This is a genomic window from Paenibacillus silvae, assembly GCF_014639235.1.
Classification (GTDB): Bacteria; Bacillota; Bacilli; order Paenibacillales; family Paenibacillaceae; genus Paenibacillus; species Paenibacillus silvae.
Genome location: NZ_BMFU01000017.1, coordinates 1 through 57,671, shown reverse-complemented (window position 1 = coordinate 57,671; position 57,671 = coordinate 1). Strand labels below are relative to the sequence as shown.

Here is a 57,671-nt window from a genome sequence, read left to right as displayed (position 1 = left end):
ATGGTTTTAACGTTGCCATGGAAGTCACACTCCTCAACATATATAAATATTAAATTACTCAAATTATATATAATGAATAAATATGGAAATTATAGGTTTGAATAAGCCCTTCTGTTCCCCAGTAAGGGGAAGGTTTTACTGAAGTATACGTTTTCATAACTGGGTAAAATCGCTTTATTGCTCTACAGCTGTCCCAACAAACTCCCCCTGCCTGCTCACAACGATCAGCTTAGTGCAGCACCCTGATCGCTGTGAGCTTCGTTTACACGTGCACGGGTATCTGATCTGCTTGAGCCAAATTAGCGCGCAGCAGCTACAGCCTGCAAAAACTCTTCAGCAGCCTTTGTTACTCGTCCGTAATCACCGGATTCCTTGGCAGCTTTGGTGATATAACTGCCGACACCAACGCCAACACAGCCAGCAGCAAGCCACTCATGCACATTTTGCGGCGTGACCCCACCCGTAGGCGCGATCGCAGCTTGAGGCAGAGGCGCAGACATCGCTTTCACATACTGTGGCCCTACAGCTTCCGCCGGGAACAGCTTCACGATATCCGCTCCCGCTTCAAGCGTCTCTACGATCTCCTTGGCAGTGAACGCCCCACTGACTGTTACTGCCTGGTAACGGTTAGCCACCTTGATCATATCGGGGTTGAGTTGAGGACTTACCAGCATTTCTGCTCCAGCCAGTATAGCCGCTCGCGCCGTTTCCCCATCGAGAATTGTACCTGCACCGATCAGAATACCTTGGGAAGCATATTTACGTGATAAAACCTTGATAACATCGAGTGCTCCCGGTACACTCATCGTAATTTCAAGTGCCCGGATTCCTCCTGCAATTGCTGCTTCTGCAACGGATAGTGCCTCTTCTTCACTTTCTGATCGAATAATCAGTACAATGCCGGTTTCGGCAATGGTCTTCATGTTCTCCAGCTTACGCCACATATCTGTATCCCCCTTAACTCATATGTCTTGTTTCTATTAATCTGCACTTCCATAAGCCTACTCTTGTCTTTGCGGATACAAGCGATCACCGCTGTAGCCCAGCTGACCTGAAAGCTTCCATGCGGCTTCTTTAACCAGCTTTACAATGCTGGCCTCACGTTCCGGGGTCATGCCGGAATACATGCTAGCTACACTGATTGCAGCCACAGGCTCGTCCCACTGATCATAGACAGCAGACCCGATACAGTACATCTCCAGATGATCCTCACGGTCATCAATAGAATAACCGCGCTCACGAATCTCCTGCATGTCCTGCAAAATATCGGGAACCGTCACTTTAGAATAGGATGTACGCGAAGGAATCTCGCCTTCTCCCAAAATCTCCAGCACCTTGCTGGTCGGAAGAGCTGCAAGCAACGCCTTGCCAAGCCCGGTAGTATGCATATACCGCCGGGAGCCCAGCTTGGCTGTTGGCCGCATCACTGAATAACTCTCCGCTTTGTCCAGATATACGATCCGTCCCTTATCCTCAATGCCAAGAAAGGCCGTGCTGCCTGTCTGACGATTCAATTCCTGAAGCAAAGGCCGGGCCATATGAGGAACGCCCATATTAGACAAATAAGCCATGCCTGTCTCAAACACCGCAATACCCAAGCGATATGTCTTGAGACGTACATCGTCCATTTCAATAAACCCTTTGTGCAGCAAGGTCTGCACGAGTTCAAACCCGCTGCTCTTGGGCATGTTCATCTGTTTGCATATTTCATTCAGTGTTAACGGAGCACCACTCTTGGCAAATAAAACGAGTAAATCTGCTACACGCTCCGCAGATTTATTCATGCGAATATTGTCCATGTTATCTCCTTCAAATTCTTCGACGTCGAAGTTCGCATATGTGAACTTATTTCACATCACCGAACGATGCCCTCATTATAGATCAGCCGTTCAGAAAAGATCAACCGCTTTCTCAAAATTTTTTTCTGAATTCTTTTTCCCCGAAAGGGATTGTTTTTCCGAGAGAAACAGTATAGTCTAAAAGCAAATGTTCACCAACGCGAATCTAGTTCGTATATACGAACCATAAACTTAAAAGTAAAATTCATTCTTGATCGATATGATCCTGAAATTCTGTAGGGGGAAGTGCGCATGAAACCTGTACTGATTTTTCTCATCGGCTCCGCTGGCTCGGGTAAATCAACCATTGGCAAGAAGCTGGCTACCGAGCATCACTTTTGTTACTTGGATAAAGATGTTTTGTGTAACACGTTTACGGGCAAACTGCTGGAGACGCAAGGGTATTCCCCTCATGATCGTGACGGCAACACCTATTATCGCGATATCGTGATGGATCTGGAGTACGAAACGTTACTAAACGTGGCCAACGACAATCTGCAACTGGGCAGATCGGTTATTCTGGACGCGCCTTTTGTTGGTTATTTTCATAAAAGCGATTACATTGACGGGTTGGTTTCCAAGTACGGGTGGGAACAGGTCATTCCTGTTGTGCTCCGGGTCGATGTAAATATGGATGTGCTTGAACAGCGCTTGCGAAATCGAGGGTTGGAGAGGGACAGATGGAAGCTGGAGCACTGGGATGCTTTTGTGCAAGGAATAAAGGCTAACGTCTGTACGTGGGAAAATATACAGCTGATCTCTGTAGATAACAGTTCAGAGGAGCTGGATTTGGAACAGCTGACTTCTCAGCTGCCCTTAGCTGTAACTTCTCTTGGTTCTTAGGATCATAACCTGGACAGGAAAATATGGATCTGACACCGGTATGAATACCTATATCCATACCTATAACTTACCTATACAACAGCAAAAAAGTACACAGAGAGCAATTGCCCTGCTGTGTACTTTGGTGTTCTATAATCATATTTTCAGCAAAGACTGCACAGCCCCACTGTTCCCCATTGCTGTGAATCTAGCTTTTATTTGCTGTATCACTTGTATCTACTTTGCCGCTTTCATCTGTTGATTCAGGCTCGATGAGCTGTGTTGTATTCGGGTCCAGCCAGCTGGCAATCATACCGCGTACATATTTTAGATCGTCTTCAGACAGATCGTAGTACCAGGTACCGCTGCGCATCTTCCCGTCGCCTTTCAGCATGTAATTACTGATGGTTGGTGCACTATCCTTCATATATAGAGACTCGGCAAAATTGACAATAAAATCCGATGTCATATTGGTTGTGAAATTCGATCCGGCAATCTGGATGACGTCTGGAATTTTGGTCAGATTTTTGACCTCCAGCGCACGATTCATGAATGCACTCAGAAATATCCGGTGACGCATTGTCCGGTTAAAATCGGAATCCTCCCGATAGCGTACATACCCCAGCGCCTCTTCGCCGTTATAGATCGGTTTGTTGGCTTCAACGAACAGCTTCTCATGTGCTTTATTTTTGTTCTCGATGTTTTTCTTGATCGGCAGCTCAACGCCCCCGACCGCATCGACGATATCCTTCAAGCCGTGGAAGTTAATGGCCGCATAGAAGTCCACCTTGTTCTCCAGCAGCTTCTCTACCGTATCCATCGCCATCTTCGCTTCGCCATGAGCATAAGCCGAATTGATCTTGGACTTCACATCACGACCCACGATTTCGGTGTAGGAGTCACGCGGAATGGACAGCAGCAGCACTTTATTATCCTCTGGACGCACGACCGAATAGATGATTGTATCCGAACGGCTTGGCTCGTTATCTCGTTGATCAATACCTAGCAGCAGTAGTGAAAAAGGTTCGGTATGCTGTACAACAGGAGCCTCTCGATCACCAACGCCTTTATAGGATTTGTCCAGCGCTTCCTTTACCGTACCTGCGGCGAACATATTAAAACCCAGCCTGACAAGTTCCTTTTGATAGATAAACCCAAGTCCCCCCAGCACAATCAGTATGCTGAAAGTGATGATCAGAGGTTTCTTCCATTTCTTCTTCGGTTTCTTTGGCTTCCGGCGAGTTAAATGTGCAACACTGTTCTCCATCATATCTCCTTTATAATAGCGGTTTCTTCATTCATTTAACTATATTAATAACACCTTTTCAATAGATTACGTTATAATCGGCTATACAATATCAGACATAGAAGGAGCGATGAACGATGGAGTATCGACGTTTAGGCAACAGCGGTCTGCGGGTCTCCGCACTGGGACTGGGCACGAATGCATTTGGCAAAAGGGCCGATCAGGCCACCTCCACCCGCATTATTCATGCAGCGATGGATCAAGGCATCAACTTTATCGACACCGCCAACATCTATGCTGGCACAGAATCAGAACGAATTATCGGAGAGGCCCTTGCCGGTCGTCGTGAAAACGCGGTGCTTGCAACCAAAGCCGGCTTGCCCCGGCATGATGGTCCTCATGGTCGCGGCTCCTCGCGCTACCATCTCCAGCAAGAGCTGGAACATAGCCTGCGGCGTCTGCAAACGGATTATGTTGATCTGTACCAGATCCATACCTTTGACCCGCATACCCCGCTGGATGAAACCCTGCGCACACTGGACGACATGATCACGTCCGGCAAAGTGCGCTATATCGGCGCCTCCAACTATGCCGCCTGGGAGCTGATGAAAGCGCTCGGCATCAGTGACATGCGCGGTTATGCACGCTATATCTCCACACAGACCAGCTACTCCCTTGCCGATCGCACACCCGAGAATGAACTCGTTCCCATGTGTCTGGATCAGGGAGTAGGCATTATCCCGTATTTCCCGCTGGCTGGAGGTATTCTCACGGGCAAATATAATGGACAAGCCAGCGTGCCGGCTGGCTCCAGGGCAGAGACCGATCCGTCCTTTAACCGTTTCCTGTTAGAGCACAACATCAAGCTTAGTGAACAGGTGAGTGCCAGAGCAGAAGCATACGGCTGCTCTCCAAGCGTGCTGTCTCTGGCCTGGTTGCTGACACGCCCCGCAGTATCCACGGTTATTGTTGGTGCGACACAGACCAAGCAGCTTGGGCACAATCTGGCCAGCCTGGAGTTAAAGCTGCCGCATGAGCTGCTGTCCGAACTGGACCAGCTTAGTGAGGACTTCCGCCACGGCGAGCCGTTTGCAGCTTATCGGCTGGAATAGATGGTCATACCAAATAAACCTTCCTGCCTTACGGATTCCGTAAACAGGAAGGTTTATTCTTTTTTTCGTCATTTTTCGCCAAAGCTATAAAAAAATTTAATGCATGAGAACACGCTGTTACTTTCATTCAATTGCAGCAGCTTAGTGACTATCTAAAGATAAGTATTATTGATCCGTTTTGTGTCGAATAAATTCCTGCATAATTTCCATGTAGCCATCTTTGCGCTCAGCCAGAAGCTCAAAGAAATTTTTGTCTGATTCTTCAACAAGATTCATGCCTTCGATGGCCAGTCTTGTGCCTTCAGGGGTGGTTGTAATAATATTTGCCCGTGTATCCGTCTGATGACGAGCACGTTTAATATATCCCCGCTTTTCAAGGGTGCGAAGAACCTGGGAAGTCACGTTAACATCCACATTGGCGAACTGAGCAATCTGAACCTGGGTAACTCCCTTGCCTTCAAAGTCACGCTCATTAAGCCATAAACAGGAATGCAGTAAAATAAATTGCGGCTGTGTCAGCTCAAGCGGTTCCAGCACCCGCCGCACTTCCTTTTGCCACATCGTAGTCACCTGCCATAACAGGTATCCTGGACTATCTTGCGGATTGGTGTATCGTGAGCTTTTCATTCTTATACCTCCGTGATGTACGATCTTGTGAAGCTGAGATGTATCTCCATCGTATAACAAGTCTGTTAGTAATAACGCTTCGGAACATACATCCGTTGCATCTTTACCATGTTATATTTTGAAATAATAACCTTATTTATCGTGTAGGAATAAACTGTTTCACCCATTGACCAAATCCTTGTGGATTTCGACTCTGGATGAGAACCGTGCCCTCTCCGCGGAAGCGGCAGACCAAGCCTTCCCCACTGGTTACGCTGGACAACCAGCCTTGGGATGCTTTTTCAATGCGATAATCCATGTATTGAGGCCAGGCTACCAGATGTGCATTGTCCACAATAACCTCTTCGCCAGCGGCCAGATGTATGGGATGGATCGCACCATAAGAGGACAGGAAGACCGTGCCCCGTCCACTGATTTCAACGATAAAGAAGCCTTCTCCGGAAAAAAGACCCTTCTTCAGATTTTGCATTTTGGTGTTCACCTGTATCCCCTCGGTTCCTGCCAGAAATCCATCCTTCTGTACATAAAGAGAATAGGAACCCTCCAGTTCAATAGCCTGCACATCGCCCATTGCAGAAGGGGAAAGCAATATCTCGGCAGAGCCTCCCGCTGCTGTTAGCTCTTGGAAGAAAAACTTCTCTCCGCTCAGCATACGTCCGAATCCGGCAAACATGCCGCCCTCCGCGGAACCCTTCAGATCAACCGTCGGTGTCATGGACACCATAGCTCCGCTCTCAGCCTTGAAACGTTCCCCGTGCTGCAACTCCACCTTGAGCATAGCAAATGCGCCATCATATAAAATTTCATACCTCATGGTTTGACCAGCTCCTTGTCGTTGTCAGTATTAAAATCATTGAGCCCGTTATCCTCCAGAACTGCTGCTTTGTCTCCATACTCCTTGATGATATGCTGATCCCCCCAATTACAAAGAGCGTTCAGAATCGGCTCCAAACTCCATCCGTATTCACTCAGCTCATACTCTACTTTGGGCGGGACCTGATTGTATACAATTCGGTTGACAATGCCATCATCCTCCAGCTCTCTAAGCTGCTGAGTGAGCATCTTCTGGGTAATTGCAGGCATTATTCGTTTCAGATCGCTGGTACGTTTCTTTCCATGTGTCAGGTGACAGAGAATAACACACTTCCATTTGCCGCCAATCACCTCCAGCGTTGCTTCTACCGAAATATTATATTTTTTACGCTCCATCAGCGTTTTCCTCCTTGTTCAATACCTCTATCGGCGTCTAATCCGGCTAGTGTACAGGCACTAAAAAGTACGTAGGGTACTAAAAAGTACGTACTATTCTTTCCGCACCGAATAATTCATAATAGCATTTGCCGATAAGCAAATCTACATGCAAGGAGTTGAGCAAGACATGCATCATGAAACAAAACGAAGCACATGGGCGCTGCTGGCTCTGGCGATCAGTGCTTTTGCCATTGGTACAACCGAGTTCATCAGTGTGGGACTGCTGCCGCTAATTGCAGACGATCTTCACATTACCGTAACTTCAGCGGGTCTGACCGTGACCATATACGCTCTAGGTGTCATGTTTGGTGCTCCGGTACTAACGTCACTGACATCTGCCATATCCCGAAAATCGTTGCTAATGATCATTATGCTGGTCTTTATCGCAGGTAACACAATCGCTTCACTATCAACCGGGATTACGATGCTGCTCATCGCACGGGTCATATCCGCTCTGGCTCATGGTGTGTTCATGTCCATTGGTTCCACCATAGCAGCAGACCTGGTCCCTGCTGACCGCAGAGCAAGTGCTATTGCGATCATGTTCTCGGGACTGACCATCGCGACGGTAACCGGCGTTCCTTTGGGTACATTTATAGGACAGCACTTTGGCTGGCGCACTGCCTTCATTCTGATTGCAGTTGTCGGTATTCTTGCACTTGCAGCCAATCTGCTGCTCGTACCCTCTACCTTAAAGCGCGGGACCCGTACAGCCCTTCGCGATCAGGTGAAGCTGGTGACGAGCGGACAGCTGTTGCTTGCCTTTATTATTACTGCTGTAGGCTACGGAGGCACCTTCGTGGTGTTCACGTATCTGTCTCCGCTATTGCATGATATCAGCGGTTATTCGGACAAAACAGTAGCTTTCATTCTGCTGCTGTACGGCATTGCTATTGCCATCGGCAATATCATTGGCGGCAGGGCTGCCAACCGCCATCCATTAAGGTCACTTCTGTACATGTTCATTGTACAGACCGTCATACTGGGGGTGTTATACTTCACGGCACCCATTAAAACTGCGGCATTACTGACTATTTTCGGCATGGGGCTGCTTGCCTTTATGAATGTGCCAGGTCTGCAAATGGTTGTAGTCACACTTGCGGAACGCTATGCACCACAGGCCAAGGATGTCGCCTCTGCTTTTAATATTGCGGCATTTAATGCAGGTATCGCCATCGGCGCCTATCTTGGCGGTGTGGTAAATGACTCCATTGGTTTGATCCATACCACCTGGGTGGGTGCATTAATGGTGCTCGTTGCGGCAATCCTGACCCTATGGGCCAGATTTCTCGAAGGAAAAGTCACAACAACGAATTCGCTGCAGGCCGGCTGAGTTCAAACGCATCAAGGTCTCAGATACATCTGCAAAAGCACCTATCTCGTGGTTGTCGAGATAGCCTTCATAACAGGAACCGGTTTCATATGTTAATTTCGACTATATACGTTACTATATACGTTGAATGCTATTTGATCTACTATAGTTTGATTTTGTATCATGAAATTTTGGCAAATTCACTTTAAATGGGAACATTCACAGAATACAAGGAGGATATATCATGAACACAGCACAACATCTACAATCTACAACGACATTGCATAACGGGATTCATATGCCTTGGTTTGGTCTGGGTGTCTTCAAGGTCGAAGAGGGACAAGAACTGATCGATGCGGTAAAACAAGCCATTAAGCACGGGTACCGCAGCATCGATACTGCCGCCATATACGGGAACGAAGCCGGTGTAGGACAGGCTATTGCCGAAGCACTTCAGGAGAATGGACTGAAACGCGAAGACCTGTTCATCACCTCCAAGGTATGGAATGCAGATCTTGGATATGAAGAAACCCTTGCTGCGTTTGATACAACGATGAACAAACTCGGACTGGAAGTGCTGGATCTGTATTTGATTCATTGGCCCAAAGCCGGCAAGTACAAAGGGGCTTGGAAAGCGATGGAGGAGTTGTACGCTTCCGGCCGAATTCGGGCCATCGGCGTGAGCAACTTCCAGATTCACCATCTGCAGGATTTGATGCAGGATGCACAGGTTAAACCGATGGTAAACCAGGTTGAGTATCACCCGCGTCTAACGCAGGAAGAGTTAAAAGCATTCTGTGAGCAGCACGGGATCCAGCTTGAAGCCTGGTCACCATTAATGCAGGGGGAATTGCTGGACAACCCGGTACTGACAGAGATCGCTTCATCCAAAGGCAAATCGGTTGCCCAGATTATTCTGCGCTGGGATCTGCAGAATGGCGTAGTGACCATTCCAAAGTCAACCAAAGCGCATCGGATTATCGAGAATGCCGACATCTTCGACTTTGAGCTATCCGCGGAAGAGATGCAGCGCATCAGCTCCCTGAACGACAATGTACGTGTAGGTCCGGACCCGGATAACTTTGATTTTTAAATTGTAATGTACACAAGGTTCAATCTATATAGGGATACGCTGTTACACCCATATAGTGATACATTCATACAGTGATACAGTCATGGCTAAACTGTCACACAAAGTCGATTGTTCTTCAATCGGCTTTGTTTTTTGTTCCATCTGTCATATTTCTTCGCAATTTCATGCAGGCGAATCCTGGCTTGTTTAATTTCCAACTGCAGAAGCGTGCTTCTTTTCATCAAATTCAGCCCCTCTGTAACATTTTAAAATTTGATGCCAGAATACAGAACAATCTTTTAAAGGCACAAAAATAAATTCGGTGCTAGAAATACAAAAAAGCGGTCCTATGAAGCATAGAACCATACAACACGACAAATTTACTTTTTCAACAGCTCTATATGATCTCTGATTTTTTCAAACATAGTCAGACAGGAGGTCATAATTTTGCTGCTCCCCATGGCTATCGATTGATTCAAGCCTTCTAACATAAGCTCTGTGGCAGAATGGATGTCCTTACTTTCGTTGAAGCGATACACCGCCAGATCTCCTAGAAACTGAACATATCTCTCTTTTATTATCGCCGGTTTATACTCACCAAACTCAGCTTTTTCCGATTGATAAGGTACATACTCCGCAAAACGTTCCAAGATCGCATCAATATTGAAATGATATAGATTTGCGGCTTGGATCATATGCCACAGAGCAGTGAATATCTCAGCTTTGCGGGTTGCTATATAATTAGCATATTCATGAATAATATGAACTTCTCCTGACATCAGCCGATACAGATACCTGTTTGCAACAGCCCACTCTGAGAATTGCCTTATAATATGTTGAGCTTGCTCATCTTTCTCTCGAATCCAGCTTTCCCCGCCATCGTACAAACTCACAAGTTCAAGTGCTCTTTTGTAATCACCACACTTCTCACTTGCTGTAGATTGAGCCAAATAGGCATATAAAATATAGTAATAAAGCGGTCTTTCTGTCCCCTTTTCGACTTCTGCCGGACGAACAGAACAGCCGCACCATTCATATTGTATCGTTGCAATTCGTTGCATTTCTACGGCTAATGTATTCACTTTCTCCCATTTATGGGCCGTTCCAAAAACATTCATGAGCAACTTCAACGCTTCAAGCTGATAAGTTTCATCAAGTCGATTAACATAGGTTTCAAACTGAGTTGCCGCACGCACATTTTCTTCTATATCTTCTCCCAGATCAATGACAAACAAACGATACTGACATATCGCAAGTCGTTCAGAATGTTGATACTTCTCTGCTTCACATACACCTCTATATAGAATAGCCGCTGCCAAGTGTTTATTATTTGCAAACAATTCTTCAGCGATATCAAATAACACAGAAACATAAGAAAGATCCTCCAATAAAAGGATCGTGACCTGCCGAATGCAATCTAGACGTTCAAAATCAGCACAGCGAAATATAAACGGTCGTATACGTCTGATGGAAATTGAAAATGAGAAACATTCCTCAACGTAATCATTATAAAAGTAATCTTCGGGTAGCCCCATTCCAGAGGTAATTGCTGCGAGTTGATTCATGGATATGGGCCTATTCCCTTGTAATATTCGGCTGAGCGTTCCCGAGTTTATGCCTGACGCCATAGCAAAGTGAGAATGTTTAATTTGATTGTCCTGTATATGTTTTATCAATTTCTCTCGAATTGAGTTTGTCCGATCCATCATGCTCACCCCACAAATATACAAATAATAGGATGGAAACCCATATATAATGATACTAGTTAAGAATCAATTCATGGTCAACAGCTAGTATCCTCTAACACGTGATATTCAAAAAGAGAGATTGGAAACGATCTGGCTTCATTCAATCCATCTCTTAACATTCGCCCCCAGCTTGCTCATTCTCAACTTAACGCATCATTACCTTATGTCTTTGAGCAGGTTTGGTGTGAGGTACGCTTGTTGGATGGGTTTGAGATTCCCCCCTCTAACTCTAACGTTTCCAGATGAGCTTATTTGGGGCATATTAGGCTGTCTAGAATTCTAACGATCTCCAGAGACCTTATTTCGCTGTAAACACCACATAAACGCTGTTTCTCACATCAATTTCTTCAAATAAGGTTTCCTGGGATCGTTAGAAAATAAAAACATGTGATATCGCCTAAATAGTGTTTCTGGAGATCGTTAGAGTTTTGACCACATCAGGAGGATAGAGCATTGGAGAAAAAAATGACTTACAAGCTTCGACAGCAAGCACCAAAAGACTGTGTCTAAATCCGATTCAGAATTTAGGCACAGCCTCTGTTCCCTTTTCAAACAGCATCCGACGTAAGAGATCATTATTTTCAACTGGAGAAGGAGGCTATATAAGTTGAATTAAACGTTTTACACAATCCCACTCCGATGACAAAACAACCTTCCAATCACTGTTATCACCAGATTTTTTGTCCTCTCCGTTCACGTGTAAATGAATAGATCAACTGATATAGATTGTCCTGCACCAACTCCAGCTGCAGTCACAGCTGAAATCCCAATTCCAGCTTCAAATTTGTCTCAAGTCTCATTTGTAGCTTCTTATTTTAAATCAAGTTCCATTGCCTGCTCCGGTTGCCGTTCCACCTCCAGCTCAAGCTCCAGATTCGACTGTAGCTATTCTCCCCGGCTCCGGCTCCTACTCCTACTCCTACTCCTACTCTGTACCATTTATGTCTGCTCCGCTACCTAGTTCAAGTTCCGGTGCCAGCTTACTCAAAGGGCATCCAGCCATCCGCCCCGGATAGAACAAGCGATAGCGCATACTCCGCAGCTTCTTCATCCGTCAATATCCGTGACCATGGAACACGCTGATCTGCACGTCCAGCGCCAGGACCGGCACTTTTGTATTCTGCATACTGAACCGTAGCTTCAGCATCTGCTTTATTCCAATTATGCCAGCCCTCCTGCTTCACATGTGCACCCATCCAGCAGTTCAGGAAACAGACTTTCGCATCATTCCGCCAAGGCCTGCCCAGATACACCGATTGCGGAGGAGCATTGCTGGTCAGATCACACTCAACAAATACATAGCCGTAACGTACATCCGCCGGTGTGGAAGCGGCCGTGATCCAGCCATTCACCTGTCCTTCGGAGACCTCCGCTTCAGTCAGACGGCTCTTCGTAAAAATCTCGCAGCCCTTGAACACCACCGTGGCCGAGCCAAAAATAAAATCGATATCCCCTTCGATATAACAATTCTCGAAATACTGTCTTAATTTGCGCCGCTCCGCACCGTCACGCGGCCCGCCAAAATAACTGCGGTCCAAGGGCTGCTCGGGCAGCGGACCGGTGAAGATCGTATCCTGATGGCCGATAAAATGGCAGCGGCGAAACACTGCACGATCTCCGTCCACGTACACGGCCAGCGCCTGACCGACATCTTTGCCCGGACCAGCCGAGTTTACAAATGACAAGCCCTCTGCCGTAAAATCATCCGCACCGATAAACGCTGTATAGGAATGAAATGTATGATACTGGGAGCCGTCTGGGAATCGCTTGAGCGCATGATCATCATATGTGATGATGGTATGCTCCGCTCCCTCACCGATAAGATGAATACCCGGTTTCTCCACATGCAGCTTCTCATAATAAACGCCAGCCTTCACTCGAATCAGAAGACTACCTCCATCACCATTGCTACCGCCAACACCGCCAGTGCTGTTGTCTGGCAACGCATCGATCGCAGCCTGGATGCTCGAATAATCCCCCGTTCCATCAGAAGCAACGGTGAGGCAAGGACCGGAGCCCGATGATCCCAATGCCCCCGCCGCTGCACCTTCTTCTGCCAAGCGCTGATCCGTCATGGCAACCGCTCCATCTCGATGGCAGCCAGCAGCAACGGAGCAACACCCATAAAGGAATCGCTTACAACAGCCTCGCTCACATAGTAGCTATAGGAGCCATCCCGGTCCAGACTCAGCCCTGCCCCATGGCATATGCCATTTAACCGTACACCATCAGCCGTTTCCTCCACCAATCTGGAAGTAAGACCCTGCCAGCCTTTCTCGGCTGCTGCCCTGAAATGAGGCTCCAGATAACGAAGACGTACACCTTTGGCAAGCGCATATACAAACATGCTTGAACCCGAAGCTTCGAGATAGTTCCCTTTGCGGAAGCCCTGATCCAGTACTTGGAACCATAATCCGCTTTCCGGCTCCTGCACCCGAACCAACGCATTACACATGCGCTCGAAGATGCCAATGATTGTGCCCCGCTTCGGATGGTTCAGCGGAAAATACTCCACACTGTCCACAATAGCCATGGCATACCAGCCCATCGCCCGGCTCCAGAAGTGCGGCGAACAGCCGGTCACCGAATCGGCCCAGACCTGCTCCTTCGATTCATCCCAGCCATGATACAGAAGCCCGGTGCGCGGATCACGTGTCTTTTGTTCAATCAGCAATATTTGATGCGCTACCTCATCCCATAACTCTGGATGCTGAAATGTCTTTGCATATTGAGAGAGGAAGGGTGAGGACATATACAGACCGTCCAGCCACATCTGGAACGGATAGATTTTTTTGTGCCAGAATCCACCTTCTGACGTTCGAGGCTGACCTGCGAGCTGCGCGGCAAGAAGATGTGCTGCTTCGGCATAACGATCATCCACTGCACCATGCAGTAACGCAAACAGGTTCTTGCCCTGATTAATCTGATCCAGATTATATTCTTCGAGAGAGTACGTACCAATAGAACCGTCCGGCTGCACGTACAAGTCCATATGTCTTTTCATAAAATCAATATACTCGGGCTTGTTATATAATTCTCCCGTGCGCGCCATCGCCATCAACGTCATGCCTTCCACATACGCCCATCGTCCGGAAGGGAACGCATGGAAGCCTTCATGGTTACACTGCTGCATGATCGTAGCTGCAATTCGCTCTGACCAGGATAACTGCGTCTGTACCTGCATTGTGGTACCTCCTAGTAGTTTGTATTGGTTCGAGTGCTTCCTGAACTATCTTTCTCACCATCATTCTATAACAAGCTTTCTATGAAAGCCGGCACTACGGCCGGCACGCTGCTGTTGAATTGCGCAGATTCAGCCGAGGCTGAATAACAACCGGAACCTCAACCTGCTCGTCACGGATCAGAGATACGATTAGCTCTGCCGCCTGAGCAGCCAGTTCATCGAGCGGCGGACCGATCGTGGTCAGAGCAACCTCTGCATATTGCATATCGGGCAGATCGTCGTAACCGATAATGGATATATCTCGCGGCACACTGTAACCCGCCTCAAGCAATGCCCGGAGTGCCCCTCGCGTCACAAGGTTGTTCAGACCAATAAACGCGGTCGGAGAATCCGGGCCGAATGTATAATCTCGGATAGCAAAGTACCCATCCTCCCAGGAGGAATGCGCTGGCAGCACATGATTCTCGTCAAAAGCGAGACCTGTGCGCTGCAGGGCTTCCCTGTATCCTTCCAGCTTCACATGCTGCGAGTTGCCGATGAATCCAATCCGGCTGTGCCCGAGGGATTTCAGATGCTCCACCGCTTTGAAGAGTCCCTCCTTACGATCGATCTTGATGTAAGGAGAGTTCGGTGCTTCATCTGTACCAAGGACAAAACAGGGCATGTTCAGGGTCGCGAACTTTTTCCAAAATACGTCCCGATTGTCCAGCGCATAATCCCACAGAATACAACCATCCACACGCAGCTGGCTGAATACATCCACCCCGTCATCGGCCACAACCAGGATCATCTGATACCCCCGCTTCTTCAGCTCGGTATGCAGACTGCCCGATATGTTGGAGAAGAGCGGATTGCTGAGCTCATCGAGCACAAACCCGATGATGTTGCTTCTGCCGGTGGAGAGCTGCCGGGCCAGCATATTTTTCCGGTATTGGTGTTTCTCCGCCACCGCAAGCACCTTCTGCTTGGTCGCCGGTTTGATCCGGGGATCATCATTCAGTGCCTTCGATACCGTACTGTAGCTCACTCCCGCCAGTTTGGCTATATCTTTAATGGTAATCAAATTGAATCAACACCTCTCATATGCCTGAAGCCTGTACCCTATTTCTGTGCAGCTTTATAGCGATCATATTGTGCCTGTCTACCTGCAATCACCTGTTCAACATTCATACTTTTCAGTGTTTCGATATAACTGTCAAACTGATCCAGGCTTGCGTCCCCGCTAATAAACTTGAAGTTCATCTCTTCTACATACGTGGTGATGTCGGGCATCGCCATGCTCTCTACGCTTGCTTCATCCGGCAGAGCATACACAAACGGGAACGGCTCACGCACATATTTCTCTAATTCTTTATCTAGCTTCGCATGCCAAGGAGCTACGATGGAATCCGCAGAATCGGTGGATTGAATGTTTGGCAGATTGACCGGACCGATCCCGAGCTTCTGGATATATTCATTGTCTTTACCTTTATCCGTAAATTTCTTCACGCCATTCTCTTCCGTATAGGTGTCATCCTTGATGCCCCAAGTGTAATAGGTCTGTGCTTCTTCACTGACCGCATAATCCAGGAAGCGGAAAGCCAGCTCCGGATTTTTGCTATCCTTACTAATACCGAAGATGCCGCTGACTGGCGTACGCCCGATGTAGAACTGGTCTCCATGCGGCCCTTTTAATGGCAGAATGCCTTTGATGATTGGCTCTTCCGGCTTGTAATCCTTGAAGAGCGGGCTGTAAACCATCGACATATACCAGCTAAAATTAAACGTTGCCCCGGTTACATCCTGCGATATCCGTGACGTAACCTGGTCGCTCGTGGTGCTCGCATAGTCCACCCCAAGCAAACCTTCTTTATACAGACCGTTCAAATATGTCAGGTATTCCTTGTAGGCTGGCTCATAATAGCTGAAATGCACTTTGCCTTGATCATCTGCATAGAAATTGTTCGATAGATCAAGTCCAAACGCTGGACCGAAGGCCATTGGCACAAACTTCGATTCCATGGACAGTGGAATTTCATCCGCTTTGCCGTTGCCGTTCGGATCTTCCGTTTTAAATTTGCGCAGCATCGCTGTAAACTCATCGAGTGTAGTCGGCTCATTTAAGCCCAGCTTTTTCAACCAGCGCTCATTGACCATGAACACAGGCATGTAGTTACGCGTCAGCGTCTGCTGTGGAACATAATACATTTTACCATCTGGCGTTGTTAAACTCGCTTTAACCGATGGCGACTTTTCATATATTTTTTTGAGATTGACGCCGTACTTCTCCACCAGATCATTAATCGGAATAAACAGACCGCTGTTAATGTACTTCATCAATTGATCCTGATCCGGCAGGTACACGATATCCGGGAGTCCTGTACCCGCAGCCAGTCTTGGATTCACCGCATCTGCATAATTTTGAGGAGGGATCAGATCCCAATCCACTTTCACACCCGCATTGCTCTCGATTTTCTTCACAATAGCGGCGGTAGACAAGTCCACATTAGTTGTCCATGCATTAGTTCCAAGAATGGACAGCTTCGCATCCGGTTGATCCGTTACAGGTCCTGCACCCGTATAATTGAATGCCGGCTCCGAGCTGGCAGGTGTATTCCCCGCATCCGTTCCTGCGCCCGTCCCCCCGCTGCAACCCGCCAGACTGATCGCGAGTATCGCTGCAATTACACTTTTTCTTCCTGCCCCTTTGACCTTCATCCATCATTCCTCCTTGGTATGAACCCTTTTGTACTCCCTGAAAAAGCTTGCTCCCCTTCTGCCTGACAATGCTGCCTGGGTAACAAATTCTATCCTTTCACGGCTCCGAGGGTAATGCCCTTAACGAAGTACCGTTGGATAAACGGGTAGATCATCACGATCGGCAGAATGCTGACCACGATGGATACATAACGAACTTGCAGCGTTGAAACCGCCAGTGCACCGGATGTCATCGTACCGCCCATCTTCTGCATCACCTCTGGCGAAGCCATAATCAGCACCCTTCGCAGGAACATCTGGAGGGGCTGCATATCCTGTTTGCCCAGATACAGCAGGGCCGAGAAAAAGTTGTTCCAGTGGAATACCGCATAATACAGCGTCAGTACAGCCAATGTAGGTTTGATGATCGGAACAGCAAGACGGTACAGCATCGTTAACTCATTTGCACCATCAATGCTGGCGCTCTCAAATATCTCATTCGGAATGCCTTCAAAGGCGGAACGGCAGATCATAACGTTAAATGTAATCACCAGCACTGGCAGCACCATTACCCAGCGGGTGTTATACAATCCAAGTGACGTGATCATCATATAGACCGGGATAAGTCCACCGGAGAAATACATCGTAAAGGCAATGAAAAAGTTCAGCTTGCGCCGCAGGAAAAATTGCTGCCTCGACAATGGAAATGCTGCCAGACAGGTTGCCACAATGTTCAGCAGCGTGCCTACAACGGTGTACCAGACGGTGTTATAGAAAGACACCCACAACTCCTTGTATTGCAGCACCATCTGGTAGCCTGAAAGTGTGAAGCCGACAGGCCAGAGCACCACTTTTTGCTTGTCGATTGCATCCACCGAGCTGAAGGAAATGCTGACCACGTACAGGAACGGATATAGGGTGACAACAACGGCCAGGATGGTCAGCAGGTAGACAAAGACATAGAACAATCGGTCACTTCTCGATTTTTGCATCATACAGGCTCTCCTTTAATTCAGTGTGGTTTTACCAGAGTGACATTTTGGTCAGGCGGCGGGTCATGGCATTGGCTGCAAAAACAAGCACAAACGTGATGATGGAATTGAACAGGCCGACCGCTGTTGCGAAGCCATAGTTCTGGCCCTCGATCCCCATCCGGTATACATAGGTGGACAGCACATCCGCTGTTTCATACGTGGCCCCGTTATAGAGCAGATAGACTTTCTCGAAGCCTACACTCATAATGCCGCCGAGCGACAGAAGCAGCAGAATGACAATCGTTGGTTTAATACTAGGAAGTGTCAGATGCCACAGCTCTTGAAATTTGTTCACGCCGTCGATTTTGCCGGAGTCGTACATTTCGGGATCAATGCCCATGATGGCTGCGATGTAGATAATGGAGCTGAAGCCAAAGCTCTGCCAGATGTCGGAACTGGTGAAGATGGTGCGGAACCAGCCGGCGTCCATCATGAAATTTATTTTTTCCATGCCGAGACTTGCGATGAGGGTGTTCACAATACCGTCCGTAGGTGACAAAAAGTTGATAATCATACCGGCCACCACAACGGTGGAGATAAAGTGAGGAAGATAGGTTACGGTTTGCGCGAAGCGTTTAAAGGTGTGGTTCTTAATCTCTACGATGCAGACTGCAAATAGAATGGGGATGGAGAAACCGAACAAGAGCGGCAGAAAAGCCAGCAAAAAGGTGTTGCGCAGCAGTCGCCAGAAGTAAATCGAGTTCACAAACTGCTCAAACCAGCGCAGGCCCACCCACTCTCCGCTAAACATGCCCTGCCCGGGCATAAAATTACGAAATGCCAACAGCACACCAGGCATCGGCAGATACATAAAAATGACGTAATACAGAAAAATGGGTGAAAACATCAGCAGCAAATACTTATCCCGCCGAATCAGGCTGAACAGCGTGGACATGCGTTTTTTCAACGTAAACACTCCCCTTCATCTCATAATTACAACGTTTGAATTTTTGTTTAAAAATAAAATCCTATCTCTTTGCTCAACGTACACCCACATCTGAGATAGATTTAAAAATCAAGTAATCACTTTGATAAACAAGCATATAATATGCAGTTCAACTTAAAGCGTCGACAATTACAACGTTGTAATTTAGCTCTAAATGTATACGCTTACATAAACTTTTTCCCATCTTATCAGAGTCCTCATCGTTTAGCAACAACAAAATTACTGATGACATGCTTTTTTTGAATGATTAGCCCCAGGTCAACCCTTGATCGCAAAATTCGTACACTGGCAGACGCCATAAAAAAAGGCAAGAATAGGATAGCTATTCTGCCTCTGCATTATGATTTATCATATATTTCCGCGGCCTCACATCCGCATTGTCATATATATTACAACTGATTGCGAAACTGCATTGGCGTAACACCTTTGACGCGCTGGAATGCCCTGTAGAACTGACTGACATGTGAGAATCCCAATGCAAAGCTAATTGCCGTCACCGATTCGGTTGTATAACGCAGACGACTGGCGGCTTCCTCCACTCGTAAATTCAGTAGATACTGGTATGGCGTTGAGCCTGTCAGCATTTTGAACGAGCGCATAAAATGATACCTGCTCTGGTGCGCTACCGCTGCCATAGAGTCAATGTCCATCGTGTTTGTAAAGTCACTGTGGATATACTCCAGTACACGCTGCATATGAGGATCTATTCCTGCATGACTTCTAGTAGCGCCAAGGAAATGAGGGCGATGAGGGCCTGATAGCAATAAACCCTTGGGGATCTCTGCCAGTGCGGAGCCATCTCCTCTTACCGATCCGGGCGAATGCTCGGGTACAGACAATATGCGTTCAAGATACTGCTCTACAGCCAGCTCGGTTTCCTGAATAAGCAACGGGTCAGGTTCATCCTCCAGCCCGGTCACATGCCATCCCCGGAACAGCCTGCTGATCTCTGCGGGATCGAAAGCCTGGGTAACCTGTAATTCTGAAGAAACTGCTGTTGAACTGCGGTCCGCCAACCCTCCTGGCAGATTACGAAACTTGATGACAATGACGGCTGCATCTGAACCAATCTGGAAAAAGTGCTCCATCCGGGGCTGCGCAACAACGCCGACTCCAGCCTGTAATGAATAGGTCTGCTGTTCCTGCACCAGCAAGCATTGACCTTTAATCGGCAGGGTTATCTGATACCAGTCATCATGTACATGGGGTTCATTCGCGAACCCGCCAGAAGCCTTCCATAACTTCAAACCATTTAAGGTCATGTTTAATTCCATCGTTTCTCACCTGCTGACATTATAGCAAATCGTGCTTATTTTCCAAGCACTTTTCACAAAGACAAGGTCTGCCGCTATCTTTTATTATGGATAAAAATATCCGAGGTGATCTAAGATGGCACAAGCTGCCTTAAACAAAATTCAACTTAACCACACAGCGAACTGGGCGCTCGCAGGAGTTAGCTTCGCCCATCTGCTGAACGATGCCATGCAAACGGTTGTTACATCTGCCTTTCCGTTGTTTCAGCAGGCCATGCAGCTCAGTTTTGCGCAGATGGGCTGGATCGCCTTCGCGCTAAATATTACCGCTTCGGTGCTGCAGCCGCTGGTCGGCTATATTTCTGATCGCAAACCGATGCCTTTTCTGCTGCCAGGCGGCATGTTATTTTCCTTATTCGGCATTCTCGGATTTGCCTTCTCTTCATCGTTGTGGATGCTGCTCGTATCCGCATCACTGATTGGTATCGGCTCATCCATTCTCCACCCTGAATCCTCGCGTGTAGCTCATCTGGCAGCTGGACGAGGTCGCGGCATGGCACAGTCCATCTTTCAGGTTGGCGGAAATACCGGGCAGGCTCTTGCTCCCCTGCTGGTAGCATTTGTACTGCTTCCGCATGGTCAGCTGCAATTTCTGTGGCTGATGGTCTTTGCCCTTATCGGCATTGTTATCCAGGCCTCGGTTAGTCGTTGGTACAAAAACAAGCTGAACGCCGAACGCATCCATCGGGCACAGTCTGTACAGCATGCGCCGCATGAATCTGAAGCACCGCTTCAGCCCGTGAGTCGAAGACGAATCGTAATATCCATGAGTGTTCTCATCCTGCTGTTATTCTCCAAGTTTGTTTATATTGCGGCTATGACAGGATACTACGCCTTTTATTATACGGATGTGCATCATCTTCCACTCTCGAAGGCACAGCTCTGCTTGTTTATCCTTCAATTCGCAGGCATGCTCGGGACCCTGCTTGGCGGACCACTCGCAGACCGCTTCGGACGCAAACCGATGATCTGGTTTTCCATTGCGGGTACTGCTCCGTTCTCACTTCTGCTTCCTTATGCAGGCCCCGTCTTGTCCATGGTGCTGTGTGGCATCATCGGATTAATCCTGATGTCCGGCTTCAGTGTTATTATTGTCTACGCTCAGGAATTGCTTCCGCGTCACATTGGTACAGTATCGGGTTTGTTTTTCGGTCTGTCGTTTGGCATGGCTGGACTTGGCTCGGTGGTCATCGGTTCTCTGATCGATATGACCAGCCTTTCATTCGTCATCCGACTGTGTTCCTTTCTGCCCCTGATTGGCGTGTGTGCTGTATTCTTGCGCCGTGATCAACCCGCTAAAGTCTAACAAGCTATTGAAACTTCAACAGCAGGTTCAATACAATAAGATGAGGATCAGGACGAGCGATATTTAACAGAGAGAAGGAATAGTCAAATGATGATTGATGTACAGCATGTCACTTGGAAAAGAGGGCCGCTCACGCTGCTGCACGATGTCAGCTGGCGTGTACACAAGGGCGAACACTGGGCGCTGCTTGGCCTGAATGGCTCAGGCAAAACAACGCTTCTCAACATGATCACTGGCTACCTGTGGCCCACGGAAGGCAGCATCTCGGTGCTCGGCCATGAATACGGCAGTGTGGACCTGAGGGAATTGCGGAAGTCCATCGGCTGGGTCAGCTCTTCCCTGCAAGAGAAGCTGTATGCGACTGACCGCACACAATATGTGGTTATCAGCGGCAAACATGCCACGATTGGTCTGTATGACAAGCTGGAAGGCGAGGATCTGGAACAGGCCAAGCACTGGATGCAGACACTTGGCTGTGAGCATCTCTGGGACCGCGAATACCGGACATGTTCTCAAGGGGAGAAGCAGAAGCTGCTCATTGCCCGCGCTCTGATGGCGAACCCGCAGCTGCTTATTCTGGACGAGCCCTGCAATGGACTCGATCTATTTTCCCGTGAGCATCTGCTGCAAAGCATTCAGGAGCTGACCGAACGCCCGGATACTCCTTCGCTGATCTATGTAACACACCATACAGAGGAAATACTGCCTGTTTTCAGGCATAGTCTTCTGCTCCGGCGGGGAGAGGTCTTCGGGAACGGGCTCACGGAGGAGCTGATGACTCAGGATGTGTTAAGTGATTTCTTCGAAGCACCAGTAGAGGTGGATCGGCATGGTGAGCGGGTCTATGTCCGGGCGGCATCGTCTCAAGGCCAGAAATAGCAAGCTATACGGCTATACAAATTTTAGCTAAGCAAATTGAATTAAAGAATCGACGGCTTTAGAATCTGACACAAAGCTGGTCCATGATCGGTGAAGAGGGGCTGTAATGGGGCAAGAATACCAGCATATGCAGGCTGCTCAATCAGGGCTTGTCTGAAAACGCTGAAGAAAGCCAATTTTGCCGAATTTTCGTTCCAAGTAAGGAAGTTTCCCGCAGGCGTACCGGGGCACGTCAAGAGGGATTTGACGTAGCAGGGGGCGATAAAGGGGTGAAAGATGCACTTCATTAGGTTTCAAGATACGCCCTAGGAGATGGAATCCTAACGATCCTCAGGAAGCTTATTTGCCCTGAATCGGGGGCACCAGAATTCTAACGATCTCCAGGAGGCTTATTTTATTCGAAATACTGAATAATGCCCATAAACAGGTTGATCTCAGCCGAATAGCGTCTCTGTGAATCGTTAGAATTTTCCAAAGCCCAAAAACGCCGAAATAAGGCTTCTCCTGATCGTTAGCGCTCGTAGTGGCAAACTTGCCATGGGAGATGGGCGAAATTTTGCCGCTGTGTCTCGATGGATGAAGACAGAAAAGCCTGAAATAACGGACTGTGGGGATAAAAAAATACACAAAGCCCGAAATCTTATCCACATGTGGATAGTTTTTGGGCTTTTTACTCCTATATGTTGTGTTATCCACGGTTTTCTGTGCAGAACTTTGGCTTATCTGAGTATAACTTAACTTTTGCGATCCACGCATCCAGCCTTCCCGGCTTCTGGTTGTAGTTCAATCCAGTTTACGGGCTGCCAGGAACAGGAATAGCGGGATGCGTTTTCTTCGCTCGTAGGTCTCTTCATCCGTGAAGTAGGCACGCTGCGGTGCAGATTCACGCAGCTGCTCCACACGGAATCCGGCCTGCTGCAGCGCAGTATAATAGGATTCTACGGAACGGTGCATTTTCTTCACAGAACCCCCGAGCCACTGCTGCTCCCGATATCCTTCAACGAAATATTGATCCACAACCCAGTTCGTACGCATGCCTGAAGGCTGAAGCGTTGAAGTAATGACTGGATGCTCCACCGAGAAGACAAACAGCCCCTGCTTACGCAGCGTAGCATATACTCTCCGGAACAGGCTGTTCACATCCTCAATATAGTGAATAGCCAATCTTGATATCGCAAGGTCATATGTATCGGCGGGATACGTCCATTCCTCCAGATAAGAGTGCTCGATTCGGGCATTTAACCCCTTAACCGAGTCGCGGGCGGCTGTGACCATATTGATTGAGCCCTCAACGCCTGTATAGGCCGAGCCCTTGTGCCTTTCTCCCAGCAGCTCTGCGGCAAATCTCGCATCCCCGCAGCCGAGATCCAGAATGTTCTTGCCTGAGGCATCCCCGATCAGCTCCAGCATAACCGGCTTCTCCAGTGTATCATTGGCATTGTCCCGTCCTTGGCGGTGTTCCATATACGTCTGAAATACAGCATCATTATCATAAAAATCCGAGCCCTTTTCACTCATCCTTTACTAACCTCCGTTCCGTTCATTCATTTGACGCTCATTAACACATTCTTTTGCCACCTATTATCTGTAAAAGTATACCAAATATAACAAGCTCCCGCCATGACAAAAAGACCGCTTACGGATTAATTATCCGTAAACAGCCTTAACACTGAAGAGGACAGAAAAAAACTGAAAAAGCGAAGCGTTCGCCTGAAAGTTTTCTACAAGAAAGCTGCATCGGAAGCAGGCTTCGCTGTTATCACTGGATTTTCCCTTTTGAAAAGGGGCGATTGTCTATCCAAAACGTTCCGTTTTGTACCATTTGCTCTCGCGTTTGCGTATTTTGTCCAGCAGCAAATTGTAGAATGCGCGAATCGAAATCAGGATGAACAGCTGCGCATAGGTAAAATACGATACACACGCATAGATAAAATTGCGGGTGTTGCTCTGCCCGATATCCGCTGCCAGTGCCAGATTGATTTGCAGCACATAGATAAAGTACATCAAGGCCCAGCCAATAACCAGATACACATAGGCATCGCCGGCAAACTGGAATGGCGAACGAACCTCCGGTTTGAAGATGGCAATGACCTGGTACACAAGGTTCACCACAAAGATAATGTCAGACACGATAATCGCCAGCATAAACCAGAAATAACTGACCGCATAATACAGCACCAGCAATTTATTGCGCCAGCTTGAGCGATTAAACAGGTTATGAATGTTATCCAGTACAACCTGATAGTTGCCCTTCGCCCAGCGCTCGCGCTGCTTCATGTATACACGCAGCTGCTCCGGCTCCTGCTGATACGCTTCTGCTTGCGGTGCAAGCGCGACCAGCTGGCCGCGGTTCATAATCTCGAACGACAGAGCCGTATCCTCGGTAATGGCGGTCACATCCCAACCGCCGATTTCGCGGATAAGCTTGCTTTTGATAATGTAATTCGTGCCCGGAATGGTTCCAAGTTTGAACAGCTCCCACAGTCCTGTGTGGTATATACGCTGGGAAGTTATAATCTCCAGATTGATGCATTTGGAGAGAAAATTCTGCCCCCGGTTACGTGCCTTGTTCCGGCCAAATACGACACCATAACGTTCAGGGTCTTCCAGGGATTTTTGTGCCAGAAACATGAGTGAGTTACGCTCGGGTGCGGCGTCCGCATCAAATATGCAGATCCATTCTCCCGTCGCCAGCCCCAGCCCGTCGTTTAGCGCGCCGGACTTGCCTCCGGTGCCCTTACGCTCGAGAACGGTAACATTGCGATGCGCATAACTCGTTTGACCCAGAAAGGTATGCAGTCGCTCTGCCGTATCATCCGTGCAATTATCCGCAATGACGATGAGCTGTATCTTGTCTTCAGGATAATTCAGACGCAGAATGTGCTCCACGGTTGCCACAATGACGAGCCCTTCGTTATGAGCAGGTACCATCACCGTGACGGTTGGATAATGATCCATATTTTCTGGAATCTGAATACCTCTCTTCTCCTGCTTGCGAATAAAACGAATTGCACCTGCCATAATAACAATCGATTCAAATACAGCAATCCAGATACTGAATATCGACAAGATCAGAATGATGTCAGCCACCCGTTTTCCTCCGATCATATCTGCGGATCACCCTGGAGCGAAAACGAAGCGTCGCAATGGTTAACAGGATCGTAAATACCGCAAAGATGCAGCTGACAGCAATACAGATCGGAATAAACCAAGTCATATAATCCATTCGTCTCCGCCCCTTCCCGTTAGATGTATTCTCCAATCAGATCCGTCTCCGTATTACGTTCCAGTGCAGCAAGCACAGCGTCGATATTGTCATACTTGCTGAACTGCTCCTTCTGGAACACGAGTGCACCGGATTTAATTACCGTCTGCAGGTCGTTCCCCCGCTTGTCGAGCACCTCCAGATCCATCACATTTTTTTTGATCCGGCGGGTCAGCATCGGTAAATAATCGGTATTCACCATCGGACACAGAATGACAAACCGGCCGCGGTCTACAAAAAATTTGTAATCCTCATAGCGAATCTGCTTCTGGATCGTCTGAGAAATCTCTAGCAAGAACTGCGCATATCGCACGGAACCAAGCGACTCCATCACAAGCGGCAGAAATTCAATCTTGAACATGGCAATGCAGAATCCATAACAATCGGAATACCGGCGGGCAAGGTTGCTCTGTTTGATTAATGTATCTGCAAGCGCCTGCTTGTTGCCTAGTGTCGTGTCCAGATCAATCTCGGGATTGTGGTCCTTCATCTGCTCCAGACGTTCAATAATGCGTGCGCTCCGCACCAGCCTTCTCTTGATAACAGCTGAGATCGCCAAGTTCGCCGGGATAAGCAGCCACCACGAAAACACCAGTACATTGGAATCTGCAAATGTTACCAACCACACAAAATAAATGACCAGATATACAAAACCAAGGACAACCGATACGCCAACAGGCAGTAAAAGTCCTAAAGCGAGCGCCGCAAGTGATGCGGTGCTTAAACCGATATGAAGCAGGGTATAGCTCTGATTCATGTACAGATGCAGATACACCAGAAGTTGCTGCAAGATGGCAAGGCCGATCAAAATGGCATATCCCCAGGCAAGACGATGGGTAATCGCGTTATTTTTCATAGGTCTCCTACTTTTTCAGCAAATTATACAAAGCCGTTTCCCCGAGAAGCGGAAACAGATTATCGAACAGATGTGTGTTTCCATCAAACACATAACCGCCCGGATAACGGGAATCCTCCCCCCGCAAGGTGATCATATGCTTGTACAGCTGTTTGCCCCAAGCTTCTTCACCTGAACGAACAGCAAGCAGCATCGTGAGGCCGTACACCGAAGCTGATTCGTAATTCACAGCTGGTGTGCGAGTTGTGCGTTCATACTGGCCGGGAAGCTGGCCCCGAGTCTCGAACTCTTTTTTCAGAAATGCAATAAGCTTGTCAGGTCTGCTGCCTGACTCCATCACATGATTCGCCACGATGAGCTGATCAATCAGATTCACCTTGGTATCGTAGGTATACATCTCGTTTATAACATCAAAGCTCTTCGGATAGAATAGTCCATCATCAGGCATTTTATGCAGTACGCTGACGTAGCGCTCATAAGCTTTCGGTTCCAGCATCTGATGATCTCTCATCGCTTTCAGTGCGAGCAGGTCGATATACACAAGACTTAACGTATTGGTGGAATTTCTGCCTTCAAAATCATAAAAATCAACCATGTAACCCCGCTGCTCGGTTCGCTGTGTCAAGGTTCTTGCCAGAGCCGATGCTGTGGCCAGCTTTTCTGCTCTACCTTGCTCCCAGCGGTCAGCCGCTTGCAGCAGCGCTCCCATAATTCGCAGATCATCGCCCAGCGCATTGGTCGCTACATGAGCCTTGCCCTGCGTATCCAGCTTCCAGGCGATATAGAGATCAGGCCGGATCACATAATACGTCTGGAGCTGGGAATAAGCCTTCTGGAACAAGGGCTCATCATCCATTGCCAAAGCATACTGCATCCACAACCCCAGCGATTCCGACAATGCCTCTCTTCCCGCTACGATATCCGCTTTCTCAGACACCGCATCCTTCAGATAGGTAGCCAGCGTACCATTGGGATTTGTCATGTGCTCTTCAATAAAGAGAGCTGTAGGCGAAACCTTTTCCATCACAAACCGCTCCCTCCAAAGCAGTAAAATTGCCACAGATAAAGCGGCAAGCAGCAGTATGTACCATGAGCGTTTATTGCGAAAAATAAATTTCACACCATTCCTCCTGACAGGGATATAAGACAGAGCAGCAGTACCTCTTCTGACAAGAGAAGCAGGTCTTATCCAAAGTGTGCGCTTATTCATCGTTATCCATGTATGAGCGGCGACCGCCCTTTTTAACGAATTTCCAATCTACCTCGATGTTATGCCTCATTCTGCGCAAAAGCTGTATCGCTGTCTGAATCTCATCTTCTGTCAATCCATTCAGTGTCACCTGGTCCGAGTGCACGCCTTCTCTGCGAATAAACTCCCATGCTTCCAGCCCTGCCGCTGTTGGATACAGCACCTTATTCTTCTTATTACCCAATGCAGGCTGTTTGACAATGAAACCATCCGATTCGAGCTTGGTGATGGCCCGGGCTGCAGTTGTACGATCCACTTTGATCAGTTCAGCCAGCTGGTTCGGAATGATGCCGGGATTCTCGCAGATGCGGTACAGATACAAATATTGCCCCCGGGACAGGTTCAGATGCTGGAATTCAACGTTGCTGATGGAGTCCAGACAGCGGGCAATCATGCCAATCTCACGCAGCACCTCTCTTGGCTCATCAAGTGCAAGTGATTCATTCGATTCATTCACAGCGCTCACACTCCTATAAAATTGTTGCATTCACAACATAATTGATGATATAACTACACTAGTTTATCACGTTCGCATTCATTGCGATATTACGATCATGCGAAGGAGAATCGATTGATGAATATAACGATTGTCGATGCTGACAGCCAAGCCCTGCTTGATGCGTGTTTTGCCATTCGGACTGCGATCTTTGTAGAAGAACAGGGCGTATCTGCGGCGGAGGAATTTGATGAATATGATGCATTAGGCACGGAAGCGCGCCATATCCTGCTCTATGTAGACGGGGTGCCAGCTGCCTCTTCAAGACTTCGCATCGTCGAGAATGTCGCCAAGCTGGAGCGCATCTGTGTCATGCTGGATTACCGCAAGCATGGTCTGGGCCGTGTGTTGATCAACAAGCTGGAGGAAATGGCACTCGCGGACGGACTGAAAAAGGCCAAGCTGCACGCCCAAGTACAGGCTTCCGGCTTCTATGAACGTCTGGGCTACGCTCCTGCTTCCGATGTGTTTATGGAGGATGGCATTCCCCATCTGCTGATGACCAAACAGCTGAAATAACGCGTAACCAAAAACGCCTCTACCCTCCACTTCATTCAGTGGTAACGGGATAGAGGCGTTTGACTATTAGCATTAATCGTATGGTGTTGCTGTGCTTAGGTGAAAAGTTTAACCCATAGCAAGACGACTTGCATCTGTTTTTATATCAGACTTGCCCTTAGCTTCGGCTTCCGCATTGTTCTTCATCTGTTTGCTGCGCAGTTGTCCGCAGGCGGCATCAATGTCTGTACCATGCTCCATACGCACCGTTGAATTAATGTTGTTCTTCTTCAACGTATCATAGAAGCCCAGAATGGATTCTTCGGTGCTCCGCTGATACTGGCTGTGCTCATCCACCGGATTGTACGGAATCAGATTCACGCTGACCATGCTCTTGCGGCTGGACAGCAGTTCAGCCAGCTCGGCCGCATGCTCGCGCTGATCATTCACACCCCGAAGCAAAATGTATTCAAACATAATGCGTTTGTTTGTTTTCTCCAGATAATAATCTACAGCATCCATCAATTGTTCAATCGGGAAGGCCCGGTTGATCTTCATGATCTGAGTGCGCAGCTCATTATTCGGCGCATGCAGGGATATTGCCAGGTTGACTTGCAGACTGCTGTCTGCAAACTCCTTGATTTTATCCGGCAGACCGCTTGTGGATACCGTGATCCGTTTCGCAGCCAGCGCCAGCCCCTTGCGATCCTTGATCACTTCGATAAAGTTGCTCATATGCTCGAAGTTGTCAAACGGTTCGCCAATGCCCATCACCACAACGTTCGTGACGCGCTCACCTTGCCCGGCAGCATCCAGATGCCGCTGTACATGCATGATCTGCTCCACAATCTCGCCAGCGGTGAGATCACGGCTTTTCTTGATCAACCCGCTCGCGCAGAAGCTGCAGCCGATGTTGCATCCGACCTGCGTTGTTACGCAGACAGTCAAACCGTATTTTTGCCGCATCAGCACGGTCTCAATCAGGTTGCCGTCTTGCAGACGGAGCAGGAATTTCACCGTACCGTCCGAGGACTCCTGCTTCACATGCTCCTGGAGTGAGTTCATTGTTAAATGCTCCGCAAGTACATCCAGACATTCCTGACGAACATCCGCCATACCTGCAAAATCATGCACTCGCTCCTGGTACAACCACTCCCAGATGCGGGAAGCGCGGGATTTCTTCTGCCCATGCTCGGGCAGCCAGTCACGTAATTGCTCTAATGTTAATCCATATATGGATGATTTAATCATGGTATAAACCTCTTTTCGCAAAAAAGCATATGGCTCATCGGTTGTCTTACCCAAAAAACCTCTACTCTGTATTGTCCCAAAATTAACAGGGGAACACAAGGGCTTTTGCATTTCTTCCAAGAGGTTTTATGCATGGTAAATCTGCGTAACAGCCTGAACAGCTCTCAGACCTTTTAGAAACGAATGATACCAGACGTGTGCAGCAGCACCAGCAGAACGAGAATTGGCGCGACATAACGCAGCATAAACAGCCAGATGCGGAACCAGCGAGAGCTTAGACCGGAAGCCTCGGCAGCCGTTTTCCAGAAATAACCTGCAAAGATCGTAACCAACAGCCCGCCAACCGGCAGCAAAATGTTTGATGCCATGAAGTCCAGCCAGTCGAATACATTTTTCGATCCGATCTTCCACTCCGGGAACAGTCCAAGCGACAATACCGAAGGCAGACCCACGATAAATACCGCCAGAGCAATGCTCCACACCGCACGATTACGGCTCCATGCGAACCGCTCCATGAAATATTTCACGGGAACCTCAAGCAGGGATACGGCAGATGTTAATGCCGCAATCGCCAGCAAAATGAAGAACAAGCCAGCGAACAGGAAGCCTAGCGGCATCGCCGAGAATGCTGCAGGCAGTGCAATGAAGATCAGGGAAGGCCCTTGGTCAGGCGCGATGCCAAACGAGAACGTCGTCGGGAAAATAATCAGCCCTGCGATAAAGGCGTACAGCAGATCGCCTGCACCGACAGCAACCGTTGCGGCGCCAAGAGATTGATTTTTGTCCACATACGAGCCGTAGGTTACAAGAATACCCATCCCGAGCGATAGCGAGAAGAAGGCATGTCCAAGCGCGACAAGTGCCGACTCCGTAGTAAGCTGTGAGAAGTCCGGGTTCAGGAAAAAGGAGACACCTGCCCCTGAGCCGGGCAATGTAATGGCACGAATCATTAGAATAATGAGCAGCACCAACATCGACGGGATCAAAATTTTATTAAACTTCTCGATCCCGTTGGATACACCTTTGGCAACGATCCAAGCTGTAATCAGCACGGAAACGAACTGCCAGACAATCGGCATGTACCCGCCTACAAATGAATTGAATTGTCCGGCATAATCCGGATTGTTAAACAATGTGCCGCTAAACGAAGTTACAGCATAATGCAGCGTCCAGCCTGCAATGATGACATAGAAGGACAGAATGATAAACGGTGTCAACACTTGCAGCAGTCCTGCTGCGAGCCAGCCTTTATGTCCGCCCGCTTTGATAAAAGCGGTAGCAGCACTGCCGCGGCCACTGCGTCCAATCGCAAGCTCCGCAAGCAGGACAGGCAGTCCGATCAGCAGCAGACAGACGATAAAGAGCAGGAAAAACGCCGCCCCTCCGTTTTCACCTGTAATATATGGGAATTTCCACATGTTGCCGAGGCCCACCGAGCTGCCAATAGCCGCCAGAATGAAACCGGCACGTGAGAAACGCTCTCCTTTGCCAGGTTGGTTCGGGTCCAGGTTCGACTTACTCAAATTCATTGTATCTACTCCATCACTTTAAAGTTTTCCCGTAATTATATACTACTCCGTGTGTCAGGTCATGCATAAATCACAATTTGTCGAAAATTTACCATATGGGCTTCATTCCAGTATGCAACAATTAGTTATAGCTTAACCATGAACCTCTCAGAGGAAACACAACGGACGAATACAAAAAAGAGATGCTCCAGACCGCCGTCTATAAGGAAAGGCGCTGAAACATCTCCAATTTTTATAAAGTACATTGTATTCAAAATACAGCTGTGCTGCGCAGTTTATATCTTGATCTCCAGCAGTTCGTATTTGATTACACCCATCGGTGCATTGACATGGATCACACTGCCGACCTCTTTGCCCATTAATTCTTTACCTAGTGGACTCTCATACGAAATTTTATTGTTGGATACATCCGCTTCCGCAGGTCCGACCAGTTGATATTCAATTTTCTCGGCAAACTCCAGATCGTTCAGCAGCACGGTTGAACCGATGCCAACTTTGGTGGAGTCCATATTGTCCGAGCTGATCACTCTTGCCTTGGTCAACATTTTCTCCAGAATCAGGATGCGGGTCTCCATAAATGCCTGATCATCTTTGGCTGAATGATACTCACTGTTCTCCTTCAGGTCCCCGTAACTGATCGCAAGCTTCAGACGTTCTGCAAGCTCCTTGCGCTTCACCGTTTTCAGTTCCTTCAGTTCTTCCTCCAGCTTTTCCAAGCCTTCCTGTGTCAAAATTACTTCATCATTAGCCATGTTTTCCATCTCCTAATCCTGCTATCTATCTCTATTCTAACCTATATCCACTCCAAACGGTTAACATACCCCGGAAAAAGAAATTAAACTCCTGTTGATCGAAATGAGTCCACACCCGAAATATGATATGCGTGCACCATAACCACTATATTTACTATCGCCTAAACTGTACCGGTACAATTAGAGTAAACACGTGTGTGCACTTCAGACGTTCACTTATACAATAAATTCAGGGCCGCAGCTTTCACGGTATTTCACTTGTGGCTCACGATATGACTGAGAGGTGATCGAGATGAATGTTACATTGACTCCATCTGAAATACACGCTTATCTGAAACGGATAGGCATTAATACAATCAAGAAACCCACTCTGGAATTCCTTGCCGAATTGCAGCAGGCACATGTCCACCATCTATCCTGGCAAACGGTCGATATTTTCGCAGGCAGGCCCGCAGGCATTGATCTGCAAGAATCCGTGCAGCTTATCCTGCAAGGACGCAGCGGGTACTGTTTCCATTTAAATGGTGCATTCAGTGTGCTGCTTCAGTCTCTGGGATATACAGTGCATTGGCACCGGGCCGGCGTTCAGCCGCATGGAGAACAACCACGTGTGAACTCGTTCCATCTCGGTTTGTCTGTCTCTATGCCGGATGCGGACCCGAATGTGGAACGTTGGATTGTGGATGTCGGCCTGGGGGGCATGCCTTTTGAACCGCTTCCTCTTCGTTACGGAAACTATGGCCCCGAGCCGTTTACTTATACATTAATGTCTTCTTCCGTTGCTTCCGGTGGGTGGAGACTTGAATACGAGCCTAATGGACCAAGTAAGGGAGTGGACTATGATCCCGAAGAGCTTACCAATCTGGAAGAGTTTATTCCAAAACATGAATTCTACAGCCAATCTGTTGATTCGCCTTGGCATAATGCATTTTTGCTCCGTCAGAGAGATACAGACCACAGCTATGAGCTCAGGGGATGTATGCTGCGCACGCATGGCATCGAAGGCATAAGCAAAACGGAAATTCAAACCTATGATGAATGGAAAAACGTACTAGCCAAGGTTTTCTATGAACCGTTGGTGAATTATACGGAACAGGAGCGCCGAGACATTTGGGATCGGATACAAGTTGCGCATGAAGAATGGAAACGAACACAACTATCCTGAAGCACTGGGGAAAACACCAAAAAAGGATAAATATAGAGGAAAGCCTGTCATCCGCGCCGAATACAACGTCAGGTGATAAATGATGATAACTATACAAGTACTGCAAGTACCCGCTGTTGTACCCGAAGCATACTGGGATCTTTTTCTGTCATCCGTCTCTGAAGAGCGGCGGGCACAGGCTGCACGCTTTATACATCAAGCCGATGCATATCGCTCTGTACTGGGTGAGGTACTGACCCGGGTGACGTTAAGTGAATTAACTGGACTGCCAAGGAAGGAGCTTTCTTTTTCACGTAATGCCTACGGCAAGCCCTGCCTTGTTGCAAATCCCAAGATAGCATTCAACGTCTCCCATTCCGGGGATTGGATCGCTTTAATTTCTGGCGGGACAGCTGAATTAGGTGTGGATGTTGAAAAAATAGCCCCGATTGACCTGCAGATTGCAGAGCGCTTCTTCTCAACACAGGAGAATGCGTATCTGGCAGAACAGCCTGCCGAACAACAGGTAACTACCTTTTATCGCCTATGGACGCTAAAGGAGAGTTACATTAAAGCTATAGGCACAGGTCTGTCACTACCGCTGGATTCTTTTGCTATTCTCCCAAGCGAAGGTTCAGAAGGGAACAAGGTTGGCGATGATCTCCAGTGGCGTTGCACGCAGACTGGGCATACAGAATTAACAGGGCAGCTGGAGCAAGGAGAACCTTCGCTAGATAGCAGCGATGTGTTCAGGCTGACAGATCGCTATGATGGGGCGAACGCGGGGAATATAGATGCGGCTCATAGGAATGCCTTGCAAGTTGCGAGTGATGCAGGTGGTATGCTTGATGCAGGCAATGTGATTGGTGCAGGTGATACGCGTGAGCTGACTCAATGGAGAACTGCGAGTAGCCAGAACACGCGTATCATGCATCATCGTTTTTACAGCCAGCCTCTGGATGCGCAACATATGCTGGCGGCCTGCGCGGCCAAAGGTGAATTGCCAAAGAAACCTGAGATCGTGACACTAGATCAGATATACACCAAGCTAATGTAATGCCGCTCATGCTGAGTTATGACGTTTTTTTAGATAAATTGAGTGGAACTAAAGTTGGCTGGGTATAGGCTCGGTGGGGGATCATATGTAAGTTTGGTGGTTCGGTTGTTGTTGGGTTGGGTTGGGGAACACCCGTGCAAGGTTAAGGTAAAGAGCCGGAGCCGCAGCTCTTGTCTGGTGGGGCTGGAGGTTGCTCATATGCATCGGTAAAATTCTAACGATTCGTAGAAGCCTTATTTAGCGTATTTTCGTACATTCTGAATTCTAACGATCCGTACAAACGCTATTTTCGTATAAACGGTTGTTTTTAGTCCAAAACCGCCCCAAACTGGGAGAATAAGGTCTCCAGGAATCGTTAGCTTTGAAAACGGTCCGATGTGAGGCATATAAGGCTCCTGGGAATCGTTAGAATTTTATCTTTCCTCCACATTACTCTCACACGAATGCCAACACTCCCCTACCACTCCAACAACACTATCCACTAATTTCCCTAATGACTCTTGCGATAGCTATCGACCTTCTTCTGTTACTCGCCTCCCTCTGACCAAATTTTAACGCCTGCTTGCCCGCTTGCCCCTTCTCCTCTTCCTCTCCCATGACCTGATTAATCTACTTACTAGCCTGCTCCATTTCACTTACGCTATGCCATGCACTTCATTCCTATAATTCGACCCACTCTAATCCATTTCATTTCGACTCGCTTCCCTCCACTTATATCACAGGTTCAATCACCACTCCATCTGCCGTCCATCCTTTCTCCCGCAACCTGCAGCAACTTCATGGTTCCTTCCCCTAACTTCTATTGTCGTACTGCCCTACTGCTCTACTCTGCTCTACTCTGCCCTACTGCTTATTCCTATCTCCAAACCTTGATGTCTCCCCCTCCTTCCATCACACCTCTCCCGCTGCGATTCACTCCAATCACAGAAAGGCCAACCAGTAATTACGGGCTAACCTAGATAAAACCTGATAATACAAAAAGCCAACACGCTGGTTATACGCATTGGCCTTGCTTACGTCAAACAATCAAACAAGATACAACCATATCGTTAGGCTCACTACTGCACAGTGCCTCTAGTCCCTGCTCCGCAGTTTGCTGAGTAGACGAATAATCTCAATGTACAGCCATACCAGAGTTACCATCAGCCCGAACGCACCGTACCACTCCATATACTTGGGCGCGCCTTGCTCGGCACCACCTTCGATGAAGTCGAAATCCAGCACCAGATTGAGGGCAGCAATAATGACGATGACTACAGAAATACCGATACCGATCAAGCTGTTCTCATGCAGATACGGAATCGTAATACCGAAGAAACCGAGCACAAAGCTGAGCAGGTACATAATCATAATACCGCCAGTTGCTGCAACAACACCCAGTTTGAAGTTTTCTGTCGCTTTGATCATTCTTGTTTTGTACGCTGTCAGGAGTGCGATAAAAACCGCAATAGTTAACAGTGCCGCCTGTAGTGTAATGCCATTGTACAGAGACTCATACGTTGCCGAGAGCGCTCCAAGGAACATTCCCTCTGCTACAGCGTAGACGGGTACGAGATAAGGAGCAACCACCGGTTTGAAAGAGATCACCAGCGCGAGAATAAAGCCAACAATTAACCCGCCATACGCAAGCGGCATCACTTCTTGTCCGTTAAAGAACATCATCCACGTTGCAAATGCACTGCCAAGCAGAATGACCAGCGTAATGAACGCTTTGTTCACCGTGCCGTTAATTGTCATGTACTCCTGATACCGATCCTCTCCATACCCTCTGTTCTCAAATGTGCTGTCTTTAAGTGTAGGGTTACCGCTACGACCGATCAACACAATCACCTCTTCCTATGTATTTGGCAAATCTATAAAACCCGATGTAGGTGCTGCTGCGTTGTGCTTGACGGTTAACAGAATGTCTCTTCCTGCTGCATGCCTCTGCCCTGCTCCAGGACCAGTTAATCACTTATTTACACTTTACACACGCTTACTTCGTTACTCACGTACTAGCTTACTAACCAACTCACTAACTTGCTCATCAGCTTGCTTATTAACTCACTGACACATCCGCTTACTTACCTGCTAACTTGCTGATTCACATAATGGCTTTATCATTCCACTTGCAAATGCACTTATTTACGCATCATATTACGTATTTACGCAATAACATATTTATTTCTGCAATTCTCACTTACTTTCGCCCATCTTCACATAAATAATTACGTAATTGCGCAATGCATTACCTTCCATGCTCAATAAAGCCTGGCTTATTCATTCATTTGCTTGCTCGTAAAGCACCTTATGCCCATTATACTTCACTTATATTAAATTGATAATATATGTATGGCACTTTTATTTTCTTTCCTGCTTCCACCCGGTAACAATCATGACACATGCTTTTTCGCGCTTTCCCGACAAATAACACCTCACCCGCTGCAGTTTGAAACAGGAGATTTTCGGCAAAAAAAACAAACTAATCCCTTATTCTACACGTTCTATATACGGTTAGTAGAATCTCCTTTTTCGGATTATCATTCGACACCATTTCACTCTATTTGAAGCACAATTCACGGAATTTTCGCTATTGCGACAAATATTTCAAAAAAAAACTTAACTTCCCTGATTCAAAGTGGTACTATATGGGTAGAGGAAGAATTTGGGCACTAAGACACATGTCTTTATATCCATGTTTGTCTGAGATGTTCATAATTTTCAGTCTTTCTCTACTGAATTCGGTGATGTGCACACGAGAAGAGGACAGTTAGAAAGAAGAAAGAACATTAGCTTTAAAAAAGTAGCTTGAATAGAAAGTGGATTCACCATCTATACGACCCTAATTAGAGTAAGTAGTGCTGGATAACCAGCCGCTAACAAGATTTCTTTTGACCACCGCAATCCGTTGATCATTCAGAAATCAAAGCAATAATATTTTCATTGTAGCCTGACCATAGCAATTAGAGACACCATATAGATAAACAGTTATTTCCTCAGAGACTAGTCAGAACACGAAACTGTAGCAGGTAGGCAAGCATAGTATTACAACCTTAGAATTGAACAAGTTCTACCTCCAGCCCGGCATTTGAGCCAGGGCTTTTTCCCGTTTGCACATGTGACTCAGGCCACCTGAGCTGTGAAACAGAGGTATCGTGGTTCTTTCAGCCAGGTTTATAATATGGGAAGATACCAGAAGAGGGAGTGATGGGATGTATTCCGATCTGCAGTTGACGGAGGACCGCCCTGTATATATACAAGTCAAAGATTATTTGAAGCGATTGATGTTAAAAGGCGGCCTGCAGCCCAATCAAAAACTGCCTTCCACCCGTGAGCTGAGTACACTCATGAAGGTTAGCCGCAGTACGATTCTACTCGCCTACGCGGAGCTTGAGGATGAGGGGCTGATCTATGCTTTGAAAGGCAAAGGCAATTACGTCAGCACACTCTTGGAAACACCGAAGGCCGAAGCACACTGGGAGCTGGACTGGAACGCCGAGGTGAGTGAATATGCCATTCGGGCCGAGCAATATGATCTGATGAAGCATGGATCGGGAGCCGAACGCGGGGACATTTCGTTTACCAGCATTGCACCGGATGAGAAGCTGTTTGATCTGCATAATGTGAAAAGGGCTTTTCTGGACCGGATGTCTCTTGAAGGCGAGGTCCTGCTTAATTACGGCTACGCGCAAGGTTACAGGCCACTCATGAAGTATCTGCTGCATTATATGGAGAATAAAGGGGTAGACCTCACCGGCAAGGATATCCTGATCACGAACGGATTCACGGAGGGCTTCGACCTGGTGCTTGGGGCATTGCGCAAAAAAAGCGGTAAAGCGCTCTGTGAGAATCCGACACACCACACGGCAATCAAAAATCTCAGGCTGCATCAGTTTCAGCTAACGGGCATCAACATGGAGCCGGATGGCCTCGACCTGAAGCAGCTGGAGCAAGAGCTCGCTGGCAATGCGTATGATCTGGCATATCTTGTGCCCTCTTACCACAATCCGACCGGAATCGTGACTTCACCTGCCAAACGGACTGAAATTATACGTTTAATGAATGAATATCAGGTCCCGATTATCGAGGATGGATTCAATGAAGAGCTTCGATATTCCGGCTCTCATGTCTCTCCCTTGATTGCCAGCATGGGCAGCGGCAATGGTCTGGTGTATCTGGGCAGCTTCTCCAAAGTTCTGTTCCCCGGACTGCGTGTGGGCTGGATTATTGCCGATGCAGCGTTAATCGATTATCTGGAGAGCATGAAGCGGGCTCGTAGCATCCATACGTCCACCTTGGATCAATCGCTGCTCTATCAGTACCTGAGCAACGGTAATTTCGAGAAATACCTGAAGCGAGCTCGCATGGAATACAAACGGAAATATGAGCTTGTGGTTCACTGCCTGAAGCGGTATTTACCCATGTGCCAGATTTCCGGGGCGGGCGGCCTGCACCTGTTCGTGCAGTTCCCTCCAGAGATTCAAACCAGAGAACTTCTCGTCGCCTGCAAGGCGAAGGGCGTTACCTTCACACCTGGAGACACGTTCTACCTGGAACCTGGTCAAGGACTTCACACGATGCGGCTTGGCTTCTCCAGAGTTAGCGACGAAAATATACGTAAAGGCATCCGTACGATTGGAGAGACGGCTGCGAGCATGATGTAAGGTCATTTAATAAAAGTACGATATAAGATGAACTGCTCTTTTACACATTAACGGAGAGGACTGAAAAACCTGAAAAGCGAAGCGGTTGCCTGAAAGCTTTCTGCAAGAAAGCTACATCGGAAGCATACGCTTATCACCAGATTTTCCCCTTTGGAAAGGGAAACCAAAAAAAACTGGGGATAACAGCGATTGGAAGGTTATTTTGTCGTCGGAGTGGATTGTGTAAAACCTTTGGTTCAACTTATATAGAAACGGGGAGGATTTTCATATGAGAGTCGGCGTTATTATGGGCGGTACATCTTCTGAGCGGGACATCTCCCTGCTCACCGGACAGGAGATGGTGGCGAATCTGGACCGAAGCAAATATGAGGTTATACCCATTGAGCTGAATTCCAAACGGGATTTGATCGACAAATCCGAAGGAATTGATGTTGCTTTACTTGCTCTGCACGGTAAATACGGGGAAGACGGTACGGTACAGGGCACCCTGGAATCCCTTGGTATCCCCTATACTGGATGCGGCGTGCTTGCCAGCAGCGTATGTATGGATAAAGACATGTCCAAGCAGCTTATGCGACAGGCTGGAGTGCTCACAGGGGATTGGCTGCAAGTCAAGCAGATGCAGGATTTGTCCTCAGCCGCCGTCCAGCAATTGACGTATCCTCTCGTGGTCAAACCCAATTCAGGGGGCTCCAGCATCGGAACACAGATTGTACATGAACCATCTGCACTGGCCGCCGCGGTAGGGGCTGCTCTGGCGTGGGATGACAGCGTGATGATCGAGCAATACATCGAAGGTGACGAGATTACCTGCGCTATTGTTGATGGCAAAATGCTGCCTGTCATCTCCATCCGTGCAAATGCAGCCTTTTTCGACTATGCCGCCAAATACGATGATAACGGTGCGGATGAGCAGGTTATTCAGCTGCCTCCCGATCTGCATCAGCGTGTAGAAGCCGCAGCATTGACCTGTTACACGGTGCTCAAATGCAGCGTCTACGCCAGAGTGGATATGCTCATTCGGGATGGTGTCCCTTACGTGCTTGAGGTGAACACCTTACCGGGCCTTACCCGGAACAGCCTGCTGCCCAAAAGTGCAGCCGCGGCAGGTATTTCTTTTGCCGAATTGTTAGACACCATTATTGATCTGTCCCTGAAGGAACGGTCTGTGGAGGTGTCCCGGGTATGAGTCTGGATATACGTATTCGGCACAGCACGAATCAGGATTTGCAAGATATGGTCATTCTGATGGATCAGCTTGGATATCCCACAACCTATGCGGAGATGCAGGAGCGATATAAGCACATTGAAGCTGATGCCAACTATACTACACTGGTAGCAGAAATACGCGGGCGTGTAGTCGGGCTCATTGGCATGCAAACGTCTTATCTCTATGAGAAGAACGGTAGACACTGCCGAATTATGGTTCTGGTAATTCATGAGCATTATCGCAGCCGCGGCATCGGTCGTCAGCTACTCCAGGCCGCTGAACATTGGGCAGCTGAGCAGCAGGTAGATTCCATATCGTTAAATAGCAGCAATAGCGCCGCACGCGAAGCTGCGCATGCATTTTATAAAGAGATGGGTTATACTGCGGGCAGCACTGGTTTCAGCAAGCGGTCGCAGCAGCTGCAGCACATCTGAGTAATGTGAAAATATGTATAAGAGCATACGCATTACAGCAGCACAATGAATTCAATTCAGCATCCTTTCCTTATAAAAATAAACAGCATAAATATGCCCCTCCAAACATAGATACAGCTACAGCTTGGAAGGGCATATCTGTTTTTTCCATTCATCTGATGATCTGCTGCACTTAGTATTTGGCAGATTGGGCGCCGTCAATCGGAATGATGGCCCCGTTAATAAACGGTGATTCACCCGATAGCAGGAATGCAACCAAACGCCCCACTTCCTTAGGATCACCCAAACGCTTTGCAGGATTGTCCTTCACAAATTCCTTGGACGCTGACTCCCAATCATCCGGATTGATCTGTTTGAAGGAACCAATCACCATATCCGTGAGAATGGCTCCCGGAGCTACCGCGTTGATGCTGATGCCGTGCTCCGCATATTCAATGGCTGCATCCCACAATTTAATCAATCATCAGCTTGTGCTCCCGGTTTCTTGAGCATCTCATAAGCCTCGAATAACTGCTCAACAGAAACCCCGTTAATGCTCATTCCCGCCACCTGACACCGTTCCAGCTCGATACCCGATAAGTCACAATCAACAAAACGACTCCCTCCCAAATCACAATGCTTCCAATGCATAGGAACACGCTCTGAGCCAAGATGTATATCTTGGAACTGAACACCATCCAAAGCGCAGAACTCAAACTTGGTGTCCGTCAAACGTAGATCTCCCAGCAGCATTTCCGTCATATTGAGGTTTGTTAATTTGCTTCCGCTCAGATTGCAATCGGTAATTCGGCTGTTCACCATAGAACTGGAACTGTACCACGTCGAATCCAAATCTGCCTGAACAAATTCCCTGTGAGAATTCATAGGGTGCTTTCTAGCTCCGGTTTCTATAATTTTCTCATAAACATACTCGGTCTCAGAGGGGTAGATGCAAACATAACCCAGTTTCTCATAGAAATGATGATTATCCCGCTGTCGACCAGACGTCTCCAGTCTCCACTGGCGAATATGGGAATATTCAGCCTCAATCTGTTTGATGACTTGTGAGCCAATCCCGCTTCCCTGGCAGACGGGGTCAATAAAGATTTTATCCACCCTTGCACTGTCATGACCAAGCACATTCACACTTACACCACCAACTGCACAACCATCTGCCTCCACCACATAGTAGTCCCACTCGCGAATCACATATTCATGCAGACGAAGCAAACTGTAACCCGGAGGGCAGAGATTGCTGTCCATGTCCTTCTCCCCGTTCCCCCAGACACGGATGGCCTGATCAAAAGCGCGTGTACATATGTCGGTAAGCAGAGCTGCATCTTCGTGTTTGGCCCGACGCAAGCGTATCAATGGTTGAATGAGTTCGTTAGGTTCAGCGAAATGGGAAAGCATTGCGCCAGAAGCGCTGTGAATGCATTCAAAATAATCATAATCCTCTCCGTCAGAGAGCCGTCTGCGATTCACGTATCGGAAAGCGTTATGCTCCAGCACTATGCGGGAGGCAGGATTATATGTTTTTACAATACCTACAATCCGGGTCAACGATGTGTGCTTGAACAAATACGTTGTCAGCGCCCCCACCGCTGCTGTGATATATCCTCTATTGCGGTAATCCCGTGAGATGGCATACGCCACCTCGCGGTCTGACGAGTCAAGCATATCGTTTGGAAACACACCACACCAGCCAACCAGCTGCTGACTCTCCTGGTGAACGACCGCCAGCATGATTCGTACATCCTGTGGGCCAAACCGCTCATAACTCCCTACAACGAACTGTAAAAACTCGCTTAATTGCTGCTCCGTCATCTTCCAATCCGGTAACAGGTCCGTAATCTCAGGCTGACGGGTCAAGGCAGCTAGTGCCGGCTTGTCTTCCAGGGTAAAAGGACGCAGTGTCACTGTACCCGCATTAATCGTGAAGCCATTATTCATATATAACACCTCTGGGGATTTATTTGGTGATGACACGACAAAAAGGAGCACCTCCAATAGAGGCACTCCTGTATCGTTTCATCCATTCAGATGCAACGCCGAAGCTCCTCGTAACGGTTCAAAAAGGACAGACGTATCCCGTGTTGGTCTAGCGGAATTTTTACGCCTTGTTCTTTTCAACATCATTACGAGAAATCTGGCATGCTCTGAAATCCCCTTTCATGTAAACGATCATCTACACGCTAACTTACTTGATATTACGGACGATCAATGAAAATCCAGCCTGTATCCTGCTCTTTCTCCACTGTAGCGCCAAGCGATTCCGCCATGAAGCGCAGCGGCACATAGGTTTTTCCGTTCTTTCCAACAAAGGCCGACTCCACCATCGTGACTTCTTGCCCCGCAACCGTTGCCTTTGGAGAGCCTACCGTCAGTACAATCTTGTCTCCAGTAATGTCGTCGATCACAACGATCTGGTTGGAGCCCTTAGTCCATTTCACTTCTGCATCCAATTGCTCGGACAGGTAGCGAAGTGGCACAAACGTAGTATTTTTAACCGTAATTGCACCGTATGTTTCATCATCAGGGTAGAGGAACACACTCTTGGTTGTAATTTTCATTTGGTTCCTCAGCAATTGATACACTACAGAGTTGGAATCAAAGTTGCGAAGCACCTGACCAGGGGTGGTCTGCCCTTCCACCAGTTCCAGCACGCCCTGTGGTGCATCCACTGCATCGACTGTAACTGCTCCACCGACATTCCACAGCTCACTGTCTGAGCTGATCGTTACTGCGTGTACCGGCAGTTCCTCCGAAGCAGGCACAGCCACTTTTAACGACATATTCTGTTTGCGAATATCCAGCTTGTTATCCAGGAAAAAGTCCATATTTAATTTGGTTTCCGGACCGAATACCGTCTTGAGCTCAGGGACATCCTTCAGCAGGTTGTTCAGTTCCTGGTCATAGTCTACCAGAATACTGTCCAGTCCTTCTTTGATCATATTGTACATTTCTGTCACTGCCTCTTCCTTCGTGGCAGGCACTGCATCGATCAGTGCATCGTCTTCCATGCCTTCCATCCCGCTAATCGTTTCATATACAGGATACAGCACATCATACAGATCACCAATCAGCTGCTTGAGGCCTTGCTCATCCTTGGAGATGCTTGTCAGGAACGGCTTGACCATAGCTAACAGCTCTTCACCGCTGATCTCCATGTGCAGCTTGTTGAGGGAAAGTGTTTCACCGTTAACAGCTTCCTGCACAGGAGTAACCGATATGTTTTTCGGATTGGACAGATGTTTCATGGCAAAAGACAATACCTTCGGAGACAACTCCTGAAGCTGCTGCTCCATTTGCTCCGTATTGATCGGGAGAAGTGCAGAGGCTCCGCCATGTTCATCCAGAGATATGTATACCGGTTTCTGAGCTCCATCTACATTAATAATCATACCCGATTTGTCCATGGACAGGTGGAATGGCAGCTTCGTCCCTTCCAGACTGAGCGAGCCTTTGATGGAAGCCGTCTTGGTATCCTTCATTTTGGCATGATCAATGTTCAGTGAAATCGAGTTGATCATCTTGATCATGGCCAGATCTTCATCTGATGCAAGTTGTGTATCCGGCTCTATGTTAATATGCATGGACTGTTTGGATTCACCGGATTTAACGCTGGTGCTGTTCGCCATGGCCTTGTCTATATCGACTCCGCCTACGGCCTGACATCCTGTCAGAACAACCATTAACAGGACAAGTGGCACCGCTATCCATTGGTATAATTTTGGTCTCTTAATCGGGATCTCCCCCTTAGCAAAATATGGTTCAATTCATATTATGAGGGCATATATAAACGTTGTAAACGGATACGCAAAAAAATAGGCCAAATAGGCCGGAACTCGTCCGGCCTCATGGTTCTTCTATCCTTCTTATGTCATAACATGCATGCGGAAACATGCTGTTTCATGTAACTTCTTCAGACTATTCCTGCTCCTGCTCTTCTGCTTCCTCTTCATTCTTCACATCATCGGCCTTCGTCACAGGTGTCTCGAATTGATCCGGCTCATCGTCCTGAATGGCTTTGTTCTCTTCATTCTGGTTCTGTGTCATCGTTATCCCTCTCCTCGGCACAATTTCATCAGGGCACCGCCCTGTGTGTATCTATAACCGGATGGCGAATGCATCAAACATCGTGAGCGCTATTCCACCTTTTTAGAAAACATAAAACAGAATCCCGTTCTCGTTCTCAACGGTCACCTGAAACAAAGCTTGAATCTGATCAATCGTCTGTATCAGCTCTTGAAAAATCTCTTCTTCTTCCCAGCCCTCCATGACAGGATAGACGCCTTCTGCAAGCATGTTTTTCAGGCTGTACCGTTCCCGTACATCATCAGGAGTCAACTGCTCCAGAGCCATATATGCCTCAAGCACCTGCTTGTGCTTCAGCAGGAACAGATCCATATCATCATATCGTCCCAAATAATGCTCACTGGCGAGCGGCACAACATATCCCAGCGGCGGCTCTCCGTCCAGCAGGCTCCCGTTTAACGTAAACTGCAGCATCTGCCACGTTTTATCAATATCCAGATCAACCTGACAATCATGCACACTAATCTCACCCGATTGGATGGATTGCACCAATTCATCGGTGACTACAACATATCTGCCCGACATCCCCATAGCGTTATCATCCCTTCTGCACACATTTCCTTCTATTGTTCCCCATTAACCATGCATGTTACATCAGAATCGGGGTAAAAAGGAAAAAAGAGCACTAACGACATAGCAGCATTCTTTTTCATGTGAAAAGAACAATTCTTTGGCAAGGAGGAACACGGATGAAAAAATTTGATTATAGTCTCAACTATGAAGAGCTGGATTTGCGCAAGCACCCCCAATTATATACGGTGGGCCGAGGTGAGCAGGGGGTGCTGATGGTGGAGCCGTATAAAAGCGAGATTCTGCCGTACTGGCGGTTCAAAACTCCCGAGATTGCAAAGGAATCTTCAAAGAAAATCTATGAGCTTTTTCTAACGTATAAAAAGAATAACGACTTCGTTGGCATGGATATGGCCCGCAAGTTTTTGCAGATGGGTTACACCCGGGCGAGACGTTACACGAATCACAAGGGTGGGCGCAAATATTCGAAGCAGGATGGCACCGTCCTGCCTTACCAGAATGATCCCGTAAAGGCCGAATCTGCTGCTATTTTCAAAGCTCAATGGGAAATAGCCAAACAGGATGAGTATTACATCCAGATGAAGAAGCAGCACCGTGAGAAATATGAGTCCGAGACGCCGGATTGATCCGAACACGCTGTACAATGTTACAATTAATGAACGTGGAGGCTGGCTTAACAGGACTCTATTCAACAGATAGACGTTAATGAACGTAGGTGAAGGTGATTGGTAGCGAAGTTAATTGCAATTCGGCAGACTCGGGCGAAAAATAGAATTATCAGTACTCATCTCGGCAGGATTATGTATTCTGTATGGCGTACTCAGCATATGACATATGTGAACGTGCCGGCGGCAAGCAGCTTGCCATCGGCACGTCTAGCCCGGATTATTGCGCTCTGACTTGCACTTTGCTGCTCTGCTGACGCGGCCGCAGCATCCCTCCAACCACACGAAGAATAAGCCTGCGCGGCAGAAGCCTTGCCAATTGAGCAGTCCAGTAGTTGGAAGCTCCGGGTACTGCATAACTCTTGCCGGATTGCAGAGCCTTTATCGCAACTTCCACCACATGCTCAGGTGTATCCCGCTTGCCTACAGAAGCCTCTTCCGCATTAACCACATCGAAGAAGGACGTCTCTGTAGCACCCGGACAGATCGCCAGAAACCGGATACCACGCCCTCGGTTCTCCTCATACAGTGCTTCTGTAAAAGAAAGCACATACGATTTTGTAGCTCCATACACAGCCATGTAAGGGTCAGGCTGGAAGGCTGCTGTAGAGGAAACGTTGATTACCGCTCCAGTTCGAGCCTCTAACATGCCTGGCAGGAACAGGTGAGTCATATTCGTAACCGCAACCACGTTGAGCATGATCTCCTCCTGCTGTCGCAACCCATCAACTTGCTCAAACCATCCATGTGTGGCGAAACCCGCATTATTAATCAGTGTATTTACCCGAATGCCGCGCTTCTGGCATTCATCGTAGATATATTGGGGCCCCAGCATCTCGGACAGATCGGCTGCAATGACCTCTGCTTTGACTGAATAGATACGCTCAATGCGTTGTGCCAGCTGAATCAGCTTCGCTTCCGACCTCGCAACCAATACAACATGGTACCCCTGTGATGCCATCTCGAGCGCAAACGCTTCCCCGATTCCTGACGATGCTCCTGTAATTAATGCCCATTGCTGTTGCTTCTTTTTCATGTCAAAACCGCCTTTTCACATTTGTTTTTTATTAGAAACACTGTTTCCTAATGAAAACATAGTATCCTCATTCGTGAATGATGTCAATCCTCATTTCTCAAATTGACGATCTCTGATTCTAAACAGTAGAATAGGTGCTAGGAAACGATGTTTCCAAAAGAAAACGAAAATGACGATTAAGGATGAACTTCGATGAAAAAATCAACGACTACACAGACGGAGTCGCTACGTCCGGTAACGACCTTTCAAGAGACAAGAATGCAGCATTCGGAGAATCTGCGTCAAAATATTGTACACGCCGCAGCCGCCCTGCTTCAGGAGCACGGTCCCGAAGCGGTTACTGTTCGGCGAGTGGCCGAGCGAATGGAGTGCTCTACCAAAATCATTTATAACCTTTTTGGCAAAAAAGAGGGACTCGCTAAATGTTTATATCTTGAAGGCTGCATGATTCTATCCCGCTCCTTCGAAGCAGTGCCGGAGCAGCCTTCACTTCAACAGCAGCTTCGCGCCCTCGCTCATGCCTACTGGGACTTTGCCATTACACAGTCCAGCTTCTATCAAGTCATGTTCGGTGGTTCATTTGCCGAGTTTAAACCGGATGCAGATAGTCTAGAGGGAACGGCAACAGCAATGAAACAACTCACGCAACTTGTGGAAGAGGCTCAGGCGCAGCAATACATTCGGGAGATGGATACGATCGCTGCCGTACAGATGATCTGGGCGCCATTGCATGGTGTGATTCATCTCTATTTGGGGGGACATCTAGAGAGTCAAATCGCAGCCCGAACCCTGTATGAGCACACCTTGTCTATGATCGTTCACGCTCTGTTTACTTCTGACTCGAAGGAGTAGAAACAGCTGAGATACAAAAAAGAGCAGGAGTTCAGCCCATTTATACGGGCTGAACCCCTGCTCCTGTTAACTCGTTGAGCAAGTCCATAATATGACACTGCTAGAGCTTTATTTTCACATATCGAAGATGAGTGACTACAGACTGCTCAGATCGGCTCAGGCATTCTCCGCTTCCCAGCGGGCAATCTCCTTGCGTACGATCGGTGCCACTTCCTTGCCAAGCAGTTCGATAGCATGCATAACCTCATCATGCGGCTGCGTTCCGAGCGGCGTATGCAGCATGAAGCGTGTGATGCCGACTTCTTTGCGAAGATAGATGATTTTCTCAGCGACAGTCTGCACATCGCCTACATACAGCGCACCTTCCAGGCTGCGTGCTGCATCGAAGGTTTCCCGGCCATAATGCCCCCATCCGCGTTCGCGTCCGAGCTGATTCATAACAGCCTGTGCAGGGCGGAAAAACTTCTCTACCGCATCATCTGTTGTATCGGCAACAAAACCGTGAGAGTGGGAAGCAACCGTCAATTTGGATGCGTCGTGTCCGGCATGTGCGGCTGCTTTTTTGTACAGTTCCACCAGAGGTGCGAATTGTTTCGGGCGACCACCGATAATCGCAAGCACAAGCGGCAATCCGAGCAAACCTGCGCGCACAACCGATTCCTGATTACCGCCGCTGCCGATCCAGACCGGAAGCTTCTCCTGCACCGGACGGGGATAGATGCCCAGGTTATTGAAGGAAGGACGGTGTTTCCCCGACCAGGTGACCTTTTCGGATTCTGTCAGCTTCAAGAGCAGATCCAGCTTTTCATCGAACAATTCGTCATAGTCGCTCAGCTCATAGCCAAACAGCGGGAAGGATTCAATAAATGATCCACGTCCGGCCATAATCTCTGCACGTCCGTTAGAGATGCCGTCCAGCGTGGCAAAGTCCTGAAATACACGTACGGGATCATCCGAGGACAGAACCGTTACGGCACTCGTCAGACGAATATTTTTGGTCTGGGATGCTGCTGCTGCCAGAATCACTGCCGGGGATGAAGCGGCATAATCAGCACGATGATGCTCCCCCACGCCGTATACATCCAGCCCTACCTGATCGGCCAAAACAATTTCCTCCACGACATCGCGAATACGCTGTGCGTGACTGATTAGTTCTCCTGTATTTACATCCGGGTTTGTTTCCACAAATGTACTGATTCCGATTTCCATTGTATGTTCCTCCCTGTTAATGAAGCGATCCGTCGTTCATCTAACCTATTGTAAGTAGATCACCTTTTGTTATTTATATTCATATTGAACTATTTTGAGGAAAAATACAAGTACCCTCTGTTTCCAGAGGGCAATTTTCATTCAATCCGGTGATAAGCGCATGCTCGCGATGTAGCTTTCTTGCAGAAAGCTTTCAGGCGACCGCTCTTATTTCTTACAGCTTCCTCCCGATATACAGCAGATGAGATGAAATCCCCAATATGGAAGGGTCCTTGGCCGCTTCAATCAGATAGTGAAACAGCTCCTGCTCCTCGCCGCGCCCCTTCCAGTACAACTCCTGTTCATCTGTAAGCATCGCTTTCAGGCTGGAGGAACCAATCAGATGCACTGTCTCGAAACCATGCTGCTCCATAAATGGTACAACGTCCTGCACATGAAAGTAGTATGCTCCCGTGAAGCGGCCTTGATCCTGATGGTCGAACGTTCCCTTCTGCATAAAAGAGCGGATTGCGTCCATGCTGTCGTTGGGCTTCCAATGCTGCGGGGATTGCAGTGAATTGATGCTCATCCGCATCCGGCTCTGGAATGCCGCAAACACAATACCTCCGGGCTTGGTTACACGATGCAGTTCCTGCACAGCGGCCTGTCGCTCCTGCTCCAGCTGCAGATGATACAGTGGCCCCAGCATAAGCACCGCATCGTAGGTATCATCGGCAATACCGTTCAGATGAGTCGCATCCAGCACATGAAAGCCGTCAAACTGTTGACTCAGCTTCATTTCCTGAGCCTTCTGTCTGGCCATATCCACAGAGGCAGGGGTAAGGTCTGAAAGTGTAACACGGTATCCTGATCGGGCAAGCTCCATCGCATACTTACCCGGCCCGGCCCCGTTGTCCAGCACAAGTCCTGTGGCGGGAAGCGACTCTCTTATATAATGCATGTTAATCATGAATTCAAACGGTTCCCGTTCCAGCCTTCCCCACTCGTCAAATCGAGAATAATAGTCAACCACACGTGATCTTTCCATCCTGCTGCACCTGCCTTTTCTTAACATTAAGGCCTGTTATATAAAACAAAAAAACCTGCCGCCTCAGCTAAGAGGCGACAGGTTTGACCTTCGCGGTACCACTCTTGTTGAATTATGAACAGGATAAATATATCCAAACCTATCCTGCCATAACATCTCAGAACCTGATGACGGAGGTTACCCGTCAGGGTCTACATGAATTCAGTTCTGTATATCCATGAATCCACTCAGCTACTTATTAGCTGGATCAATGGAGACATACTTATAACTGCTCTTCAACCCTGCTGCTCACAGGTGAGTTGGGGTCAGGCTGGACTGTCTTGCACCCTGATTGACAGCTCTCTGCACCGATGCCATATACCTTACTACTCCTGATCATTGCCTTTAACTGTTAAATTTTTACTAGTATATTATTCCTAATTATTCCTGTCAACGTTCTCTTTCCAGAAAATTAAGGCAGTGATTCATTTTAATTCTCATCAGCCTTTTCAAATCTATAGACAAAGCCGACGCTTCAAAGGTTCATTCCTGTTGTCTCCCTGCCAAAAAAAGAACGTTCACTTCTACAATGCTGTAGAGATGAACGTTCTTTCTGGATGAAGATGCTTACAGCCGATCACAAGCAGCACGCTTGGAAGGGCATTTAGATTTTTTTCACAAATTCGGACTTCAGCTTCATCGCGCCCAGACTGTCAATCTTGCAATCAATGTCATGGTCCCCGTCAATCAGGCGAATATTTTTCACCTTGGTGCCTTGTTTCACGACGAGCGAGCTGCCTTTGACCTTGAGGTCTTTAATGACCGTAACCGTGTCACCATCATTCAGTATATTTCCGTTGGCATCGCGCACCACTTTGGCATTCTCCTCCTGCTCCTCCGCTTCCAGGGACCACTCATGCGCGCATTCCGGGCAGATCAGCAGCAGGCCATCCTCATACGTGTACTCTGAATTACATTTCGGACAATTAGGCAAGTTAGACATATGTATTAAACTCTCCATTCTGATTTTAGCTATCTCGCAAGTATACAGAATTTCGACGATATGTTCCATACCATGGATCACTGCATCCCTGTCAGGTATGGATTGAAGGATATATTCAGGTACATATTTAAACCAGATTTAAAAGAAATCAACCTTCACTTTAAGGTAACCCGCTTATGATTAATAAATAACATATCACCTTAAGCATATGAATAACAGGCTGCTACCGGGACCTTACCTTGTACGGCATCTCTTGCTGGCCTGTCATTCTGCTAAAAATATAAATGATAGTACCATCTGACCGTTACTCTTATCTCAAAAAGGAGCTTCCACTTATGTCATCTTATGTGTTCCCCATTCAGACTGCGTTTATTATCTTTGTCATTGCCTCCATGTTCCTGCTGGTCCCTTGGTTAATCTATGGTTATCGCAAAGACGGCTTCTTCAGCTGGTCACGGTTTGCCATTAGCTTTTCATTTGTTTTCTACCTGCTCGCTGCCTACTGTCTGGTCATTCTGCCGCTTCCAACAACACGAAACACCTGTGCTCAGCAGGCCGCAGATACGGTCTATTACAACCTGACACCATTTATGTTCGTCAAAGATATTATGCGTGAAACCCCTATTGTATGGTCCCAGCCGTCAACCTGGATTAACATGATCAAGGGGAGAGCCTTCCTGCAAGTGATGTTTAATGTCCTGCTTGTCATGCCGCTGGGGGTATATATCCGGTATTTCTGGCAAAAGAGAGCATTCTGGAAACACGCCTTGGTAGCCGGCTTCGGACTCTCCTTGTTTTTCGAGGTAACTCAACTGACCGGGTTGTACGGATTCTACAGCTGTCCTTATCGACTCTTCGACGTGGATGACCTGATGATGAACACCTCCGGTGCAGTGATCGGATTTTTTGCAGCCCCGTTGCTGCTGGCCCTGTTCCCATCCAGAGCGAGTATCCAGGCCAAGAGTGAACAGATTGTGGAGCAAGATCGGGTATACCCTGTTCCTCAGCTGCTTGCACTTCTGATCGACAGTATTGTCGTGGTCATTATCACGAATTTCTTGTCCATTTTCACATTAAGCAATGATATTCAGACGGTATTAGACACATCCACGGCAATGGTGATTGTTTTGTTCTTCATCCCTTGGGTTCGCAACGGATATACACCGGGATCTGCTATTCTGCGCTTCCGTTATGTGGATCGTCAGAGCGGTACACCGACGCTTCCTGCACTGTTGAAACGATTTATTGCCATCTATGCCCCGTGGCTGCTGTTAACGATCATTCAACTGGTTAGCAAGTATGCCTACCCTAGCTATCATGAGGATACGTTGCAGCCTTATCTCATCTGGATTCCCCTGGGCATCGGCGCCCTGTACTTCCTGGTGTACCTGACGCTGTTTATCCATGTTCTCGTTGTAATGTTCTCTGGCGGCAAACGTTCCTTCTACTTCGATGAAGTTTCTCATATCCGGGCCTCGCGGAAATAACAAGAGTATGTTTCTTGCTCTTGCTTCCAGTACGTACGGTCAATTCGAAGGAAGGCAACACGATGTCACACAGACCCCCAAAGGCGGCCTTTCATGGATCATCCATGAGGCTGCCTTTGATGTTCGGAGATGCTATATCCCAAGATTTCAGATTCTTGAAAGGATGGAACATGGGGTGTCGCTTATATATGAAACATGAGTTTGAATGACGGACGCTACGCGATCGCGGGTATAGCCAAATTGCCTGAGGAGAGAGTACGAACGGGGAAAGCAGTAATGATGCTGGATAATGGCGGTATTCATCATGCGAATTACTCAACCTCTTCTGGAAGAACAGAAGGAATAGGTAAAAATTACCTTTTTACCTCCGTAAAGCCCGACGTTTAACATCTTGCAATTCTTGCAAAGGCTTTTTGGTCTGCGAACTGTGAACGTGGTTCATGGTCTGCGTTCTACGATGAGTAGACTGGGTCTGTGGTTCGTGGTCTGCGGTCTGTGATGTGTGATCTGCGGTCTGTGCTTCGGGGTATGTGGTCTGTGATGTGTAGGGGAAGGTCGATCGGTTTGCGGACTTTGATATAGATATGTAGATATCTAATTCATCTCTAACGAATCGTAGAAAGCTTATTCAGGTTTTTTTGAACACGTTACAATTCTAACGAATCACAGAGACGTTATATCGCTGCTTTTGTGCTATTTAAGGTTGTTTTTTCAACTTTTTGCCGTAATAAGCTTCCTGTGAATCGTTAGAATTCGCTCAACCTGAATTGAGGGCCAATAAGGTTTGTAGGAATCGTTAGCATTGTAAAGTGTTATATTAGGGTATGATATTTAAGTTGAATGATTCATTTTACACTACAACGGAGAGAACAAAAAAACCTGGATAGGCGGAGCTAAAAGCTTTCTGAAAGAAAGCTGCAACGGAAACATAAGCTTCGCCTTCATGCCCGGATTTCCCCCTTAGCAAAAGGGATTTTCCCAAATTCGGGCATAACGGCTAAGCTCCAGGTGATTCTGTCATTTTTGCATACAAAGATTCCAGGGAGCTTTGATTATATATTAGAGGTAAATCATCTATACACCCAGCAGTTCGCGTTTGGATGATTCAGGATCATGCACGACCTCAATCTCATGGTTGAAGATAAGTGTCGCCCGATTTTGACGATATTCAGGCCATTCAATTCCGGCAACTGCAGGCTTGCCAGCCTTCGCAAAAGCAATCCAGGCGTCCTGTACCTTCAGTGCAAGAGCCTTTGCAGCTTCATCCGGCTCGGCTTTCATGAATTTCAATGCATCCAGCGTGTTAAACACAAAGAAGATCTCGATGCTGTGAATAGCTCTCTGTAACAATGGATGCTCCGGCATGACCCAGTCGAAGCGGTACATCCACACCGGCGCATGCTCCTGCTGTGCAGCTGCGTACTGCAGCGCCGAGCGCCAGAAGAACATATCGGTCATGGCCTGAGCCTGTCCATCCGCAGTTTTCGGATAGCTGTCCGCGATTGCGGCCCGATTCTCCAGATCAGGTGTCATGAAATCAACCCCCTGCACCATATCAATCTCCTTCGAGTATGGTACATGCGGCTGAATAAACAGCGATCCCTCATGCAGCGTTGTACCGATGAGTATCGGGATATCCTTAGCCGAGCCTTCGCTCACAGCCTGAAGCGGGATTTGCGGAAGTGTCTCGCCATCCAGCACAGGCTGGAATAACAAGGCCATACCTGCTCCTATCTGCTGCTTTACCGTTTCTGCTGCCGCCATAATCTGCTCCACCGGCATACTGTTCAGCTTCTGCAGGTTGTCGCGGTCTACACCCAGCACCTTCAGCATGCCCTCTCGCAGGGCAACCGCCTGTTCTTCCGGCATGAACTGTGATGCACCACTTTCCATAATCGCACGTTGGAACAGCCCTTTGGCAGATGGCATCGCCATCAATGCAGCAATGCTCATGCTTCCTGCGGATTCGCCAAACACAGTAACCTGATTCGGGTCACCACCGAAGGCAGTGATGTTCTCCTTTACCCACTGTAGTGCTGCTACCTGATCCAGCAGACCTGCATTAGATACAAAATCCTTGCCTAGCGGAGCCATGTGAAGGAAACCGAGTGGTCCAAGACGATAATTGATGGTCACCACAACAACATCGCCACGAACAGCAAGCTGGGTTCCGTCATATACAGGCAGACTGCCTGAGCCGGTTACAAATGAACCCCCGTGAATCCAGACCATGACGGGAAGGGGTTGACTGCTTTCTTTTTCAGGGGCCCAGATGTTCAGATACAGACTATCCTCCGACTCTGGCGGCTTCTGCCCAGCCATCTCCTCTGAATTGTGACGCGGCTGTATGTTCTCAGGACCAAATTCAGTCGCCTGTTTAATTCCATCCCATGACTCAGGTTGTACCGGAGCCTTGAAACGCAGCTCGCCTACTGGCGGCTTGGCATACGGAATGCCTTTCCACACACTTGCACCTTGTAAAAGCTCGCCTTGAACCTTGCCATATTTCGTTTGAACCTGAAGTTCTCGCATGCGTCTTCTACATCCTCTCCGTAATAAGTAAATGGTTTTATTCCAACGCTTGGAATAAACATGTGTATCTATTTGAGTATAAATCGTAGCTACACCCATTTACAAATTTGTGCAGTATGACGTATTTGCGTGACGTTTCACGTGGAACGATATTTAAATTTGGGGATAGAGCACCGTATACTTAGCATCCTCGATCCATTTTCCGGCAGCAAAGTCCCGGCCCTTCATGAACACCCGATCCGTACAAATCTCCACATACAGCCCTTCACAGCCCTCCGGATGCTCATCTGAATCGGTCCAGAGACAAGCATTGGAGAAGGCATTAAACATGGTCTCTCACGAGACTTACATAACCGCTATCAAATTAAAGTATACCCTCCGTCTACATACAACGTACTTCCGGTCGTGAACGTATTTGTCATCAGATATGTGACGGTATGTGCAATTTCTTCATTGGAGCCCACACGTTTGAGCACGGACATGTTCTCATAATCTTTGAAATGATCTCCTCGCGGTGTTCCTTCCTGCCCTTCCCGCCAGATGGTTCCAGGGGAGACTACGTTAACACGGACAGGAGCCAGCTCGACGGCAAGTGCTTTACCCAAGCTCTCAATGGCTCCATTACAAGCAGCATATGAAGCTCCACCATCCAGTGGACGCTGGCTAAACCCGCCAGACATCAATGTGATTGAACCTGAGGAAGCGAGATAGGGTACAGCGTACTTTGCAGCAAAATACTGGGGCCAAAATTTACCCTTGAAGCAACTTTCTGCTATTATCCGATCCGAAGTTAGGGGGCCTCGGGTATAGGCCGCTCCCGGGGTGAACAGATGATCGAATGCACCAACTTGAGCGAAAAATGTTTCGATCTGCTGTTCATCCTGATTGTCCAGCACATAAGTTTCGACAACTGCACGTCGGTCTCTATCCCCTCTTACCATCTCAATCTGGTTTCGTGCCGCCTCCAGTCTGGATGACGATCTACCTGCAATGACGATTGACGCGCCTGCTTCGGCTGCCTGGATTGCGGTTGCCAGTCCAATGCCTGAGCTTCCACCAATAATAACAACCCGTTTATTCTCCAGTGTATAGCGATTCATCTATTATCTTCCCCTTGTCTTCGGTTATATACGCGAGTGAGTTCACGTACTGTTCATTATTGAACACATAAAAAGCGCTGAACAGTACGCACTTCCATCGTACCTAGTACGAAATTGCATACTATTGGGTAGAGAACTCAGCAGAAATGAAGAAAATCCGTTAAAATAAATAGAACAATATAACCAGATAAACTGAGGTGATTACTATGGATTTACAAGAGCCACGGTTAGAAGGTGTCATAACGACACTAGAGACCATTAATGGGAAATGGAAACCCCTCATATTATTTATTTTATTGAAAGAAGGTACCAAACGATTTGGCGAACTACGGCGCATGATTCCTGATGTATCTCAAGGCACGTTAACGAAGCAATTGCGTGAACTGGAGCAGGATATGATCATCGTACGCACACTCTACGGGGATGTTCCACCCAAAGTGGAGTACAGCCTGTCTGAACATGGTCAGACCATCGGCACATTATTGGACAGCATGTGCGGCTGGGGTAAAGCACATCTGGACTATCTGAACAGCACCCACAATCAATAGAAGTTACCCGCGTGATACAGGACAAACCAAAAAGGCCGGGCATCATATTCCCGGCCTTTTTGTGCTTATATCTATCTTTCGTTCAGAAATTGTTATTTGTTCTTTACTGCTGCTCATTCTTACTTTTGCGCCGCCGCTTCAATATCGGCATATGCCCAGTGTGTGGCAGGTACATCGCTAAAGGATGGTGTTGCTGCTCCTGTCAGCGGTGTACGCTTGAACAAAACGTTCAGCACTTTAACCGCTTCCGCACGAGTCAGCTTGCCGTCTGGTTTGAATGTGCCGTCCTGATAACCTGTCATCAGTCCCGCAGATTGCACATATGCAATCGCGTCTGCTGCCCACAGATCAGCAGGTACGTCGGTAAAGGAAGCTGCATTTGCCGTTTTTGCAGTAGTGCTTGTGCTAGCTGTAGTTGCTGCCGAGGTCATTCCCGTTGTCGCCGCTGCATCAGCTTCTTGCTTCTGCAACCAGCGGTACGCAATCGTTGCCATTTGCGCACGTGTGATCAAACCTTCCGGTGCAAACATGGAGCCGCTAAGGCCATTCATCATACCAGCAGCCTGCACTTGTATAATTTCGTTCGCGGCCCAGTGTGTTGAAGTTACATCAGCGAAACTTGCCTCCGTTGCATTTCCCACGGTTGCTCTATCACCCGATAGATTGCGGGCGAGCATCGCCGCCATTTGTGCACGCGTTACATATACATCTGGACGGAAGTCCGCGCCGAAACCTTGAATGTACGGATGGTTTGCTGATTGAGCAGGATGCAGTCCGTCTACAGAAACTAGTGTAAATGTACTGAACTTCGTTACAGTGAACTCAATCCCTTCACTGCTATCTGCCAGCTTCACCAGTTTTCCTCGTACCAGTTC

The 57,671-nt window shown here is 47.9% G+C and carries 54 protein-coding genes (1 of these 54 running past the window's edge); 16 read left to right on the top strand and 38 right to left on the bottom strand.

Annotated features, from left to right (window positions below; all coding sequences use genetic code 11):
* The 3 genes from IEW26_RS27680 to IEW26_RS27670 form a co-directional block, all read right to left on the bottom strand.
* On the bottom strand, positions 1 to 19 hold the 5' portion of the coding sequence (locus tag IEW26_RS27680) for an MFS transporter (RefSeq protein ID WP_188594737.1). It extends 1,298 nt beyond the left edge of the window; the window shows 19 of its 1,317 coding nt (coding positions 1–19); it begins with the start codon at positions 17 to 19; its stop codon lies off the left edge, out of view.
* A 280-nt stretch (positions 20 to 299) separates the two neighbouring features.
* The gene (locus IEW26_RS27675; protein ID WP_111271244.1) at positions 300 to 944 is read right to left on the bottom strand and encodes a bifunctional 2-keto-4-hydroxyglutarate aldolase/2-keto-3-deoxy-6-phosphogluconate aldolase; all 645 of its coding nucleotides are present in this window, start codon (positions 942 to 944) and stop codon (positions 300 to 302) included.
* Between the two features lie 57 nt (positions 945 to 1,001).
* Positions 1,002 to 1,799 carry an IclR family transcriptional regulator gene (locus IEW26_RS27670; RefSeq protein WP_111271245.1) on the bottom strand — a complete coding sequence of 266 codons (798 nt, stop codon included), beginning with the start codon at positions 1,797 to 1,799 and terminating at the stop codon, positions 1,002 to 1,004.
* Positions 1,800 to 2,090: 291 nt separating this feature from the next.
* On the opposite strand from IEW26_RS27670, the gene IEW26_RS27665 reads away from it, so the two are divergent.
* Positions 2,091 to 2,681, top strand: a complete 591-nt coding sequence (locus IEW26_RS27665; RefSeq protein ID WP_188594736.1) for a P-loop nucleotide/nucleoside kinase family protein — start codon at positions 2,091 to 2,093, stop codon at positions 2,679 to 2,681.
* A 187-nt stretch (positions 2,682 to 2,868) separates the two neighbouring features.
* On the opposite strand, the gene IEW26_RS27660 is transcribed toward IEW26_RS27665, so the two are convergent.
* Positions 2,869 to 3,930, bottom strand: a complete 1,062-nt coding sequence (locus IEW26_RS27660; protein WP_308423576.1) for an LCP family protein — start codon at positions 3,928 to 3,930, stop codon at positions 2,869 to 2,871.
* Positions 3,931 to 4,043: 113 nt separating this feature from the next.
* Here IEW26_RS27660 and IEW26_RS27655 point away from each other — a divergent pair, with 113 nt between their 5' ends.
* A complete protein-coding gene (locus IEW26_RS27655) occupies positions 4,044 to 5,018 on the top strand; it encodes an aldo/keto reductase (protein WP_188594735.1) in 975 nt (324 codons plus the stop codon).
* Positions 5,019 to 5,183: 165 nt separating this feature from the next.
* Here IEW26_RS27655 and IEW26_RS27650 read toward each other — a convergent pair whose 3' ends face one another.
* The 3 genes from IEW26_RS27650 to IEW26_RS27640 form a co-directional block, all read right to left on the bottom strand.
* Positions 5,184 to 5,645 carry a MarR family winged helix-turn-helix transcriptional regulator gene (locus tag IEW26_RS27650; RefSeq protein WP_111271249.1) on the bottom strand — a complete coding sequence of 154 codons (462 nt, stop codon included), beginning with the start codon at positions 5,643 to 5,645 and terminating at the stop codon, positions 5,184 to 5,186.
* A 136-nt stretch (positions 5,646 to 5,781) separates the two neighbouring features.
* Positions 5,782 to 6,459: a TIGR00266 family protein gene (locus IEW26_RS27645; protein WP_188594734.1), complete on the bottom strand. Its 678-nt coding sequence runs from the start codon at positions 6,457 to 6,459 to the stop codon at positions 5,782 to 5,784.
* Complete coding sequence (locus IEW26_RS27640) at positions 6,456 to 6,854, bottom strand: winged helix-turn-helix transcriptional regulator (RefSeq protein WP_188594733.1); 399 nt, start codon at positions 6,852 to 6,854, stop codon at positions 6,456 to 6,458. Before IEW26_RS27640 ends, IEW26_RS27645 begins: the two co-directional genes overlap by 4 nt.
* Positions 6,855 to 7,023: 169 nt before the next feature.
* Here IEW26_RS27640 and IEW26_RS27635 point away from each other — a divergent pair, with 169 nt between their 5' ends.
* Complete coding sequence (locus IEW26_RS27635; protein WP_188594732.1) at positions 7,024 to 8,229, top strand: MFS transporter; 1,206 nt, start codon at positions 7,024 to 7,026, stop codon at positions 8,227 to 8,229.
* A 223-nt stretch (positions 8,230 to 8,452) separates the two neighbouring features.
* A complete protein-coding gene (locus IEW26_RS27630) occupies positions 8,453 to 9,301 on the top strand; it encodes an aldo/keto reductase (RefSeq protein WP_188594731.1) in 849 nt (282 codons plus the stop codon).
* Positions 9,302 to 9,660: 359 nt separating this feature from the next.
* On the opposite strand, the gene IEW26_RS27625 is transcribed toward IEW26_RS27630, so the two are convergent.
* From IEW26_RS27625 to IEW26_RS27590, 8 genes are all read right to left on the bottom strand, one after another.
* Positions 9,661 to 10,845, bottom strand: coding sequence for a transcriptional regulator (locus IEW26_RS27625; protein ID WP_188594730.1), 1,185 nt, complete (start codon positions 10,843 to 10,845; stop codon positions 9,661 to 9,663).
* Positions 10,846 to 12,008: 1,163 nt separating this feature from the next.
* A complete protein-coding gene (locus tag IEW26_RS27620; RefSeq protein ID WP_188594729.1) occupies positions 12,009 to 13,103 on the bottom strand; it encodes a pectinesterase family protein in 1,095 nt (364 codons plus the stop codon).
* On the bottom strand, positions 13,100 to 14,212 hold the full coding sequence (locus IEW26_RS27615; protein WP_188594728.1) for a glycoside hydrolase family 88/105 protein: 1,113 nt from the start codon (positions 14,210 to 14,212) through the stop codon (positions 13,100 to 13,102). The genes IEW26_RS27620 and IEW26_RS27615 overlap by 4 nt, the downstream gene beginning before the upstream one ends.
* 94 nt (positions 14,213 to 14,306) lie before the next feature.
* A complete protein-coding gene (locus IEW26_RS27610; RefSeq protein WP_188594727.1) occupies positions 14,307 to 15,275 on the bottom strand; it encodes a LacI family DNA-binding transcriptional regulator in 969 nt (322 codons plus the stop codon).
* Between the two features lie 38 nt (positions 15,276 to 15,313).
* Complete coding sequence (locus IEW26_RS27605) at positions 15,314 to 16,909, bottom strand: extracellular solute-binding protein (RefSeq protein WP_111271257.1); 1,596 nt, start codon at positions 16,907 to 16,909, stop codon at positions 15,314 to 15,316.
* An 89-nt stretch (positions 16,910 to 16,998) separates the two neighbouring features.
* Complete coding sequence (locus tag IEW26_RS27600) at positions 16,999 to 17,883, bottom strand: carbohydrate ABC transporter permease (protein WP_229730081.1); 885 nt, start codon at positions 17,881 to 17,883, stop codon at positions 16,999 to 17,001.
* A gap of 28 nt (positions 17,884 to 17,911) precedes the next feature.
* A complete protein-coding gene (locus tag IEW26_RS27595) occupies positions 17,912 to 18,817 on the bottom strand; it encodes an ABC transporter permease (protein WP_188594751.1) in 906 nt (301 codons plus the stop codon).
* Positions 18,818 to 19,257: 440 nt separating this feature from the next.
* Positions 19,258 to 20,142 (bottom strand): helix-turn-helix domain-containing protein, encoded by an 885-nt coding sequence (locus IEW26_RS27590; RefSeq protein WP_188594726.1) that lies wholly within the window; start codon positions 20,140 to 20,142, stop codon positions 19,258 to 19,260.
* A 115-nt stretch (positions 20,143 to 20,257) separates the two neighbouring features.
* On the opposite strand from IEW26_RS27590, the gene IEW26_RS27585 reads away from it, so the two are divergent.
* Entirely contained in the window at positions 20,258 to 21,487 is a 1,230-nt protein-coding gene (locus IEW26_RS27585) for an MFS transporter (protein WP_111271260.1), read from the top strand.
* Positions 21,488 to 21,574: 87 nt separating this feature from the next.
* A complete protein-coding gene (locus tag IEW26_RS27580; protein WP_188594725.1) occupies positions 21,575 to 22,366 on the top strand; it encodes an ABC transporter ATP-binding protein in 792 nt (263 codons plus the stop codon).
* A gap of 783 nt (positions 22,367 to 23,149) precedes the next feature.
* Here IEW26_RS27580 and IEW26_RS27575 read toward each other — a convergent pair.
* The 6 genes from IEW26_RS27575 to IEW26_RS27550 form a co-directional block, all read right to left on the bottom strand.
* Positions 23,150 to 23,884: a class I SAM-dependent DNA methyltransferase gene (locus IEW26_RS27575; RefSeq protein WP_188594724.1), complete on the bottom strand. Its 735-nt coding sequence runs from the start codon at positions 23,882 to 23,884 to the stop codon at positions 23,150 to 23,152.
* Between the two features lie 276 nt (positions 23,885 to 24,160).
* On the bottom strand, positions 24,161 to 25,456 hold the full coding sequence (locus IEW26_RS27570) for a glycosyltransferase family 2 protein (RefSeq protein ID WP_188594723.1): 1,296 nt from the start codon (positions 25,454 to 25,456) through the stop codon (positions 24,161 to 24,163).
* Positions 25,449 to 25,592, bottom strand: coding sequence for a hypothetical protein (locus IEW26_RS27565; protein WP_167434046.1), 144 nt, complete (start codon positions 25,590 to 25,592; stop codon positions 25,449 to 25,451). Before IEW26_RS27565 ends, IEW26_RS27570 begins: the two co-directional genes overlap by 8 nt.
* Before the next feature lie 19 nt (positions 25,593 to 25,611).
* Positions 25,612 to 26,487, bottom strand: coding sequence for a diguanylate cyclase domain-containing protein (locus tag IEW26_RS27560; RefSeq protein WP_188594722.1), 876 nt, complete (start codon positions 26,485 to 26,487; stop codon positions 25,612 to 25,614).
* Between the two features lie 7 nt (positions 26,488 to 26,494).
* A complete protein-coding gene (locus IEW26_RS27555; RefSeq protein WP_188594721.1) occupies positions 26,495 to 27,607 on the bottom strand; it encodes a glycosyl hydrolase family 8 in 1,113 nt (370 codons plus the stop codon).
* Between the two features lie 82 nt (positions 27,608 to 27,689).
* Positions 27,690 to 28,130: a MarR family winged helix-turn-helix transcriptional regulator gene (locus tag IEW26_RS27550; RefSeq protein ID WP_229730082.1), complete on the bottom strand. Its 441-nt coding sequence runs from the start codon at positions 28,128 to 28,130 to the stop codon at positions 27,690 to 27,692.
* 180 nt (positions 28,131 to 28,310) lie between these two features.
* Here IEW26_RS27550 and IEW26_RS27545 point away from each other — a divergent pair, with 180 nt between their 5' ends.
* Entirely contained in the window at positions 28,311 to 28,751 is a 441-nt protein-coding gene (locus IEW26_RS27545; RefSeq protein WP_188594719.1) for a GNAT family N-acetyltransferase, read from the top strand.
* A 108-nt stretch (positions 28,752 to 28,859) separates the two neighbouring features.
* Here IEW26_RS27545 and rlmN read toward each other — a convergent pair whose 3' ends face one another.
* The 3 genes from rlmN to greA all read right to left on the bottom strand — a co-directional run bounded on the left by rlmN (position 28,860) and on the right by greA (position 32,262).
* Positions 28,860 to 29,981: a dual-specificity RNA methyltransferase RlmN gene (gene rlmN / locus IEW26_RS27540; RefSeq protein WP_188594718.1), complete on the bottom strand. Its 1,122-nt coding sequence runs from the start codon at positions 29,979 to 29,981 to the stop codon at positions 28,860 to 28,862.
* A 173-nt stretch (positions 29,982 to 30,154) separates the two neighbouring features.
* On the bottom strand, positions 30,155 to 31,510 hold the full coding sequence (locus tag IEW26_RS27535) for a sodium-dependent transporter (protein ID WP_188594717.1): 1,356 nt from the start codon (positions 31,508 to 31,510) through the stop codon (positions 30,155 to 30,157).
* A 275-nt stretch (positions 31,511 to 31,785) separates the two neighbouring features.
* The gene (gene greA / locus IEW26_RS27530; RefSeq protein WP_188594716.1) at positions 31,786 to 32,262 is read right to left on the bottom strand and encodes a transcription elongation factor GreA; all 477 of its coding nucleotides are present in this window, start codon (positions 32,260 to 32,262) and stop codon (positions 31,786 to 31,788) included.
* Between the two features lie 292 nt (positions 32,263 to 32,554).
* Here greA and IEW26_RS27525 point away from each other — a divergent pair, with 292 nt between their 5' ends.
* Together IEW26_RS27525 and IEW26_RS27520 are read left to right on the top strand one after the other, a co-directional pair.
* Positions 32,555 to 33,427, top strand: a complete 873-nt coding sequence (locus tag IEW26_RS27525) for an arylamine N-acetyltransferase family protein (RefSeq protein ID WP_188594715.1) — start codon at positions 32,555 to 32,557, stop codon at positions 33,425 to 33,427.
* Positions 33,428 to 33,509: 82 nt separating this feature from the next.
* A complete protein-coding gene (locus tag IEW26_RS27520; RefSeq protein ID WP_188594714.1) occupies positions 33,510 to 34,463 on the top strand; it encodes a 4'-phosphopantetheinyl transferase family protein in 954 nt (317 codons plus the stop codon).
* 1,074 nt (positions 34,464 to 35,537) lie between these two features.
* On the opposite strand, the gene IEW26_RS27515 is transcribed toward IEW26_RS27520, so the two are convergent.
* Positions 35,538 to 36,284 carry a Bax inhibitor-1/YccA family protein gene (locus IEW26_RS27515; RefSeq protein ID WP_188594750.1) on the bottom strand — a complete coding sequence of 249 codons (747 nt, stop codon included), beginning with the start codon at positions 36,282 to 36,284 and terminating at the stop codon, positions 35,538 to 35,540.
* 1,370 nt (positions 36,285 to 37,654) lie between these two features.
* Here IEW26_RS27515 and pdxR point away from each other — a divergent pair.
* The 3 genes from pdxR (at position 37,655) to IEW26_RS27500 (ending at position 40,750) form a co-directional block, all read left to right on the top strand.
* Complete coding sequence (pdxR, locus tag IEW26_RS27510) at positions 37,655 to 39,106, top strand: MocR-like pyridoxine biosynthesis transcription factor PdxR (RefSeq protein ID WP_188594713.1); 1,452 nt, start codon at positions 37,655 to 37,657, stop codon at positions 39,104 to 39,106.
* 268 nt (positions 39,107 to 39,374) lie between these two features.
* Positions 39,375 to 40,295 carry a D-alanine--D-alanine ligase gene (locus tag IEW26_RS27505; RefSeq protein WP_188594712.1) on the top strand — a complete coding sequence of 307 codons (921 nt, stop codon included), beginning with the start codon at positions 39,375 to 39,377 and terminating at the stop codon, positions 40,293 to 40,295.
* Entirely contained in the window at positions 40,292 to 40,750 is a 459-nt protein-coding gene (locus IEW26_RS27500) for a GNAT family N-acetyltransferase (protein WP_229730079.1), read from the top strand. The genes IEW26_RS27505 and IEW26_RS27500 overlap by 4 nt, the downstream gene beginning before the upstream one ends.
* Positions 40,751 to 40,922: 172 nt before the next feature.
* Here the strand turns inward: IEW26_RS27500 and IEW26_RS27495 are convergent, their stop codons facing one another.
* The 5 genes from IEW26_RS27495 to IEW26_RS27480 all read right to left on the bottom strand — a co-directional run bounded on the left by IEW26_RS27495 (position 40,923) and on the right by IEW26_RS27480 (position 45,358).
* Entirely contained in the window at positions 40,923 to 41,210 is a 288-nt protein-coding gene (locus IEW26_RS27495) for an SDR family oxidoreductase (RefSeq protein ID WP_229730078.1), read from the bottom strand.
* The gene (locus IEW26_RS27490) at positions 41,207 to 42,682 is read right to left on the bottom strand and encodes a GNAT family N-acetyltransferase (RefSeq protein ID WP_188594711.1); all 1,476 of its coding nucleotides are present in this window, start codon (positions 42,680 to 42,682) and stop codon (positions 41,207 to 41,209) included. The genes IEW26_RS27495 and IEW26_RS27490 overlap by 4 nt, the downstream gene beginning before the upstream one ends.
* Positions 42,683 to 42,939: 257 nt before the next feature.
* On the bottom strand, positions 42,940 to 44,424 hold the full coding sequence (locus IEW26_RS27485; RefSeq protein ID WP_188594710.1) for a stalk domain-containing protein: 1,485 nt from the start codon (positions 44,422 to 44,424) through the stop codon (positions 42,940 to 42,942).
* Between the two features lie 235 nt (positions 44,425 to 44,659).
* A complete protein-coding gene (locus IEW26_RS30595) occupies positions 44,660 to 44,788 on the bottom strand; it encodes a hypothetical protein (RefSeq protein WP_268237082.1) in 129 nt (42 codons plus the stop codon).
* Positions 44,789 to 44,890: 102 nt separating this feature from the next.
* Positions 44,891 to 45,358 carry a DUF1877 family protein gene (locus IEW26_RS27480; protein ID WP_229730077.1) on the bottom strand — a complete coding sequence of 156 codons (468 nt, stop codon included), beginning with the start codon at positions 45,356 to 45,358 and terminating at the stop codon, positions 44,891 to 44,893.
* Between the two features lie 158 nt (positions 45,359 to 45,516).
* Between IEW26_RS27480 and IEW26_RS27475 the strand changes: the two genes are divergently transcribed.
* Positions 45,517 to 45,984 (top strand): DUF4385 domain-containing protein, encoded by a 468-nt coding sequence (locus tag IEW26_RS27475; protein WP_188594708.1) that lies wholly within the window; start codon positions 45,517 to 45,519, stop codon positions 45,982 to 45,984.
* Between the two features lie 259 nt (positions 45,985 to 46,243).
* Here IEW26_RS27475 and IEW26_RS27470 read toward each other — a convergent pair whose 3' ends face one another.
* Positions 46,244 to 47,059, bottom strand: coding sequence for an SDR family NAD(P)-dependent oxidoreductase (locus tag IEW26_RS27470; RefSeq protein WP_145404916.1), 816 nt, complete (start codon positions 47,057 to 47,059; stop codon positions 46,244 to 46,246).
* A 192-nt stretch (positions 47,060 to 47,251) separates the two neighbouring features.
* Between IEW26_RS27470 and IEW26_RS27465 the strand changes: the two genes are divergently transcribed.
* Positions 47,252 to 47,911 carry a TetR/AcrR family transcriptional regulator gene (locus IEW26_RS27465; protein WP_188594707.1) on the top strand — a complete coding sequence of 220 codons (660 nt, stop codon included), beginning with the start codon at positions 47,252 to 47,254 and terminating at the stop codon, positions 47,909 to 47,911.
* Between the two features lie 156 nt (positions 47,912 to 48,067).
* Here the strand turns inward: IEW26_RS27465 and IEW26_RS27460 are convergent, their stop codons facing one another.
* From IEW26_RS27460 to IEW26_RS27450, 3 genes are all read right to left on the bottom strand, one after another.
* The gene (locus IEW26_RS27460) at positions 48,068 to 49,120 is read right to left on the bottom strand and encodes an LLM class flavin-dependent oxidoreductase (RefSeq protein WP_188594706.1); all 1,053 of its coding nucleotides are present in this window, start codon (positions 49,118 to 49,120) and stop codon (positions 48,068 to 48,070) included.
* Between the two features lie 214 nt (positions 49,121 to 49,334).
* Positions 49,335 to 50,147, bottom strand: a complete 813-nt coding sequence (locus tag IEW26_RS27455) for a class I SAM-dependent methyltransferase (protein ID WP_188594705.1) — start codon at positions 50,145 to 50,147, stop codon at positions 49,335 to 49,337.
* 643 nt (positions 50,148 to 50,790) lie between these two features.
* The gene (locus IEW26_RS27450; protein WP_111271295.1) at positions 50,791 to 51,129 is read right to left on the bottom strand and encodes a zinc ribbon domain-containing protein YjdM; all 339 of its coding nucleotides are present in this window, start codon (positions 51,127 to 51,129) and stop codon (positions 50,791 to 50,793) included.
* 335 nt (positions 51,130 to 51,464) lie between these two features.
* Here IEW26_RS27450 and IEW26_RS27445 point away from each other — a divergent pair, with 335 nt between their 5' ends.
* Complete coding sequence (locus IEW26_RS27445; protein WP_188594704.1) at positions 51,465 to 52,616, top strand: VanZ family protein; 1,152 nt, start codon at positions 51,465 to 51,467, stop codon at positions 52,614 to 52,616.
* Positions 52,617 to 53,690: 1,074 nt separating this feature from the next.
* On the opposite strand, the gene IEW26_RS27435 is transcribed toward IEW26_RS27445, so the two are convergent.
* From IEW26_RS27435 to IEW26_RS27425, 3 genes are all read right to left on the bottom strand, one after another.
* Positions 53,691 to 55,148, bottom strand: a complete 1,458-nt coding sequence (locus tag IEW26_RS27435) for a carboxylesterase/lipase family protein (RefSeq protein ID WP_188594702.1) — start codon at positions 55,146 to 55,148, stop codon at positions 53,691 to 53,693.
* Between the two features lie 153 nt (positions 55,149 to 55,301).
* Positions 55,302 to 55,478: a hypothetical protein gene (locus IEW26_RS27430; RefSeq protein WP_188594701.1), complete on the bottom strand. Its 177-nt coding sequence runs from the start codon at positions 55,476 to 55,478 to the stop codon at positions 55,302 to 55,304.
* Positions 55,479 to 55,507: 29 nt separating this feature from the next.
* The gene (locus IEW26_RS27425) at positions 55,508 to 56,248 is read right to left on the bottom strand and encodes an SDR family oxidoreductase (RefSeq protein ID WP_188594700.1); all 741 of its coding nucleotides are present in this window, start codon (positions 56,246 to 56,248) and stop codon (positions 55,508 to 55,510) included.
* Positions 56,249 to 56,454: 206 nt separating this feature from the next.
* On the opposite strand from IEW26_RS27425, the gene IEW26_RS27420 reads away from it, so the two are divergent.
* Positions 56,455 to 56,796, top strand: coding sequence for a winged helix-turn-helix transcriptional regulator (locus IEW26_RS27420; RefSeq protein WP_188594699.1), 342 nt, complete (start codon positions 56,455 to 56,457; stop codon positions 56,794 to 56,796).
* A 119-nt stretch (positions 56,797 to 56,915) separates the two neighbouring features.
* On the opposite strand, the gene IEW26_RS27415 is transcribed toward IEW26_RS27420, so the two are convergent.
* The coding region (locus IEW26_RS27415) for an S-layer homology domain-containing protein (RefSeq protein ID WP_188594698.1) at positions 56,916 to 57,671 on the bottom strand (756 nt) is incomplete at its 5' end.

What these genes read in the sequence shown, in the direction of transcription:
- IEW26_RS27675 (WP_111271244.1), bottom strand. Translation starts at nt 944, where the DNA reads ATGTGGCGTAAGCTGGAGAACATGAAGACCATTGCCGAAACCGGCATT.
- IEW26_RS27670 (WP_111271245.1), bottom strand. Translation starts at nt 1,799, where the DNA reads ATGGACAATATTCGCATGAATAAATCTGCGGAGCGTGTAGCAGATTTA.
- IEW26_RS27665 (WP_188594736.1), top strand. Translation starts at nt 2,091, where the DNA reads ATGAAACCTGTACTGATTTTTCTCATCGGCTCCGCTGGCTCGGGTAAA.
- IEW26_RS27660 (WP_308423576.1), bottom strand. Translation starts at nt 3,930, where the DNA reads ATGATGGAGAACAGTGTTGCACATTTAACTCGCCGGAAGCCAAAGAAA.
- IEW26_RS27655 (WP_188594735.1), top strand. Translation starts at nt 4,044, where the DNA reads ATGGAGTATCGACGTTTAGGCAACAGCGGTCTGCGGGTCTCCGCACTG.
- IEW26_RS27650 (WP_111271249.1), bottom strand. Translation starts at nt 5,645, where the DNA reads ATGAAAAGCTCACGATACACCAATCCGCAAGATAGTCCAGGATACCTG.
- IEW26_RS27645 (WP_188594734.1), bottom strand. Translation starts at nt 6,459, where the DNA reads ATGAGGTATGAAATTTTATATGATGGCGCATTTGCTATGCTCAAGGTG.
- IEW26_RS27640 (WP_188594733.1), bottom strand. Translation starts at nt 6,854, where the DNA reads ATGGAGCGTAAAAAATATAATATTTCGGTAGAAGCAACGCTGGAGGTG.
- IEW26_RS27635 (WP_188594732.1), top strand. Translation starts at nt 7,024, where the DNA reads ATGCATCATGAAACAAAACGAAGCACATGGGCGCTGCTGGCTCTGGCG.
- IEW26_RS27630 (WP_188594731.1), top strand. Translation starts at nt 8,453, where the DNA reads ATGAACACAGCACAACATCTACAATCTACAACGACATTGCATAACGGG.
- IEW26_RS27625 (WP_188594730.1), bottom strand. Translation starts at nt 10,845, where the DNA reads ATGAATCAACTCGCAGCAATTACCTCTGGAATGGGGCTACCCGAAGAT.
- IEW26_RS27620 (WP_188594729.1), bottom strand. Translation starts at nt 13,103, where the DNA reads ATGACGGATCAGCGCTTGGCAGAAGAAGGTGCAGCGGCGGGGGCATTG.
- IEW26_RS27615 (WP_188594728.1), bottom strand. Translation starts at nt 14,212, where the DNA reads ATGCAGGTACAGACGCAGTTATCCTGGTCAGAGCGAATTGCAGCTACG.
- IEW26_RS27605 (WP_111271257.1), bottom strand. Translation starts at nt 16,909, where the DNA reads ATGAAGGTCAAAGGGGCAGGAAGAAAAAGTGTAATTGCAGCGATACTC.
- IEW26_RS27600 (WP_229730081.1), bottom strand. Translation starts at nt 17,883, where the DNA reads ATGATGCAAAAATCGAGAAGTGACCGATTGTTCTATGTCTTTGTCTAC.
- IEW26_RS27595 (WP_188594751.1), bottom strand. Translation starts at nt 18,817, where the DNA reads ATGTCCACGCTGTTCAGCCTGATTCGGCGGGATAAGTATTTGCTGCTG.
- IEW26_RS27590 (WP_188594726.1), bottom strand. Translation starts at nt 20,142, where the DNA reads ATGGAATTAAACATGACCTTAAATGGTTTGAAGTTATGGAAGGCTTCT.
- IEW26_RS27585 (WP_111271260.1), top strand. Translation starts at nt 20,258, where the DNA reads ATGGCACAAGCTGCCTTAAACAAAATTCAACTTAACCACACAGCGAAC.
- IEW26_RS27580 (WP_188594725.1), top strand. Translation starts at nt 21,575, where the DNA reads ATGATGATTGATGTACAGCATGTCACTTGGAAAAGAGGGCCGCTCACG.
- IEW26_RS27575 (WP_188594724.1), bottom strand. Translation starts at nt 23,884, where the DNA reads ATGAGTGAAAAGGGCTCGGATTTTTATGATAATGATGCTGTATTTCAG.
- IEW26_RS27565 (WP_167434046.1), bottom strand. Translation starts at nt 25,592, where the DNA reads ATGGATTATATGACTTGGTTTATTCCGATCTGTATTGCTGTCAGCTGC.
- IEW26_RS27560 (WP_188594722.1), bottom strand. Translation starts at nt 26,487, where the DNA reads ATGAAAAATAACGCGATTACCCATCGTCTTGCCTGGGGATATGCCATT.
- IEW26_RS27550 (WP_229730082.1), bottom strand. Translation starts at nt 28,130, where the DNA reads ATGATTGCCCGCTGTCTGGACTCCATCAGCAACGTTGAATTCCAGCAT.
- IEW26_RS27545 (WP_188594719.1), top strand. Translation starts at nt 28,311, where the DNA reads ATGAATATAACGATTGTCGATGCTGACAGCCAAGCCCTGCTTGATGCG.
- rlmN (WP_188594718.1), bottom strand. Translation starts at nt 29,981, where the DNA reads ATGATTAAATCATCCATATATGGATTAACATTAGAGCAATTACGTGAC.
- IEW26_RS27535 (WP_188594717.1), bottom strand. Translation starts at nt 31,510, where the DNA reads ATGAATTTGAGTAAGTCGAACCTGGACCCGAACCAACCTGGCAAAGGA.
- greA (WP_188594716.1), bottom strand. Translation starts at nt 32,262, where the DNA reads ATGGCTAATGATGAAGTAATTTTGACACAGGAAGGCTTGGAAAAGCTG.
- IEW26_RS27525 (WP_188594715.1), top strand. Translation starts at nt 32,555, where the DNA reads ATGAATGTTACATTGACTCCATCTGAAATACACGCTTATCTGAAACGG.
- IEW26_RS27520 (WP_188594714.1), top strand. Translation starts at nt 33,510, where the DNA reads ATGATAACTATACAAGTACTGCAAGTACCCGCTGTTGTACCCGAAGCA.
- pdxR (WP_188594713.1), top strand. Translation starts at nt 37,655, where the DNA reads ATGTATTCCGATCTGCAGTTGACGGAGGACCGCCCTGTATATATACAA.
- IEW26_RS27505 (WP_188594712.1), top strand. Translation starts at nt 39,375, where the DNA reads ATGAGAGTCGGCGTTATTATGGGCGGTACATCTTCTGAGCGGGACATC.
- IEW26_RS27500 (WP_229730079.1), top strand. Translation starts at nt 40,292, where the DNA reads ATGAGTCTGGATATACGTATTCGGCACAGCACGAATCAGGATTTGCAA.
- IEW26_RS27490 (WP_188594711.1), bottom strand. Translation starts at nt 42,682, where the DNA reads ATGAATAATGGCTTCACGATTAATGCGGGTACAGTGACACTGCGTCCT.
- IEW26_RS27485 (WP_188594710.1), bottom strand. Translation starts at nt 44,424, where the DNA reads ATGGTTGTTCTGACAGGATGTCAGGCCGTAGGCGGAGTCGATATAGAC.
- IEW26_RS30595 (WP_268237082.1), bottom strand. Translation starts at nt 44,788, where the DNA reads ATGACACAGAACCAGAATGAAGAGAACAAAGCCATTCAGGACGATGAG.
- IEW26_RS27480 (WP_229730077.1), bottom strand. Translation starts at nt 45,358, where the DNA reads ATGGGGATGTCGGGCAGATATGTTGTAGTCACCGATGAATTGGTGCAA.
- IEW26_RS27475 (WP_188594708.1), top strand. Translation starts at nt 45,517, where the DNA reads ATGAAAAAATTTGATTATAGTCTCAACTATGAAGAGCTGGATTTGCGC.
- IEW26_RS27470 (WP_145404916.1), bottom strand. Translation starts at nt 47,059, where the DNA reads ATGAAAAAGAAGCAACAGCAATGGGCATTAATTACAGGAGCATCGTCA.
- IEW26_RS27465 (WP_188594707.1), top strand. Translation starts at nt 47,252, where the DNA reads ATGAAAAAATCAACGACTACACAGACGGAGTCGCTACGTCCGGTAACG.
- IEW26_RS27460 (WP_188594706.1), bottom strand. Translation starts at nt 49,120, where the DNA reads ATGGAAATCGGAATCAGTACATTTGTGGAAACAAACCCGGATGTAAAT.
- IEW26_RS27455 (WP_188594705.1), bottom strand. Translation starts at nt 50,147, where the DNA reads ATGGAAAGATCACGTGTGGTTGACTATTATTCTCGATTTGACGAGTGG.
- IEW26_RS27450 (WP_111271295.1), bottom strand. Translation starts at nt 51,129, where the DNA reads ATGTCTAACTTGCCTAATTGTCCGAAATGTAATTCAGAGTACACGTAT.
- IEW26_RS27445 (WP_188594704.1), top strand. Translation starts at nt 51,465, where the DNA reads ATGTCATCTTATGTGTTCCCCATTCAGACTGCGTTTATTATCTTTGTC.
- IEW26_RS27435 (WP_188594702.1), bottom strand. Translation starts at nt 55,148, where the DNA reads ATGCGAGAACTTCAGGTTCAAACGAAATATGGCAAGGTTCAAGGCGAG.
- IEW26_RS27430 (WP_188594701.1), bottom strand. Translation starts at nt 55,478, where the DNA reads ATGTTTAATGCCTTCTCCAATGCTTGTCTCTGGACCGATTCAGATGAG.
- IEW26_RS27425 (WP_188594700.1), bottom strand. Translation starts at nt 56,248, where the DNA reads ATGAATCGCTATACACTGGAGAATAAACGGGTTGTTATTATTGGTGGA.
- IEW26_RS27420 (WP_188594699.1), top strand. Translation starts at nt 56,455, where the DNA reads ATGGATTTACAAGAGCCACGGTTAGAAGGTGTCATAACGACACTAGAG.